This is a genomic window from Mycobacterium sp. UNC410CL29Cvi84, assembly GCF_000686745.1.
GTDB lineage: Bacteria > Actinomycetota > Actinomycetes > Mycobacteriales > Mycobacteriaceae > Mycobacterium > Mycobacterium mucogenicum_B.
Window position 1 is genome coordinate 224,399 of record NZ_JMLM01000008.1, and the last position, 57,671, is coordinate 282,069.

At 67.1% G+C, this 57,671-nt stretch carries 48 protein-coding genes (1 of these 48 cut by a window edge); 34 read left to right on the top strand and 14 right to left on the bottom strand.

The annotated features are described in order from the left end of the window. Positions 1-757 precede the first annotated feature (757 nt). Positions 758-1,663 (bottom strand): uroporphyrinogen-III synthase, encoded by a 906-nt coding sequence (locus BR47_RS30450; RefSeq protein WP_081831287.1) that lies wholly within the window; start codon positions 1,661-1,663, stop codon positions 758-760. Between the two features lie 427 nt (positions 1,664-2,090). Here BR47_RS30450 and BR47_RS0113230 point away from each other — a divergent pair, with 427 nt between their 5' ends. Further along, entirely contained in the window at positions 2,091-2,387 is a 297-nt protein-coding gene (locus BR47_RS0113230; protein ID WP_029119799.1) for an antibiotic biosynthesis monooxygenase family protein, read from the top strand. Between the two features lie 147 nt (positions 2,388-2,534). Here BR47_RS0113230 and BR47_RS0113235 read toward each other — a convergent pair whose 3' ends face one another. From BR47_RS0113235 to BR47_RS0113245, 3 genes are all read right to left on the bottom strand, one after another. Then, a complete protein-coding gene (locus BR47_RS0113235; protein ID WP_029119800.1) occupies positions 2,535-3,275 on the bottom strand; it encodes an SDR family NAD(P)-dependent oxidoreductase in 741 nt (246 codons plus the stop codon). A gap of 184 nt (positions 3,276-3,459) precedes the next feature. Next, entirely contained in the window at positions 3,460-3,879 is a 420-nt protein-coding gene (locus BR47_RS0113240; RefSeq protein WP_029119801.1) for a RidA family protein, read from the bottom strand. A 237-nt stretch (positions 3,880-4,116) separates the two neighbouring features. After that, positions 4,117-5,079 (bottom strand): GlxA family transcriptional regulator, encoded by a 963-nt coding sequence (locus BR47_RS0113245; RefSeq protein ID WP_036427267.1) that lies wholly within the window; start codon positions 5,077-5,079, stop codon positions 4,117-4,119. A gap of 827 nt (positions 5,080-5,906) precedes the next feature. On the opposite strand from BR47_RS0113245, the gene BR47_RS32090 reads away from it, so the two are divergent. Together BR47_RS32090 and BR47_RS0113255 are read left to right on the top strand one after the other, a co-directional pair. Further along, positions 5,907-7,853, top strand: coding sequence for a NucA/NucB deoxyribonuclease domain-containing protein (locus tag BR47_RS32090; protein WP_051634779.1), 1,947 nt, complete (start codon positions 5,907-5,909; stop codon positions 7,851-7,853). 27 nt (positions 7,854-7,880) lie between these two features. After that, complete coding sequence (locus tag BR47_RS0113255) at positions 7,881-8,318, top strand: hypothetical protein (RefSeq protein ID WP_029119803.1); 438 nt, start codon at positions 7,881-7,883, stop codon at positions 8,316-8,318. Between the two features lie 450 nt (positions 8,319-8,768). On the opposite strand, the gene mycP is transcribed toward BR47_RS0113255, so the two are convergent. Continuing rightward, positions 8,769-10,118 carry a type VII secretion-associated serine protease mycosin gene (gene mycP / locus BR47_RS0113265; RefSeq protein ID WP_197035058.1) on the bottom strand — a complete coding sequence of 450 codons (1,350 nt, stop codon included), beginning with the start codon at positions 10,116-10,118 and terminating at the stop codon, positions 8,769-8,771. Beyond that, positions 10,070-11,338, bottom strand: coding sequence for a type VII secretion integral membrane protein EccD (gene eccD / locus BR47_RS0113270; protein WP_081831288.1), 1,269 nt, complete (start codon positions 11,336-11,338; stop codon positions 10,070-10,072). The genes mycP and eccD overlap by 49 nt, the downstream gene beginning before the upstream one ends. 108 nt (positions 11,339-11,446) lie before the next feature. On the opposite strand from eccD, the gene eccCb reads away from it, so the two are divergent. The 13 genes from eccCb (at position 11,447) to glmM (ending at position 27,683) form a co-directional block, all read left to right on the top strand. Further along, positions 11,447-15,019: a type VII secretion protein EccCb gene (gene eccCb / locus BR47_RS0113275; RefSeq protein ID WP_029119807.1), complete on the top strand. Its 3,573-nt coding sequence runs from the start codon at positions 11,447-11,449 to the stop codon at positions 15,017-15,019. After that, positions 15,016-16,158, top strand: a complete 1,143-nt coding sequence (locus BR47_RS30460) for a type VII secretion-associated protein (protein WP_051634780.1) — start codon at positions 15,016-15,018, stop codon at positions 16,156-16,158. The genes eccCb and BR47_RS30460 overlap by 4 nt, the downstream gene beginning before the upstream one ends. 74 nt (positions 16,159-16,232) lie before the next feature. Then, positions 16,233-16,556, top strand: a complete 324-nt coding sequence (locus BR47_RS0113285; RefSeq protein ID WP_029105234.1) for a WXG100 family type VII secretion target — start codon at positions 16,233-16,235, stop codon at positions 16,554-16,556. Positions 16,557-16,569: 13 nt separating this feature from the next. Beyond that, positions 16,570-16,866: a WXG100 family type VII secretion target gene (locus tag BR47_RS0113290; RefSeq protein ID WP_029119808.1), complete on the top strand. Its 297-nt coding sequence runs from the start codon at positions 16,570-16,572 to the stop codon at positions 16,864-16,866. 161 nt (positions 16,867-17,027) lie between these two features. Beyond that, entirely contained in the window at positions 17,028-18,320 is a 1,293-nt protein-coding gene (locus tag BR47_RS0113295; protein ID WP_020101487.1) for a GAF domain-containing protein, read from the top strand. Between the two features lie 113 nt (positions 18,321-18,433). Then, positions 18,434-19,957 (top strand): aldehyde dehydrogenase, encoded by a 1,524-nt coding sequence (gene adh, locus BR47_RS0113300; RefSeq protein ID WP_020101488.1) that lies wholly within the window; start codon positions 18,434-18,436, stop codon positions 19,955-19,957. Between the two features lie 235 nt (positions 19,958-20,192). After that, positions 20,193-21,638 carry an ethanolamine permease gene (gene eat, locus BR47_RS0113305; RefSeq protein ID WP_020101489.1) on the top strand — a complete coding sequence of 482 codons (1,446 nt, stop codon included), beginning with the start codon at positions 20,193-20,195 and terminating at the stop codon, positions 21,636-21,638. Beyond that, complete coding sequence (locus BR47_RS0113310) at positions 21,635-23,044, top strand: ethanolamine ammonia-lyase subunit EutB (protein ID WP_029119809.1); 1,410 nt, start codon at positions 21,635-21,637, stop codon at positions 23,042-23,044. Before eat ends, BR47_RS0113310 begins: the two co-directional genes overlap by 4 nt. After that, a complete protein-coding gene (eutC, locus tag BR47_RS0113315; RefSeq protein ID WP_020101491.1) occupies positions 23,041-23,817 on the top strand; it encodes an ethanolamine ammonia-lyase subunit EutC in 777 nt (258 codons plus the stop codon). Before BR47_RS0113310 ends, eutC begins: the two co-directional genes overlap by 4 nt. Positions 23,818-23,839: 22 nt before the next feature. Beyond that, a complete protein-coding gene (locus tag BR47_RS0113320) occupies positions 23,840-25,102 on the top strand; it encodes an HAD family hydrolase (protein WP_036427233.1) in 1,263 nt (420 codons plus the stop codon). Positions 25,103-25,351: 249 nt separating this feature from the next. Next, positions 25,352-25,795, top strand: a complete 444-nt coding sequence (gene rplM / locus BR47_RS0113330; RefSeq protein ID WP_020101494.1) for a 50S ribosomal protein L13 — start codon at positions 25,352-25,354, stop codon at positions 25,793-25,795. A gap of 20 nt (positions 25,796-25,815) precedes the next feature. Next, positions 25,816-26,256 (top strand): 30S ribosomal protein S9, encoded by a 441-nt coding sequence (rpsI, locus tag BR47_RS0113335; RefSeq protein ID WP_502685705.1) that lies wholly within the window; start codon positions 25,816-25,818, stop codon positions 26,254-26,256. Positions 26,257-26,345: 89 nt separating this feature from the next. Continuing rightward, positions 26,346-27,683, top strand: coding sequence for a phosphoglucosamine mutase (gene glmM / locus BR47_RS0113340; protein ID WP_020101496.1), 1,338 nt, complete (start codon positions 26,346-26,348; stop codon positions 27,681-27,683). 20 nt (positions 27,684-27,703) lie between these two features. Here glmM and BR47_RS0113345 read toward each other — a convergent pair whose 3' ends face one another. Next, on the bottom strand, positions 27,704-27,943 hold the full coding sequence (locus BR47_RS0113345; RefSeq protein ID WP_051634781.1) for a hypothetical protein: 240 nt from the start codon (positions 27,941-27,943) through the stop codon (positions 27,704-27,706). 27 nt (positions 27,944-27,970) lie between these two features. After that, positions 27,971-29,368, bottom strand: a complete 1,398-nt coding sequence (locus BR47_RS0113350; RefSeq protein ID WP_029119812.1) for an L-serine ammonia-lyase — start codon at positions 29,366-29,368, stop codon at positions 27,971-27,973. Between the two features lie 164 nt (positions 29,369-29,532). Here BR47_RS0113350 and BR47_RS0113355 point away from each other — a divergent pair, with 164 nt between their 5' ends. Genes BR47_RS0113355 through BR47_RS0113365 form a run of 3 tightly spaced genes read left to right on the top strand, consistent with a single transcriptional unit; the run spans position 29,533 to position 33,342 of the window. Next, positions 29,533-31,581: an NADH:flavin oxidoreductase gene (locus BR47_RS0113355; protein WP_029119813.1), complete on the top strand. Its 2,049-nt coding sequence runs from the start codon at positions 29,533-29,535 to the stop codon at positions 31,579-31,581. A gap of 46 nt (positions 31,582-31,627) precedes the next feature. Continuing rightward, a complete protein-coding gene (locus BR47_RS0113360) occupies positions 31,628-32,713 on the top strand; it encodes an S-(hydroxymethyl)mycothiol dehydrogenase (protein ID WP_029119814.1) in 1,086 nt (361 codons plus the stop codon). Then, a complete protein-coding gene (locus BR47_RS0113365; protein ID WP_029119815.1) occupies positions 32,710-33,342 on the top strand; it encodes an MBL fold metallo-hydrolase in 633 nt (210 codons plus the stop codon). Before BR47_RS0113360 ends, BR47_RS0113365 begins: the two co-directional genes overlap by 4 nt. Positions 33,343-33,660: 318 nt before the next feature. Here BR47_RS0113365 and BR47_RS0113370 read toward each other — a convergent pair whose 3' ends face one another. The 5 genes from BR47_RS0113370 to glyA are packed head-to-tail and all read right to left on the bottom strand — an operon-like array spanning position 33,661 to position 39,929. Further along, complete coding sequence (locus tag BR47_RS0113370; RefSeq protein ID WP_029119816.1) at positions 33,661-34,245, bottom strand: sarcosine oxidase subunit gamma; 585 nt, start codon at positions 34,243-34,245, stop codon at positions 33,661-33,663. Further along, positions 34,238-37,087: a 2Fe-2S iron-sulfur cluster-binding protein gene (locus BR47_RS0113375; protein WP_029119817.1), complete on the bottom strand. Its 2,850-nt coding sequence runs from the start codon at positions 37,085-37,087 to the stop codon at positions 34,238-34,240. The genes BR47_RS0113370 and BR47_RS0113375 overlap by 8 nt, the downstream gene beginning before the upstream one ends. Then, a complete protein-coding gene (locus BR47_RS0113380) occupies positions 37,084-37,362 on the bottom strand; it encodes a sarcosine oxidase subunit delta (RefSeq protein WP_029119818.1) in 279 nt (92 codons plus the stop codon). The genes BR47_RS0113375 and BR47_RS0113380 overlap by 4 nt, the downstream gene beginning before the upstream one ends. A gap of 15 nt (positions 37,363-37,377) precedes the next feature. Continuing rightward, positions 37,378-38,616: a sarcosine oxidase subunit beta family protein gene (locus BR47_RS0113385; protein WP_020101505.1), complete on the bottom strand. Its 1,239-nt coding sequence runs from the start codon at positions 38,614-38,616 to the stop codon at positions 37,378-37,380. Beyond that, positions 38,613-39,929, bottom strand: a complete 1,317-nt coding sequence (glyA, locus tag BR47_RS0113390; protein WP_029119819.1) for a serine hydroxymethyltransferase — start codon at positions 39,927-39,929, stop codon at positions 38,613-38,615. Before glyA ends, BR47_RS0113385 begins: the two co-directional genes overlap by 4 nt. Positions 39,930-40,046: 117 nt before the next feature. Here glyA and BR47_RS0113395 point away from each other — a divergent pair, with 117 nt between their 5' ends. The 12 genes from BR47_RS0113395 (at position 40,047) to BR47_RS0113450 (ending at position 55,096) form a co-directional block, all read left to right on the top strand. Then, positions 40,047-40,742, top strand: a complete 696-nt coding sequence (locus tag BR47_RS0113395) for a GntR family transcriptional regulator (RefSeq protein WP_029119820.1) — start codon at positions 40,047-40,049, stop codon at positions 40,740-40,742. A 184-nt stretch (positions 40,743-40,926) separates the two neighbouring features. Beyond that, the gene (locus BR47_RS0113400) at positions 40,927-41,556 is read left to right on the top strand and encodes a GntR family transcriptional regulator (protein ID WP_051128500.1); all 630 of its coding nucleotides are present in this window, start codon (positions 40,927-40,929) and stop codon (positions 41,554-41,556) included. Between the two features lie 51 nt (positions 41,557-41,607). Further along, the gene (locus BR47_RS0113405; RefSeq protein WP_020101509.1) at positions 41,608-42,390 is read left to right on the top strand and encodes an IclR family transcriptional regulator; all 783 of its coding nucleotides are present in this window, start codon (positions 41,608-41,610) and stop codon (positions 42,388-42,390) included. A gap of 310 nt (positions 42,391-42,700) precedes the next feature. Continuing rightward, positions 42,701-44,242 (top strand): BCCT family transporter, encoded by a 1,542-nt coding sequence (locus BR47_RS0113410; RefSeq protein ID WP_051634790.1) that lies wholly within the window; start codon positions 42,701-42,703, stop codon positions 44,240-44,242. A gap of 151 nt (positions 44,243-44,393) precedes the next feature. Further along, complete coding sequence (locus BR47_RS0113415) at positions 44,394-44,750, top strand: bifunctional 3-phenylpropionate/cinnamic acid dioxygenase ferredoxin subunit (RefSeq protein ID WP_029105239.1); 357 nt, start codon at positions 44,394-44,396, stop codon at positions 44,748-44,750. After that, positions 44,750-45,949 carry an NAD(P)/FAD-dependent oxidoreductase gene (locus tag BR47_RS0113420; RefSeq protein ID WP_029119822.1) on the top strand — a complete coding sequence of 400 codons (1,200 nt, stop codon included), beginning with the start codon at positions 44,750-44,752 and terminating at the stop codon, positions 45,947-45,949. The genes BR47_RS0113415 and BR47_RS0113420 overlap by 1 nt, the downstream gene beginning before the upstream one ends. 55 nt (positions 45,950-46,004) lie before the next feature. Next, positions 46,005-47,132, top strand: coding sequence for an aromatic ring-hydroxylating oxygenase subunit alpha (locus tag BR47_RS0113425; protein ID WP_029119823.1), 1,128 nt, complete (start codon positions 46,005-46,007; stop codon positions 47,130-47,132). A gap of 168 nt (positions 47,133-47,300) precedes the next feature. Next, complete coding sequence (locus BR47_RS0113430; protein ID WP_020101514.1) at positions 47,301-48,788, top strand: aldehyde dehydrogenase family protein; 1,488 nt, start codon at positions 47,301-47,303, stop codon at positions 48,786-48,788. A gap of 12 nt (positions 48,789-48,800) precedes the next feature. Then, entirely contained in the window at positions 48,801-50,321 is a 1,521-nt protein-coding gene (locus BR47_RS0113435; protein WP_029119824.1) for an APC family permease, read from the top strand. After that, a complete protein-coding gene (locus tag BR47_RS0113440) occupies positions 50,318-51,616 on the top strand; it encodes a haloacid dehalogenase-like hydrolase (protein ID WP_029119825.1) in 1,299 nt (432 codons plus the stop codon). Before BR47_RS0113435 ends, BR47_RS0113440 begins: the two co-directional genes overlap by 4 nt. Before the next feature lie 44 nt (positions 51,617-51,660). After that, on the top strand, positions 51,661-53,247 hold the full coding sequence (locus BR47_RS0113445; protein ID WP_029119826.1) for a GMC family oxidoreductase: 1,587 nt from the start codon (positions 51,661-51,663) through the stop codon (positions 53,245-53,247). 19 nt (positions 53,248-53,266) lie between these two features. Further along, complete coding sequence (locus BR47_RS0113450; RefSeq protein ID WP_020101518.1) at positions 53,267-55,096, top strand: putative nucleotidyltransferase substrate binding domain-containing protein; 1,830 nt, start codon at positions 53,267-53,269, stop codon at positions 55,094-55,096. 11 nt (positions 55,097-55,107) lie between these two features. Here BR47_RS0113450 and BR47_RS0113455 read toward each other — a convergent pair whose 3' ends face one another. Next, the gene (locus BR47_RS0113455; RefSeq protein WP_029119827.1) at positions 55,108-55,683 is read right to left on the bottom strand and encodes a 3'-5' exonuclease family protein; all 576 of its coding nucleotides are present in this window, start codon (positions 55,681-55,683) and stop codon (positions 55,108-55,110) included. Between the two features lie 111 nt (positions 55,684-55,794). Between BR47_RS0113455 and BR47_RS0113460 the strand changes: the two genes are divergently transcribed. The 3 genes from BR47_RS0113460 to BR47_RS0113470 form a co-directional block, all read left to right on the top strand. Beyond that, on the top strand, positions 55,795-56,097 hold the full coding sequence (locus BR47_RS0113460) for a type VII secretion target (RefSeq protein WP_020101520.1): 303 nt from the start codon (positions 55,795-55,797) through the stop codon (positions 56,095-56,097). Next, positions 56,097-57,545: a hypothetical protein gene (locus BR47_RS0113465; RefSeq protein ID WP_051634782.1), complete on the top strand. Its 1,449-nt coding sequence runs from the start codon at positions 56,097-56,099 to the stop codon at positions 57,543-57,545. The genes BR47_RS0113460 and BR47_RS0113465 overlap by 1 nt, the downstream gene beginning before the upstream one ends. 74 nt (positions 57,546-57,619) lie before the next feature. Beyond that, on the top strand, positions 57,620-57,671 hold the 5' portion of the coding sequence (locus BR47_RS0113470; RefSeq protein ID WP_029119829.1) for a DUF7218 family protein. It continues 206 nt past the right edge of the window; only the first 52 of its 258 coding nucleotides appear in the window; it begins with the start codon at positions 57,620-57,622; its stop codon lies beyond the right edge, outside the window.

The window sequence follows — 57,671 nt, forward strand, 5'->3', positions numbered from 1 at the left end:
CACTCAACAGGGACGGCCCGTGACGTCATTGACCGGAATGCAATTCTCACAGACCTTGTCATGCCCAGCCTACTGTCACCATCAAGGTGACTGCAGAAACACGTGTATACCCCACGAAGCACGACTCAGCCTGTGAGACAACCTAACTCATCAGACGCGTGATGGCGGCCCAGTATGCCTGACGCTCCTCAACATGCATCGTCGAGGCGAAATCGACGACTACGGTCATCACCTGACGCATACCGTGATCTGCTGCATACACGTGAGCCGCACCACTCGTCCGAAACGAGAGAACTTGCATGCGCTCGGTGGTGATCGACTGCGCACATCCAATCGCCGGACAGTCCGCAGCGCTGGTGTCCACGGACCGCCCCAGCTGTAACCCGCTGCGCTTCAGTGCCTCAACAACATCACCGGCTATGTGAGAGCTACCAGCCGAAGTAGGTCATGGGGTTTCAGCGCGCGGAGCCATGGGTGCCGCACAGCCGGAGCCAAGTACCGCGCATACCGCTCCCAAGCTCACCAGGAGAGCAACTCCCGGCACTCGGGAGCGGATCAGATCGATCCAACGAACACAGCGAGTATGCGATTGCCTCACAGCGGTCCACTCATGCCGAAACACCCTCCCATTAGACAGATCGACAGAATGGCTGCCCGCACTTGTTGCTCGACTGGTGATCGAGCGCGCTGAGCCTGAGTGCCGCCACGTACCGGGATGCGGCGTGAGTGGGCGTGTGAATCGACTCTGGCTCACGGGTCAGCGTTGCTCTAGGTGGGACTCGACGAGTTTGACGAGCGCGCCGAGCCGAAAGCGGCGAGGGACGATGACAGGAATACGCCAGGGCGAGAACGCATCTGCAGCCACCGGCCCCACACACGCGACCACGACGTGGGCGCGTAGCGCATCAACGACGGCAGATTCGCGACCGGTGAGTGTGGCGGCACGCATGATCGAGGCAACGGCAGGCGCTGAGGTGAAGGTGAGTGCGTCCAGATCATGACCGACGACCAGATCGAGAAGTTCATCAACCAGCGCAGGCGACTCAGATCCTTCGACGCGGTAGATCGAAGCGATAACCACCTCAGCGCCCCGTTCGCGCAGGAACTGGGCGGCGTAATTCAGCGAGTGGCCATGCTCCTGCAGGACGATTCGCTTGGTAGACAGATCTCTGCGGTCTAGGTAGGCCAGGACATCTGCGAAGCGCTCACTCTGCGGCGACCAGTCGACGCGTATTCCCCGCCCGACTAGTGCACCGGCCGACTTCGGGCCCCGAGCCAGCACCTCGGCGCCGCAGGCCACCCGGACCAGATCATGACCCAACCCCCATGAGTCGGCGGATTCGAACCAGGACCTTATGCCGGTACCGGTTGTCGCCAGAAACAGATCCACCGGCCGGCACACGACCACCTGCGTAGTGCGGCGAAGCTCCCGCTCGTCGATCATCGACGGGGCAAGTGAAAGCGCGGGTGCCCAGATGATATCGGCGCCGCGCCGCTGGAACATCTCGATCTGTTCTCGGGCCTTCCGGGCCGCTGTCACTCCAATCCGGCGACCTTCAAGGGATCGCCCAGCGGGTGACGAATCGTCTGGTCGCGGCTGTGACACCGTCACGTGCCTGCCGTCCAACGTGCTTCGGGGACCACTCTCACCTTCCGGCGTCATATGTCGATGCCGACATCGCTACTAGCTACTGCCACTGACGTGCTTCGAATTCGTCACTGCGACAACGAGTAGCGAGGCGCTGACGCGTGAACACGTACGGACGAGTCCTCCAGTGAATGGCTGATAGCAATCTAGAGCGTCGACCTTTTCCTTTGCCTGCGAAGAATCCGGCCACTTCATCATCGCCGGCACGATCTGGCGCTGCCAGCGGTAATAAGGCCAGGCTGCGTCAGGTTGCTGCCATCGCATTATATGTTGTGTGCCAATGTCTTTCGTATCTACACTCATGGAGAGTCGCGATGCCCGTGAGCGGAAAGTTCAGTAGGATCGAGCATCGTCGATTAAGTCAGATGCGGTCCATCAACGAAGATCGGTGGGACTCGCCGTTCAATGACTGTCATAAATATTCGATGACACAAGGAGATTGATGTCTGTAGTCAAGATCAATGCCCTGCACGTTCCGGTCAGCCAGGGCGCTGAATTGGAAGGTCGCTTTGCGGCACGGGCGCGCATGGTCGACGGTGAACCCGGGTTCGAAGGCTTCACCTTGTTGCGCCCAGTCAAAGGTGACGATCGGTACTTCGTGATGACGATCTGGGCCAGCCAGGAGTCCTTTGATGCATGGCGGGCGAAGACGGCGGACCACGGGCCGGTCGCCGATGGACGCAAACCAGTGGCCACCGGCGCCGACCTGCTCGAGTTCGAGGTCGTCGACCTGCCCTGAGCCTGCCAGGGCGAAGCGCCCCCACCGACGAAGTGCATCGGTGGGGGCGCTTTGGCGCCAGTGGCTTGGCCCGCGTCCTGGGGAGTGATACGAGATTGCCTGTCGTCGACGTGCCACCGCTGAATCTGCATCAGGTTGGCCACGCGTTCAGGCGTTCATGCCACCATCGACGGTGATTCCGGTACCGGTGATATTTCGGGCCGCCGGGCTAGCCAGAAATCCGACTGCCGATGCGATGTCGACCACATTTGAAAAACGTCCGAGTGCCATGAGCTCCCTTAACCCATCGGCACCGGCACCATCTGCAGGATTCATATCGGTATCCGTCGGTCCCGGATGAACCAGGTTGACCGTGATATGGCGCGGGCCGAGTTCGCGTGCCAGGCCACGAGTGAAGGACAGCAACGCAGATTTCGACATCGAATAGACCGTTGCGTAGTCGATCGCCACCCGCTCAGCCAGGCACGAGCCCAGAGAGACGATTCGGCCTCCATCAGGGAGATGGGCAATCGCAGCCCGCGAAGCGAGCACGACCGAGCGAATGTTCACCGCGATCATGTGATCGATCTGCTCAAGTGTGGTCTCGACCAGCGGCGCGGAACGCAGCACACCAGCGTTGTTGACCAAAATATCCAATCCGCCGAGTTGCGAGACAGTTTCATCGATCGACCACATGACCGCAGCCGCGTCTGCACTGTCAGCTTGAATCGCAGCGGCCCTCCTCCCGCGCGACCGAATCTCGTCAGCGACCCTCTCCGCGTCGTCAGCCGAGCGCTGGTACGTGATGGCCACATCGGCCCCACGAGCGGCCAGATGCACGGCGATGGCCGACCCGATGCCTCGCGCGGCGCCGGTGACCAGAGCCCGCTTTCCTATCAGATCCGACACATTGTTTCCTCTCGAGCGATTCGTGCTGTTCTGACCAGACTCCTCTTCCGCTAGACGTCACACGAGTGTCGTAATCGACAACTCGCAAAAGGATTTGGCCATAATCGATCGAATATTCGGCGGTTTCAACTAGTTCGCTGCAGCGCGACTGGGTGTACGTGTAGGCGGAAGAACGGGCGTGGGCTCAGAATTCGTCGGGATACGCTGCGGTCGAACGGATTTCGACGAGCAGCCCGGGGCTCGCGAGCCCGTTGACGCCGATAAGTGACCAAGCCGGGTAAGGAGGCTTGATGTGGCGTTCCTTTGTTTTGGTAAAGCCGGGCAGGTGCTGGTGGATGTCAACGTGATAGCTGGTGACGTCGACGAGCGTGGACAGGTCTAGACCTTCTAGTCGGAGAATTTCTTGCAGCTTCGCAATGGCGATCTCGGTCTGTTCCTCGATGCCCTCGGGGATGGTGCCGTCGGGGCGCCGACCGATGGTGCCGGCAATGAATAGGTGCCCATGTGAGCGCACGGCTGCGGAATAGCCAAAACTCGCGAAAGCGCTTACAGACCGGCCGAAGACCTCAGAGTTTTCGGGGACCTGAACAGTCTTGATGGTCATGGCGTGTTCCTTTCGTTGGGACCGATGCGGTTCAGTTGCTTCAGCGCGGCGGACGGCGGACTCGCTTCCCGAGAGCCTCGGTTTCGCTCGGTAGTCGCCGAGGATCGGTTGTGGGGCGCGTCGTTCGGGTTTGTGGTGGCGCACGCAACGGTCGCGTCGGTGCGCGGTTGCATCGTGTCTCGTCCGCCTGTCCGAGCCCTCAGCCGGACTGACTGTTCGATTACTAGGATTGTCTGTTCAGACTGCAGTCGCTGTGGCGTAGTCACACGAGAAGGCTTGACGGTACGCGGTTGGCGTGGTGGCCAGGCTGCGTCGGAAATGGAGACGCAGATTGGCGGCCGACCCCAAGCCCGAGTCCTGGGCGACCCGGTCGATCGAATAGTCGGTGGTTTCAAGTAGTTCGCGTGCAGCGGTAATGCGTGCGTTGACTAGCCACTGCAACGGAGTCGTTCCTGTCTCGTCGGTGAATCGACGCATGAAGGTTCGCACCGACATCCTGGCGTGCTTGGCCATCTCTGCGACGGTGATTGTCTCGGCGAGACGGCCCAATACCCAGGCCCGAGTGGCAGCCAAGGACGTATCTCCGACAATCGCAACCGCCGCGGGGACATACTGCGCCTGCCCTCCTTCGCGATGAGGCGGGGCCACTAATGCACGCGCTACACGATTCGCGGTCGCGGCACCTAAATCCCGCATGACCATGTACAAGCACATGTCGATCCCGCAGCACATTCCAGCAGAAGTCAGGACATTGCCGTTGTCAACATAGAGGACATCCCGATCGATTTGCACCGATGGAAACAGCGCTTCGAATTCCCCAAGGTGCTGCCAATGCGTGGTGGCTCGTTGGCCGTCGAGGACGCCGGCGGCGGCCAAGGCAAATGCCCCAGTGCAAACTGACGCCACCCTGGCACCTCGCGCTGCACTCGCTGCTATGGCGTCGAGAACTGGGGCGGGGACGGGCCGATCCACCGGCTGATACCCCGGGACGATCACGGTATCGGCCTCACTCACTGCATCAAGTCCGTGGCCGACCACCAATGACAGGCCCGATGCAGTACTGACGCGATCCGACATCCCGCAGATTTTCAAGTCATACGGGACGTCAGAGTCAACTGTGAAGACATCGAGGGGAATCGCGATGTCCAATGCCGTGACACCGTCAAGGGCCACCACTGCAATACGGTGCTGTTTCTCCATCACCGACTGACACTGACCTACCAGCACTCGCATGAACAGTGGCTATTACGCCTAACATCGCAAGAATCCGGCCAATCTGGTGGCAGACGGCTGGTTCCCTGATCCGCGCCTGAGTTACCAGCACCGTCGCGCACGTGGTTGGGGGAGTTCCGCAACGAGGAGTCGATAGCCGAGGTCCAGTTCCGCAAGGTCTAACAGATGCGCGTTCTTGATGGCCCACTCGCCGGTGTTGAGTTCGGTGGCGAGACGCGAACCATCGACTGTGGCCGAACGCGTCACACATGTTGCCCTGTGAGGACGTCCTTGGCGTCACTGCGTGCATCCGCGACTTCGCCCAACAGCACGCCGGCAACTAGCGGACCTCTACTTCAGTGGCTAAGGCGCGGACGTCCACGGACCCATCTTCGCGCCGGTGTATATCCACTGCCTCCCGAGACATCAGCCATTGGTTTCCCCATCGTCGAACTGTGCGCGGGCTGTTGCCCGCCGGCGGTGAACTTTGCTCCCAAGCCGGATGGCCGGCCGCAGCGGAGGCCGCAACCCGCGCGGGTGGTTGCCTAACGACTTTTGGCTGCCGCTTTGCGGTAGGTCGGTTCCCTCATGCGTGCGAGCATTACGCGCCGGTTCGCTTTGGTCAGTGTGCTGGAGATCACTGTTCGCTGACGTTCGGTCCTAGGCGTGGTTTCCGACTACCCCGTACAGAGTTCGTCATTGCTGCCGAACGCCGACTCTGGTGCAAGTAGGGGGATTTCATCGTGGGGGACTTTTTGCCGGGCGACCGGCCATTATGGGGTATTCGACACTGGGCACAGTTAGCCATCACGTTGGTGGCCACGCTGGCTTTGGTGGTCGGCGGGATGCACCTATTGACCCCCGCCGAGCCCACTACCGCTGGCGATCGTGCACCCTCGGACGCGCAGGCCGTGGCCGCTACGGCGTCCGCTGTATTCGCCGGGACCGCACTGGCCTCCGATGGCACGCTCAGCGCTGAGGCGCGGTCGGCGAACATCCCGTCTGATCCGGTGGCGGGCTGGGATCTGCCCACCACCGACGGGCGCAGCGCCCAACTGGTCCTGCCCGCCGGACTGGGGGCCGGCGAGCACACCCCCGCCGGCCAGGTCGTCTATCCGGACCGCGGCGCCGGTTTCAGCGTGATCGCCGAGAACCAGGGCTCAGGTGGGCGCACCATCACCCGCATCCCCCACCAGGTGACAAACACTGCCACAGCGCCGCGTAACTCAGCGGCGGCAACCAGCGCCGACGGCCAAGTACTGCCGATGGTGCCGATGTTCCTGCGCACCCCAGCAAACACGGTGATGCTGGCCCACACCAGCGGGATCATCACCCTGAACCAGGCCACCCCAGCGGCGACCACCATCGCTACGATCGCCGCCCCACAGGCCCGCGACAGCCACGGTCGCGTCGTGCCGAGTGCCTTTGTGACCCAACAGATCCGGCCGGGCCTGTATCTGCTGGCCCAAGTGATCCACCCCGACGCCGCCACGGTATGGCCGGTATACGCCGACCCCTGCTTTTCCTGCATGGTCGACAGCGTCGTGTCCGCGGCTCACACGGTCGCCGATGCCACGGTCGTCGGCGCCAAAGCTGTCGGGAACTTCGTCAAGAACAACCCGCTGGAGTCCGCCGAGATCATTGGCGGGTCGGTGCTCATGGTGACCGGCGTAGGGACCGGGTTCGGCGCCAGCCTGGTGCTCTCCGGAACCACCGGGCTGGTGCAGAAAGCCGCTGCCGCTGACCCGACAAACCAAGTCCTGGCCGCCGCCGGTGACGTGCTGGAAGTCACCAACTACATCAGCCCTGCTCGCAGCGTGCAAAAGGGGCTGACCGCGATCGCCGAACGCGGCGCGCAGAAACTCGGCGACGACCTCGCCGAAGGCGCCCTCCGTGATGTCGCGGCGGCCAAACCGGTCACCCCCACCCCGTCACCACAACTGACCAACGACATCGCCGGCGCGCTGACGCCCAAACCAGGTGTGGACACCCCGGCAGTGCCCACCGGACCTCCGGCTGCGAACACTGTTGGCACTGAGCCGCTCGGACAGGCCAATGCGCTGCCGCCAAAGTTGCCCTATTACGAGGGGCCCAATGGTCCTCGGAGCCTGCCAAAGGGGTGCAAACTTGATTGTGGCGATACCACCACAGTGCCTGTGGGGGTTTACGACGAGACCGAAATGCCCGGCCATTTCCATGCCAACCTCGACACTACTGCACGCGGAAGCGCTCCAGAAGAGTTCACGCGCACCACACCGGCCCAAGCTGGTCGGAATCGCTACGCTGCCCAGAAGGGGCACCCACGAGTGGGCAAGGACGGCAACGTTCTTCATGAGTGGTCGCCCGCATCCTCAGAACAAGGCGGGCAAGGTGCTGACATTCACGTTCTTCCCAAGGATGAATCTGACATCGAACGCGATATCTTCCGGTCAGTTTTTCAACACCAAGGCGTCAAAGTCGGCGATCAGTTCAGCACCGCCTACCGCGCCGAAGACGGCCAAACCCGCTGCGTACGTTGCGCTATCGATCACCGCCAGGACACCGCCGCCGATGCGGCCCGCGCCCAAGCCCAAGCTAGTGCGAGGGAGGCCAACAACGCCTCGAATCGAGGCAACGCCTCCCGAACGAACGTCACCAACAACACTCAGGACACCACCAGTCGCCATGGTGGCAGCCGCAACAACTCGCATGGCTCGAAGAGCGGCGGCAAGAAAAACAAGAAGCAAAGCACCAACAAGAAACACCGCAAAGGCCAGAAATAGCCAGCGCGGCAAGAGGATCGGATACGCATGAGTGCTGCCCCAGCAAACGAGCTGTTGCTTGATATCGAGGTGTTCCCGGACTATCACTGCATCGAGATTCGCGACGCAGCGTCCTGGTCGACCGTCGACCCTCCCGGAGGCCCGCGCGCGCAAGGCAGCTTCGCCACATACAACGACTACGGCGTGCTGGTGCACACCATGACGACCGACGAAGCGGTGTCCCGGAACCAGAACGTCCACGTCCGGGTCTACCGTGGCGTGGACCCAACCGGTATGGGAACGCTCATCTTCGACCGCGACCTCATCATTACGGACCCTCCGCAACTTGCGATCAATCAAACGTTGACCGATGAACCCGGCGACGGTGGCGGTCTCGCTCAGCTTGCCCAAGCCGGACCTACAAGGATTCGGATCTACACCAAGCCACCAGAGGACGCTGACGAGGTCAATATCCTGGTCCCGTAATCGACCAATGCCGCCCAGCGGTTGACATGCGGCAGCGGTACGGGAAATGGCGCGGTGTGTGCGGCCCGGTGGCCGCGTGATCGCTGACGTTGCGCTGCACGGTGAGCTGCGGCGCTGCGAATTTTCAGGGCGTTCGGTCGACGGTTTGGGTGTTCGGTCCGTCGGCGACGTTGTCCGACGCCCGCCGCTGGTTCACCGACGCTGGACTGACCGTCACGGCACGGCACTGGGCCGGCGAGCTGGTCTACATCCACGCCAAGCGTCGCGGTGAGACCGCTGCAGCGGAACGGCTTTCCGGTGACAGATGCCCTCACCGGGGCGGATCCGAAAAGTGACACGATTTTGAGAAAAAGCGTGCGTGACACCGAGTGAGAACGGCGTCGTCTGCCCAGCTCAGCGACCTGGGATATGGCAGGCTATTTGAGAACGGACAACAACTTGACGAAACGCCTATCGTCGTGACCGTCGGCGTCCGGTCACGGCGACGGCTGCCACCGCGATGCAGATGGCGGTGCCGAGGAAGGCGATGCGCCGCGACGGTCGGTGGTCGGGACCGGGCGCGTGCGTTGTCTGCGCGGTCGACACCCGCGCGGGGGCGGGTGTCGGGACACCGCCGCTGACGGCGGCCAGTGGGTCGACGACGCCGCGTCCGATCTGGGGGTTCCAGCCGTCGGCCGGGTGGCGTGCGGTGTCTTCGATGCGGGCCATCACCTGGCGGGCGGACAACTGCGGCAGTCGCGAACGCACCAGTGCGACAACACCACTGACGACGGGTGCGGCGTAGCTGCTGCCCGACAGCGGGCGCCCGTCGGGCCGGCTGTCGACCAGTCCGTCGCCCTGCGCGTTCAGTGACACCACCGACTCGCCGGGCGCGGCGACGTCGACCCAGGGTCCGGCCAGGCTGAATGGCGACGGCGTCCCGTTCGGGCTGACCGATCCGACGGTGAGCACGTAGTCGTCGTACCAGCCCGGGCTGACGACGGTGTGCACCGTGTCCCAGTCCGGCGTGCCCGGCCGTTTGGGATCGGACAGCGGATTCTGTCCCGCGCAGTCACCGCTGGCGTTGCCCGCAGCCGCGACCACAACAACATTGCGGACATCGACCGCATAGGCCAGGGCGGCGCCCAACGACCGGTCATCGAGCGGGTCCGCGGCGGGCATGCAGGCGACCGACGAGATGTTGATGACAGTGGCGCCCGCGTCGGCGGCCGAGCGCACCGCACGGGCGAGCGTCTCGACATCACCCACCCCTGATATCTCATGATCGTCGGTCAGCCGGAACTTGTTGCTGGACTGTCGAATCGCCAGGATCGTGGCGTCGGGTGCCGCACCGCTGAATGTCCCGTTGTCCGGGGCAACGGCGCCGATCAGTCCGGCGATCGCCGTACCGTGGCCGTCGCAGTCCTGCGTACCGTCCCCGGACGAGACGTAGTCACCGCCGGCGACCAGGCGGGGGAGCAGTCGGTGCCGGGCCACGCCGGTGTCGATCACTGCCACCAGCTGTCCGCTGCCGCGGGAAAGCGGCCACACCGCAGCAAGATTGAGCATGTCGGGTTGGTCTGCGGGACGGGCATCAGCCGGTTTCGCCGTCGCACACCGGTCCGATTGTTCGGTCCTACCGGGCGGTGCCGGGGCCGCGGGTCCGGGAAGTTGGCTGTGATCAACCGGTTTGGGCGCGATGGCATGTGCGCACGGAGCGGTCGACGCGATGGTGATCGTCAAGGCGACAACGACGACCCGCCGCAGGGTGCTCACAGGCCACGCGCCAGGCGGAAAACATCTGCGGCCCAGAGTGCGCATGCCGGCACGGCGACCAGTGCCACGTATTCGAGATGTACAAAGCTTCGGCCCACCGTGGCACTCACCCGTCCGATCCGCTGAGCGCCCAGCACCACCGCGATGACGCCGCCGCCGAGCCAGGCGGCCCAGTCGGGGAATGCCATCGCGGTGACGACCAAAGCCGCAGTGGTACAGACCATTCCCGCGACCATGACCGCCCACCGCCGTGCCGGATGCCGATAGGACGGTGCCCGCAGCGCAATCGCGGCCGTCGCCACCCAGATGAACGCCACCGTCGAGGTCTGGGACTCATGGAAGGCGCCCACGGCAACCACGACGGCACCGGCCGCCGCGGCGGCGGCCGCGCCCACGACCATCGCCGTGAGCACCCGCTGCGCCAGCTCGATCCGTTGCGGATCGCCGTCGGTGACCGTCGCCGAGCGCGGCGTGAGTCCGGCGACGGTGACGGCGCACCGCGGCGCGGCCGACAGCACCACAAATGCCGCCACGGTGGTGGCCACCCCGGTACTGACCAGCGGCACCGACCACGTACTCGCTGCAGCGGTCGTCACCATTGTCGGCATCGTAAAGGCCATGGCCGCAACGGATACGGGAAGCACACCGATCCGTAGCAGAACGAGGGCCACCGCGAACGCTGACGCCGATCCGAGCAGGACGTTGGGCGCCGCCGGGCCACCCGGTACGGCCGAGAAACCCGCCGCGAAAGCGAGCACGACGGCGGCGGCCGGCCACGCCGCCCGGGCGGACCGCCATGACATCGCCACTGCGGCCAGCGCACCACCGCAACCGACAGTGGCTGCCGTGAAGTGGTCGCCGCGCGCAGCAGACCAGAGCAGCAGCACGGATGCGGCGGTCACCGCCCACAGACAGAGCACGGGCCCGACCAGATGGCCGGTGGCATCGCGAGGCGCCTGGTCGGCGGCCATGGTCGCCGTGTGCCTCCGCAGCGTGCCGAACTCCGGCACCGTGCTTGGCCGCAGCTCCAGGATGTCACCGTCGTGAACTCCGTTTTGCCGCAATGACAATGACCCGTCGATCGGATTCCCGGCGGCCCGGCTCAGGTGCCAACTCACGCCTTCCGGCGCGCGCGGATGTGCCAGCGCCACGACGTCAGGGAGCAACGCGTCCACCGCGGCGCCCGCAGGCAGCACCAGATCGGTGGTGTCGCTGGTGCGTTCATTGTCGGTCCGTACGGATAGCCGACACACTGCTTCAGACATCGCGCCCCCCGGATCGACATGCCGATCTCACCGTAACCGCGAATCGGGTCCCTACCCGACACGAAAATCGATGGAACCGAACGGTGTCGGGGTACGTCTGATAGTTCGATGGAATTCACCAGAGTCGCACGATCTCCCGTAGTCCCATTGGATGCGGAAGACATCGAGGTCCGGACACCACCACAGGTGCCGCGATTGTCGTCGGGCAATGTCATCACCCGCGTCGCACCCGTGCTCATGCTGTTGGCGATGGCCGGCATGATGGTGTTCTACTTCCGTTCGGGTTCGGCCACCGGCCGGAATCCGATGTTCCTACTGTTTCCGGCGATGATGGTGCTGTCGCTGGTCGGCAGCACTGTCCTCGGGTCGCGCGGTGCGCGCCGGGCAGGTGAGATCGACGCAGATCGGCGTGAGTACCTGGTGTATCTCGACGCGATCGGTGAGTGCGCGGAGCGAACCGCAGCCGAGCAGCATCGGGTACTACATCAGAACCACCCGCCGCCGGACACGCTGTGGACGCTCGCCGGCTCCGAACGGATGTGGCAACGCCGTTGGAACGAAGACGATTTCACCGAAATCCGCGTCGGGATCGGGGAACGCCCACTAAACACCAGACTCGTTCCGGTACCCGCCACCGGCGACGGGACGACGGATCCGCTGACCGCCTCGGCGCTCGATCGGCTGCTACGAACCGCCGCGACCGTGCCCGATGTCCCGGTGACGGTCGTCGTCAATCGGCTGCGGCGGATCGACGTCGGCGGCGATGATCCACGGGGACAGGCGCGCGCGATGGTGTGCCAGCTGGCCATGTGGCATGGACCCGACCAGCTGAAGATCGCCGCGGTCGCCGGATCAGTCGAGTGGGACTGGCTGAAATGGCTACCGCACCACTATCGCTCGGGCGTGCTCGGCGGGCAGCCGCTGCGGTTTACGGACCTCGGTGCCGTCACTGCCATCGCCGGGTGTCATCTGGTGGTGCTGGTCGACAGTCCGGCGGCCGCCGTCTTCGTGGACACCGACGCGGTGACACTGCTGGTGCTCGGCGCGCCGGGTACGGCGTCGACGCTTCCGCCCTGCTCGACCGCCGACGTGCTCACGGCCGCACAAGCAGAGACCTGCGGACGACGTGTGGCGCGCTACCGCCTGGCCGTCGGTGCGGACAACGCACGCCGACACCATGATCGGACGACGTTCGTCGGCGCGGACGTGGCGGGGGACGGGTGGCCGATTCGTCCGGCCCGGCATCGGCTGCGGGTGCCGATCGGTACCGACGACACCGGTGCGACGGTCGAGCTCGACCTCAAGGAACCGGCCGAGCACGGCATGGGTCCGCACGGCTTGTGCATCGGCGCAACAGGTTCCGGCAAATCCGAGTTCCTGCGCACCCTGACGCTGGGTCTGATCAGCACCCACTCGCCGGACGAGCTGAATCTGATCCTCGTCGACTTCAAAGGCGGTGCAACGTTTCTCGGCTTCGAACAGGCCAACCACGTCGCGGCCGTCATCACCAACTTGGCGCAGGAAGCACATCTGGTCGCCCGGATGCACGACGCCCTCGCCGGCGAGCTGACACGGCGCCAAGGACTGTTGCGGGCGGCCGGGAACCTATCCGGAATCGGCGACCACCGGCGGGCACGCGCGGCGGGCGCCGACCTGCCACCGCTGCCTGCCCTGTTCATCGTGGTCGATGAGTTCTCCGAATTGCTCAGCCAGCATCCGGATTTCGCGGAGCTGTTCGTCGCCATCGGCCGCCTCGGTCGATCACTGGGCGTTCATCTCCTGCTGGCCAGCCAGCGTCTCGACGAGGGTCGCCTGCGCGGACTGGACACCCACCTCTCATACCGAGTCTGCCTCAAGACGTTCTCGGCGGCGGAGTCGCGGGCCGTCATCGGGGTCACCGACGCACACGAGCTGCCCGGAACGCCGGGTGCGGGGTTGCTGCGTACCGCAGACGGAAAGCTGGTGCGATTTCACACTGCATTCGTCTCGGGGCCGGTCCCACAGAGCCACGACGAACGCCCGGTTCCGCGCCTGTTCACCGTCGAGGCCCCGGTGGTCACGCCTCACCCGCCGGCCGGGCCGACGCTGATGGAGACGACCTTGCGCCGGCTGACCGGTCGCGGCGCGAATGCTCATCCGGTCTGGCTGCCGCCCCTCACCAGTTCGCCCGCATTGTCCGAGCTGCTGGCGGCCGGCACCGACGGCGGTCTCCTGCGGGTCCCGATCGGATTGGTGGACAACCCGTTTCAGCAGCGCCGCGAGCCTCTCGTTGCCGACCTCAGCGGGTCCGGTGGGCACGTGGCCATCGTCGGCGGCCCACGCTCGGGGAAATCTGTTGCGCTGCAGACGTTGCTACTGGGCCTCGCTGTGACCACGCCTGCCGACGGCCTCAGCGTCTACGGCCTCGATCTGGGCGACGGTGCGCTGACGGCGTTGCGGCGGCACCCTCACGTCGGCACCGTCGCCGGCCGGAATGATCCGGAGTTGTTGCGGCGCATCGTTTCCCAGCTCTTCTCGTTGTGCCGCCGGCGCCAGGACTTCCGGCAGCAGCACGGCCCCGAAGCGCCCTTTCCGGACAATTACGGTGAGGTGGTCCTGGCCGTCGACGGTTGGGCCACGCTGCGTCGGGAATTCGATGCGCTGGAGGAGCCCATCACCGCCATGGCCGCGCAGGGCCTGTCGGTCGGGATCCACGTGGTGCTGACCGCGAATCGGTGGGCAGAACTGCGGCCGATGCTGAAAGACCACATCGGCACCCGGGTCGAATTGCGGCTCGGTGACCCGAGCGAGTCCGAAATGGACCGCCGCCGTGCCCATCTGCTCACCACCTGCCCGCCCGGCCGGGGCCTCACCAGAGACGGCAAGGAGTTCGTGGTCGCGCGGCCCGAGCTCGACCGGATTTCCGCCCATCAGTCCCCGGCGCCCCAGATCGAATTGCTTCCGCAACGCGTGGAATACGCCGCGCTCGCGGCCACCGCCGAACGCCCGCCGCGGTACGTCATCGGCGTATCCGAAGAAGACCTGCAACCGTTCGCCCTGGACATGAGCGCCGATCCGTACCTGATCCTGATGGGCGACACGGCGTGCGGCAAGACCTCGGCGTTGCGGACGCTGTGCCGCGCGATCGTCGACCAGACCGATCCCGCGTGGGCCCAGCTGCTGATCGTCGATTTCCGGCGATCGTTGTTGGGGGTGGTGGAATCGCCGCACCTGTGCGGCTATGCGATGTCGGCCGTGACAACCGCCGCAGAGCTCGACGCGGCGCTCTCCATGCTGGCCGCGCGGCTGCCGGGCCCTGGCATCACTCAGCAGCAGTTGCGGGACCGGTCCTGGTGGTCCGGCCCCGAAATCCACGTCGTGGTCGACGATTACGACCTGGTCATGGGAGCCGCGGGAAATCCGTTGGGCCCCTTGCTCGACCTGTTGCCGCACGCCGCGGACATCGGGCTCCACGTCGTGGTCGCCCGCCGCTCCGGTGGTGCCGCACGCGCGATGTTCGACCCGCTGCTGTCGCGCATGCGGGACCTGGGCGCAACGGGCATCGTCATGAGCACCAGCCCGGAAGAAGGGCCGCTGCTGGGCGCGGCACGGCCGATGACGCTGCCGCCCGGCCGGGCCGTCGTGGTGCGGCGCGGTCAACCTGACCAGCTGATCCAGATCGGCTGGACCGAGCCGCCATGACGGTTGTGGTGGTCGGACCGAACACGATCCGCGGGCCGGGAGACATCGACGCCGACCTGGTCTCGTCCGCTTTGGAGTGCGTCGACGAACCGCTGGGCCTGCTGCGTACGGCGGTCCTTCCCGCCCAACACATCTGGCGCGACGTCATGGCGGCGGCGGCTGGCACCGCGTCGGCCATCACGGTGGTCTGCCCGACGTGGTGGACGCCGTCGAGGATCGAGCGAGTTCGGACGGCAGTCCCCACCAGCGTTTCTCACGTCGTCATAGAGCGCAGAACCGATGCCCTCCGAGCGGCCGGCGGCGAACCCGATTGCACGGTCATCGAACTGGGGGAGGACATCGTGACGATCTCCCGTCCCGGGGCGGCCGCGTCCGTCGTGCGACGCACCGACAGCGCCACCGCCGAGGCCGTCATCGCGCGAACCACGTGGCACGGCCACGTGGTGATCGACGCGCCCATCGGCGTTCCCGGCGCCGCGCCCTTGGCCGCCGAAATGCAAGCGCTGCTGCAGGATCAGGGCGTTCCGGCACAGATTCTGAGTTGCGACGATCTGCTCGACCAGGCCGACGAGGACAGCACCCGCAGCGCCGCAGCGACCCGTTCCCCGCGGGCGCGCATCGCGACTGCCTTCGCCGCGGCCGTCGCGGTCATCGGTGCTGGGGCAGTGGGCCTGTCCAACACAGACGCCCCAGCGCCGCCCGTCGCCGCGGTCGCAGACCCGGAGTTCACGTGGCTCGTGGAAGGCCGGGTGGCGGTGCAGATCCCGGTGCGTTGGACGGTCGGCCGGGCGCTTGCGGGCGCGGGATCGGCTCGGCTGCAGATCATTTCGCCCGATGACCACGGTCAGGTCATCCACCTCACGCAATCGGTCGTGCCGCGGGAGCAGACGCTCGACGTGGCGGCAAGGTCGCTGCGGGAGGCGTCGACGAAGCTGCCCGACGGCGTCATCGTGGATTTCGAGGAGGCCGGTGTCAGTGCCGGGCGCGCGGCCGTGCGGTACCGCGAGGTGCGCAGCGGGCGGACGGTCGAGTGGTCGGTGCTGCTCGACGGACCGGTCCGGATCGCCGTGGGGTGCCAGGGCGCGGCCGTCCAACCGGCCTGTGACACCGCGATCCGCTCGGCCCGTCGGACTGACTGAAAAAACTTGCACCGCAAGGGAACCGAATACTCGCGGGAAACGTCTGAACTATCAAACCCAATCGAGAGGAAATCATGACAGCTCCGGAAAGTGGCGCTCTGACTACAGATTTCGATCTGATGACGGGGATCGCCGGCAAGGTCGAGGTCCGCAACGAGGAGATTCGGGCCATGCTCGGAAACTTCATCGGTCAGATGACGGCCATCCCGCCGACGGTGTGGGGCGGTGCCGCGGCGACCCGATTCCAGGACGTGGTGAACCGGTGGAACGGCGAATCGATGAAGCTGCACGCGTCACTGCAACGCATCGCCGAAACCATCCGCTCGAACGCGGCGGTGCTGAGTCAGGCGGCCGATTCCCATGCCCAGCGCATCGGCGCCACCGGTCACGCGATCTGACGGGACAAGGCATATGCAACCGGCACTGTCGTACCACTTCGGCGAGATCGAATTCACCGTCCGCCAACAAATCCATGCCACATCGGCACGGATGAACACGTCGCTGGAAGAGCTCCGGCACCTCGTCGCACCACTTCAGCAGACGTGGACCCGCGAGGCGGCCGAAGCCTTCCAGGCCGAGCAGGCCGGCTGGAACCAGTCGGCGGCCGCCCTCAACGACATCCTGCACAGCCTCGGCAATGCCGTCCGTGACGGCGCCGATGACATCGCCGCGACCGATCGGCGCGCGGCGGGCGACTGGGTCTTCTAGCCCACCCAAGCCCTGTGTGGTCCTGCCCCCGGAGGAGAGCCGGGGGCGGGACCACACAGTCATGGCCGCGCTCGGGACCCAACGTGTGTCCTGGAACACCCAGGTCGACTACCCTGGCGGCCACGCAGGTGTGTATCCGACCTGCGAGGAGTGTGAGTGTCGTGGGAACCAGCCGCACCGAGGGGTCGCCGGCCGGCTCCACGCTGCGCGCGGTACACCAGCGGTTCGTCACCGGCGAGATCGACGCCCAGCACCTGGACCCCGCCGCCGTCCGTCCCGTCATCGCCGACAGCTGGCGCCGGAGCCTCGCCACGGGCGTGGACCCCGACCTCGGCGGTGCGCAGTTCACGCCCGTCGTGCCCAAGACCCTGGACCAGCTGCGCGCCGAACAACCCATCGCGGCCGCCTTGCCGGTGATCCGGAAACTGCTGGTCGAGGACGCCAAGGACAGCGGTGTCATGGTGGCGGTGGCCGCCGCCGACGGCACCCTGCTGTGGGTCGAGGGCGACAAGACGGCCCTGAGCCGGGGCGAGGCCATGAACTTCGTGGCCGGCGCCAACTGGAGCGAGCGCAGCGCCGGCACCAACGCTCCGGGCACCGCGCTGGCGCTGGACCGGGAACTGCAGATCCACGGCTCGGAACACTTCGCCCGCCTGGTGCAGCCCTGGACCTGCACGGCGGTGCCGGTGCACGACCCGACGACGGGCGAGCTCATCGGCTGCGTCGACCTCACCGGTGACAGCCAGATTGCCTCGGCCCAGACCCTGGGCCTGGTGCGCGCGACGGTGATGGCCATCGAGAACCACCTGGCGCTGCAGCGGCTGCTGCAGCCCACGCCGAGTCCGGTGACCATGGCTCGCCTGACGGTGCTGGGCGGTGACCGTCCGCGCTGGGTCGCCACCGGCGACGACGGACAACCGCGCCAGCACACCCTGAGCGGCCGGCACGCCGACATCCTGGTTCTGCTGAGCCGTCATCCCGAGGGTCTGAGCGCCGACCATCTCGCAATGTTGTTGGACGACAACGATCTTGACTCGGTCACCATCCGCGTCGAGATGTCCCGCCTGCGCCGGGTCATCGGCGCCCAGTACGTGGCGTCGCGGCCCTACCGGCTGCTAACCCCGATCGACAGTGACGTCGCCGATGTCTTCGCCGCACTGCACCGCGGTGATGTCGACGCCGCGCTGTCCCACTACTCGGGTGCGCTGCTGCCGCAGTCGGTGTCGCCGGCGATCGCCCGGTTGCGCACCGAGCTGGGGGAGAGCCTGCGGACCGCGGTGCTGTCGGCGTCCGCGGCCGGACATGTTGGCCTGTTGCGCCGGTGGCTGGCGCTGCCCGACGGCCGCGACGACCGGCACGGCTGGCAATTGCTGCGCAACCACCCATCCGCGGACGCCGTCGTGCGGGCGCAGGCGGTCGGGCACCTGGCGGGATTGGACGCCGACCTCGGCTGACGGGCTCCGGTTCCATCGCGTTCAACGATGCAACTGTGTTGCAACCCACTTCTGCGTACCGTTAGTGACCAGCAGCACATCTGTGTTTTGTCACCCACTGGAGGAGTGAACCCATGACTGTTTACGCGCGTCCCGGTGCCGAGGGTTCGGTGATGACCTACCCGGCCCGCTACGACAACTTCATCGGCGGCGAGTGGGTGGCACCCGCTGCCGGTCGCTACTTCGAGAACCGTACCCCGGTCACGGGTGAGGTGTTCATCGAGATTGCCCGCTCGGACGAATCCGACATCGAGAAGGCGCTGGACGCCGCGCACGCCGCCGCGCCCGCGTGGGGCAAGACCTCGCCGGCCGCCCGCGCCCGGGTGCTCAACCTCATCGCCGACCGCATGGAGCAGAACCTCGAGGCCATCGCCGTCGCCGAGTCCTGGGACAACGGCAAGCCGGTCCGCGAGACCCTGAACGCCGACATCCCGCTGGCCGTCGACCACTTCCGCTACTTCGCGGGCGTGCTGCGGGCCCAGGAAGGCTCGATCTCCGAGATCGACGACGACACCGTCGCCTACCACTTCCACGAGCCGCTCGGCGTGGTCGGCCAGATCATCCCCTGGAACTTCCCGATCCTGATGGCCGTCTGGAAGCTGGCCCCCGCGCTGGCTGCCGGCAACGCGATCGTGCTCAAGCCCGCCGAGCAGACCCCGGCGTCGATCATGTACCTGTTCTCGCTCATCGGCGACCTGCTGCCGGCGGGTGTTGTCAACGTGGTCAACGGTTTTGGCGTCGAGGCCGGCAAGCCGCTCGCGTCGAGCAATCGCATCGCCAAGATCGCCTTCACCGGTGAGACCACCACGGGCCGGCTGATCATGCAGTACGCAAGCCAGAACCTGATCCCGGTCACCCTGGAGCTGGGCGGCAAGAGCCCGAACATCTTCTTCAACGACATCATGGCCGCCAACGACGACTTCCAGGACAAGGCGCTCGAAGGCTTCACCATGTTCGCGCTGAACCAGGGCGAGGTCTGCACCTGCCCGTCGCGCAGCCTGATCCAGGCCGACATCTTCGACGAGTTCCTGGCGCTGGCCGCCATCCGCACCAAGGCCGTCCGCCAGGGCGACCCGCTGGACACCGAGACCATGATCGGCGCGCAGGCCTCCAACGACCAGCTGGAGAAGATCCTGTCCTACATCGAGATCGGCAAGTCCGAAGGGGCACAGCTGATCACCGGTGGCGAGCGGGCCGAGCTGGGTGGCGACCTCAACGGCGGCTACTACGTGACGCCGACGGTGTTCTCCGGCCACAACGGCATGCGCATCTTCCAGGAGGAGATCTTCGGGCCGGTGCTGTCGGTGACGTCGTTCAAGGACTACGACGACGCCATCTCGATCGCCAACAACACCCTGTACGGCCTCGGCGCCGGCGTGTGGTCGCGCAACGGCAACGTCGCCTACCGGGCGGGCCGCGACATCAAGGCCGGCCGCGTGTGGACCAACTGCTACCACATGTACCCCGCGCACGCCGCGTTCGGCGGTTACAAGCAGTCCGGCATCGGCCGCGAGAACCACAAGATGATGCTGGACCACTACCAGCAGACGAAGAACCTGCTCGTCTCGTACTCGACGAAGGCCCAGGGGTTCTTCTGACGAGCGCTCGCGCGAGGAAACGAGCACTCTGATGAGCGAGCGCGCAAGGAAGCGAAGCGCGTAGCTCCCACGAACCGCGAGCGCCCGCGTACCCCCCGAATGCGCGGGCGCTCGCTTCCTTTCTCGGTCGACGCTTTCCAAAAGCGTTCGGCGACACAATGATCAAGGCCGGCACCAGAAGACTCCTGGGGGCAGGCCAATTCGGCATCCGCCATCCCTCTTTCAGGAGTTCGCAGTGTCCATCACCAACCCACCCAGTGAGCACTCCGCTCGCGGTGTCGAAGAGCACGTCGAGAGCAACGAATACCTCGCGAAACGTCAGCTGAAGAAGGGCACGGCCGGCTGGCTGCTGCTCGCCGGACTCGGCGTCAGCTACGTGGTGTCCGGGGACTACTCCGGCTGGAATTTCGGTCTGGCACACGGCGGTTTCGGTGGCCTCGCCATCGCCGCCGTGATCATCGCCGGCATGTACCTGGCCCTGGTGCTGGGCATGGCCGAGCTGTCCTCGGCGCTGCCGGCCGCCGGCGGCGGTTACACCTTCGCCCGTCGTGCCCTGGGCCCGTGGGGCGGTTTCGCCACCGGCACCGCGATCCTCATCGAGTACTCGATCGCCCCCGCCGCCATCGCGACGTTCATCGGCGCCTACGTGGAATCGTTGGGGCTCTTCGGGATTCACAACGGCTGGTGGGTGTATCTGGCGGCCTACGCGTTCTTCATCGGCATCCACCTGTCCGGTGTCGGTGAGGCGCTCAAGGTGATGTTCGTGATCACCGCCATCGCGCTGCTGGGCCTGGTGATCTTCGCGGTCTGTGCCATCGGGCAGTTCGACGTCTCCAACCTGACCACCATTGCGGTCGACGTCAACGCGGCCGGGGCCTCGGCGATCCTGCCGCACGGCTACCTCGGCATCTGGGCCGCCATCCCGTTCGCCATCTGGTTCTTCCTGGCGATCGAAGGCGTGCCGCTGGCCGCCGAGGAAACCGCGAACCCGGAGAAGAACGTGCCGCGCGGCATCATCGCGGCGATGACGGTCCTGCTGGTCACCTGCGCCGTCGTGCTGGTGCTCACCACGGGTGTCGGTGGCGCGCAACAGATGTCGGCCTCGGGCAACCCGCTCGTCGAGGCGCTCGGTTCGGGCGTCGGCGCCAAGCTGGTCAACTACATCGGCCTGGCCGGACTGATCGCGAGCTTCTTCTCGATCATCTACGCCTACTCGCGTCAGCTCTTCGCCCTGTCCCGGGCGGGCTACCTGCCGACCCAGCTGTCGGTGACCAACTCCCGCAAGGCGCCGACACTGGCGCTCATCGTCCCCGGCGTCATCGGCTTCCTGCTGTCGCTGACCGGCAAGGGCGACCTGCTGCTGAACATGGCGGTCTTCGGTGCGGCCGTGAGTTACGTCCTGATGATGGTCAGCCACATCGTGCTGCGCCGCCGCGAGCCGAACATGCCGCGGCCGTACCGCACCCCGGGCGGCATCGCCACCACCGGCTTCGCGCTCGTCATCGCGGTCGTCGCGGTCATCGCCACCTTCCTGGTCGACCCTAAGGCCGTTGGCTTGTGCCTGCTGGTGTTCTGCGCCTTCATGCTCTACTTCGCGGTCTACAGCCGGCACCATTTGGTGGCAAACTCTCCTGATGAAGAGTTCGCGATGCTCGCAGAAGCCGAGGACGAGCTGAAATGAAGTACCACCAGCGGATTTCGGGGGTGAACCACACCTTCGACGGGCTTGTGGATTTGATGGCCAAGGCCACGCCGCTGCGCTCCGGTGATGAACTCGCCGGGTGCGCGGCCCACAACGACGCCGAGCGGGCCGCCGCGGCGTGGGCACTGGCCGACCTTCCGCTGGACACCTTCCTCAATGAAGCGGTGGTGCCGTACGAGACCGACGAGGTCACCCGGCTCATCATGGATTCCCATGACCAGCAAGCGTTTTCGGAAGTCTCCCACCTGACGGTGGGAGGTTTCCGGGACTGGCTGCTGGACGCGGTGGCCGGCGACGACGCCGCCGCGAAGATCGCTGCCGTCGCCCCCGGCATCACGCCGGAGATGGCGGCCGCGGTCTCGAAGATCATGCGGAACCAGGACCTGATCGCCGTCACCGCGGCCACCCAGGTGCACGCGGCCTTCCGCAGCACCATCGGGTTGCCGGGCACCCTGGCCACCCGGCTGCAGCCCAACCACCCGACCGACGATCCGCGCGGCATCGCCGCCGCCGTGCTCGACGGACTGCTGATGGGATGCGGCGACGCGGTCATCGGCATCAACCCGGCCACCGACTCGCCGCAGGCCACCGCCGACCTGCTGCACCTGCTCGACAACATCCGCAGCCGCTACGACATCCCGGCGCAGTCCTGCGTGCTGTCGCACATCACCACCACGATCGGTCTCATCGAGGCCGGCGCTCCGGTGGACCTGGTGTTCCAGTCCGTGGCGGGTACCGAGGGCGCCAACAAGGCCTTCGGTGTCGACATGGCGCTGCTGCGCGAAGGCAACGAGGCCGGCCGCTCCCTGAACCGCGGGACCGTCGGCAACAACGTCATGTACCTGGAGACCGGGCAGGGCTCGGCGCTCAGTTCGGGCGCGCACCTCGGCACCGGAGGGCGGCCCGTCGATCAGCAGACGCTGGAGACCCGCGCCTACGGCGTCGCCCGTGCGCTGGACCCGCTGCTGGTCAACACCGTCGTCGGCTTCATCGGGCCGGAGTACCTCTACGACGGTCGGCAGATCATCCGGGCCGGGCTCGAGGACCACTTCTGCGGCAAGCTGCTCGGGCTGCCGATGGGCGTCGACGTCTGCTACACCAACCACGCCGAAGCCGACCAGAACGACATGGACACCCTGCTCACGCTGCTGGCCGCGGCGGGTTGTGCCTTCGTCATCACGGTGCCCGGCGCCGACGACGTCATGCTCGGCTACCAGAGCCTGTCGTTCCACGACGTGGTGGCGGTCCGCCGGACACTCGGTTTGAAGCCGGCTCCGGAGTTCGACGCCTGGCTCAAGAAGGTCGGTATGACCGACGATTCCGGCAAGCTGACCAAGTTCGATCTGCAGCGCTCGGCGCTGCGGGCGCTCACCGCGGCGGGATGACGATGACCGAAGATCTCGCAATCCAGGAGTTCTGGGACGAGCTCCGCAAGACCACTCAGGCCCGCATCGGACTGGGCCGCGCCGGCAATGCGCTGCCCACCCGGGAGGTCCTCGAGCTGGCCGCGGCGCACGCCGCCGCCCGCGACGCCGTCCACGAGCCCCTCGACGTCGAGTCCCTCGCGGCCCGCGTCCGGGAGATCGGCATCGGCGAACCGGCGGTGGTACGCAGCCAGGCCGAGTCCCGCAGCGAGTACCTGCGCCGCCCCGATCTGGGCCGGCTGCCGGCCACGCCCATGGACGTCCCGGAGACCCCGGCAGACATCGGCTTCGTGCTGGCCGACGGGCTCTCGCCCTACGCGCTGGCCAAGCACGGTCCGGCGCTGCTCGCCGAGCTCGTGGCGCGGCTGGGCGACCAGTACACGCTGGCGCCGCCGGTGATCGCCACGCAGGCCCGCGTGGCCCTCGGCGACCACGTCGGCGCGGCGCAGAAGGTGCGGACCCTGCTGGTGATCATCGGGGAGCGGCCCGGCCTGTCCGTGGCCGACAGCCTGGGCATCTACCTGACGCATCTGCCGATGCCGGGCCGCACCGACGCCGACCGCAACTGCATCTCGAACATCCACCCGCCCGAGGGACTCGGCTATGCCGAGGCCGCGCGCGTCGCGGCGGGGCTGGTGTCCGGTGCCCGCGCCCTGGGCCGCTCGGGCGTCGACCTCAAGGACACCTCCCGCGACACCTCGCTCGAAGCGCCGGGCGCTGCCGAACTCACCTGACACCAGGAGAACCGTGACCCGCATGACCCGACTGGCCTCCGCCGCTGCGCTGGCCGGCCTCCTCGCCATGTCCGGCTGTAGCAGCCACGACAGCACCCCGGCGGCACCGTCATCGACCAGCACGGCGTCGTGCCGGACGCTGGCGCAGAACTCGGCCTGGTACGGCGACAACCGCGACCGGATCGACGCCATGCTCACCAAGCTGGGCACGTGCGGCGCCGCTGGTTCGGTGACCGCGGGGGCGCCACTGGCGCTGTTCGACTGGGACAACACCATCGTCAAGAACGACATCGGCGACGCCACCTTCTTCTGGATGGTGCGCAACGGCAAGCTCCGCGCACCGGCCGACGGCAACTGGGCGTCCACCAGCATGTTCCTGACGCCGCCGGCCGTCGCGGCACTGGCCCGCGCCTGCGCCGCGGCCAAGCCGGGGCAGCCGATGCCGACAGACACCGACACCGCGTGCGCCGACGAGCTCGTGTCGGTCTACACCGATGCCAAGACCAAGGCCGGGGAGCCCGCCTTCGCCGGGTTCCACGCGCGCCGCATGGAACCGGCGTACGCCTGGGCCGCGCAGATGCAGGCCGGCTGGCGCGAAGCCGAGGTGATCGAGTTCGCGAAGACGGCCCGCAAGGAGAACCTCGATGCCCCGGCGGGCACCGAGCAGAAGGTAGGCAGCGGCATGCAGACCGGCTGGGTGCGCTACTACCCGCAGATGCGCGACCTGGTGGAAACCTTGCACGCCAACGGTTTCGACGTGCGGATCATCTCGGCCTCGGCCGAACCGGTGGCCCGGGTGTGGGCGGAAGAACTCAACATCCCGGCCGACCACGTCATGGGCGTGCGGACCGAACGCGACGGCGATGTGCTGACGTCGCGCCTCGTGCCGTGCGGCGGCGAGTCCGCCATCACCTACATCGAGGGCAAACGCTGCCGAGTCAACGAAGAGGTGTTCGGCGTGACCGGCCCCGCCGCTTTCACCCAACAACCTGAGCCCAAGCGTGCGGCCTTCGCCGCCGGTGACTCCGACACCGACGTCACGTTCCTCACCGACGCCACGGCGCTGCGGCTGGTGCTCAACCGCAACAAGACCGAGCTGATGTGCACGGCCTATGACAACGCGGGCGGCAACTGGCTGGTGAACCCGATGTTCATCGATCCCAAGAAGCAGGCCGAACCCTACGCCTGCGCCACCAAGGGCCACATCGAGCCGACGGGCGCCAAGGCGCCGTTGCACCGGGCGGACGGCAGCGTCGTGCCCGACCAGCAGGACCGGGTGTACTGACCTGAGGTCGCCGATCGTGACGAAGATGGCGAGGAATCTCGATTTCTTCGCCATCTTCTTCACGTTCGAGGCGCTCACCCGCGTTTTGACCTGCGGTGACGCACCCGGGTAAGCTCCCACGTTGGTGCGCTGCAGGCCGTCAGGCCAATGCTTCCCGGGTCACCGTCGGTCGCCGGGAATTCGCAGCTCGCGTACTTGACCGGCACCCGGATAGCACCGGGACTCAACCCGAGAAGAAGAGGTATAGCTGTGCCTACGTTCACGCCGAAGGCGGGTGACACCACGCGTCAGTGGTACGTCATCGACGCCCAAGACGTGGTACTCGGCCGGCTCGCCGTGGAAGCAGCCAAGCTGCTCCGCGGCAAGCACAAGCCGACGTTCACGCCCAACTCCGATGAGGGTGACTTCGTCATCATCATCAACGCCGAGAAGATTGCCCTGTCGGGCAAGAAGCTCACCGACAAGTTTGCTTACCGTCACTCGGGTTTCCCGGGCGGTCTGAGCAAGCGCTCCATCGGCGAACAGCTGGTGAAGCACCCGACCCGCACCGTTGAGAACGCGATCGTCGGCATGCTCCCGCACAACAAGCTGTCGCGCCAGGTGCAGAAGAAGCTCAAGGTGTACGCCGGCCCGGATCATCCGCACGCCGCGCAGCAGCCGATTCCTTACGAGATCAAGCAGGTGGCCCAGTGACTGAAGTCGACGTGACTGAAGTGACCGAGTTCGAGGTGACCGAAGAAGCGGCACCGCGCGAGCCCGTGTACATCGACCGTCCGATCCAGACCGTTGGCCGCCGCAAGGAAGCCGTCGTCCGCGTTCGCCTGGTGCCCGGCACCGGCAAGTTCAACCTGGACGGCCGCAGCCTGGAGGACTACTTCCCGAACAAGGTGCACCAGCAGCTGATCAAGGCCCCGCTGGTGACCGTCGACCGCGTCGACACGGTGGACATCTACGCCCACCTCGACGGTGGCGGCCCCTCGGGCCAGGCCGGCGCGCTGCGTCTGGCCATCGCCCGTGCGCTGATCCTGGTTCAGCCCGAGGATCGTCCGGCACTCAAGAAGGCCGGGTTCCTGACCCGTGACCCGCGTGCCATCGAGCGCAAGAAGTACGGCCTCAAGAAGGCCCGCAAGGCGCCTCAGTACAGCAAGCGCTGATCGTTTCTGCTCGTGGGCGGGCGTGTCGCAGTCTGGACACGCCCGCCTTCGGCGTTTCATGGGGTCATCTGAAGGACGAAAGAAGGTTCATGAGTCGGCTGTTCGGCACCGATGGCGTCCGTGGCGTCGCAAACCGTGATCTGACCGCGGAGTTGGCGTTGGCGCTGGGTTCAGCTGCCGCCCGCCGGCTCTGCTCGACCTCCGGCGCCGGCCGTTGCGTCGCGGTCGTCGGACGAGATCCCCGGGCCAGTGGCGAGATGCTGGAGGCCGCGGTCATCGCCGGCATCACGAGCGAGGGCGTCGACGTGCTGCGGGTCGGCGTGCTGCCGACCCCCGCGGTGGCCTATCTGACCGCCTCGTACGACGCGCAGCTCGGCGTGATGATCTCCGCCTCGCACAACCCCATGCCGGACAACGGCATCAAGATTTTCGGTACCGGCGGGCACAAGCTCGACGACGACACCGAGGACCGCATCGCCGAACTGGTCGCCGCCGGTCCGGGTACCCGGCCGACGGGCGCCGGCATCGGCCGCGTGCTCGACGCCGCCGATGCACTGGACCGCTACCTCACCCACGCCGCCAAGGCTGCGGTCGCGCCGCTGGCCGGGCTGACGGTCGTCGTCGACTGCGCGAACGGCGCCGCCTCGGCGGCCGCCCCGCAGGCATATCGAGCGGCCGGAGCCACAGTTATAGCGATCAACGCCGAGCCGACGGGCCTCAACATCAACGACGGCTGCGGCTCCACCCACATGGCGCAGCTGCAGCAGGCCGTCATCGACCACGGTGCCGACCTGGGCCTGGCCCACGACGGCGACGCCGACCGCTGTCTGGCCGTCGACGCGTCGGGCGCCCTCGTCGACGGTGACGCGATCATGGTGGTGCTGGCGCTGGCCATGCGCGACGCCGGCGAGCTGGTCTCGAACACCTTGGTGGCGACCGTGATGAGCAACCTCGGCCTGCACCTGGCGATGCGCGAGGCCGGCATCGAGGTGCGCACGACGGGCGTGGGGGACCGGTACGTGCTCGAAGAGCTGCGCGCGGGACGGTTCTCGCTCGGCGGCGAGCAGTCCGGCCACATCGTGATGCCCGAGCTGGGCACCACGGGCGACGGCATCGTCACCGGACTGCGGCTCATGTCGCGCATGGCGCAGACCGGGTCGAACCTGGCGCAGCTGTGTGCGCCCATGAAGACGTTGCCGCAGGTGCTGATCAACGTCGAGGTGGCCGACAAGGCCACGGTGGCCCAGGCGCCGGCGGTGCAGACCGCGGTCGCCGAAGCCGAGGCCGAACTCGGTGACACCGGCCGAATCCTGTTGCGTCCCTCCGGAACCGAACAGGTGGTCCGGGTCATGGTGGAGGCCGCCGACGAGGACACCGCGCGCATGGTCGCGTTCCGCGTCGCCGAATCCGTCAGCGAGCAGCCCTAAGAGGTTGCGGCCGTGCGGGTTTACCCGGTGCGCGGCATGTGGTCGCGATAGTCGACGGCCTGATGTACGAGCGTCAGATCGGCGTCATCGAGCGGGAACTGGTGTGAGCGGACGGCATCGAGGACGGCGTCGAACCGGCGCATCACCCGGGGTGTGGTGATCCCGAACTGCGCCAGGGACGCGTCGTTGGACGGTTCCGCACCCGTCGCGCAGCCCAGCACAAAGGTGAGGATGCCGCGGTCGTACCAATCAAGGTGCATCGTTGTCTCCCTCTCCTGCAACAGCATTCAGCATTCGACGTAGTTCACCGGCACGTTGACCGCGAGGCCGCCCATGGAGGTCTCCTTGTATTTGGAGTGCATGTCCGCGCCGGTGGTCCGCATGGTCTCGATGACCTGATCCAGCGAGACGTAATGAGCGCCGTCGCCGCGCAGTGCCATGCGGGCCGCGTTGATGGCCTTGCCTGCCGAGATCGCGTTGCGCTCGATGCACGGAACCTGGACGAGCCCCTGGATGGGATCACAGGTGAGTCCGAGGCTGTGCTCCATCGCGATCTCGGCGGCGTTCTCGACCTGTTCCGGTGTGCCGCCGAGGATTTCGGCCAGTGCGCCGGCCGCCATCGATGCCGCCGACCCGACCTCGCCCTGGCAGCCGACCTCGGCGCCGGAGATGGACGCGCGCTCCTTGTAGAGGGAACCGATGGCGCCCGCGGTCAGCAGGAACCGCACCGCGGTGCCGTCGGGATCGCGGCGGCCGGCCCGGGTGTAGTGCACGGCGTAGTGCATCACCGCGGGCACGATGCCGGCGGCGCCGTTGGTGGGGGCGGTGACGACCCGGCCGCCGGACGCGTTCTCCTCGTTGACGGCCAGCGCGACGAGATTGACCCAGTCCTCGGCGAATTCGGGCTGCTTGTTCCAGTCCTCGGCATTGAGGCGCTCGAACCAGTCCCGGGCGCGGCGGCGCACGCGCATGGGCCCGGGGAGGTAGCCGTCGCGCGCAATGCCGCGCACTTCGCACTCGACCATCACGTCGCGGATATGCAGCAGCCGGGCGCGGACCTCGTCGGCGGTGCGGGTCTCGCATTCGACGGCGAGCATGAGATCGCTGATGCGGCAGTCGCGTTGGCGGCAGAGTTCCAGCATCTCCTTGGCGGAGTGGAACGACAGTGCCCGGGTCGTGGCAGTCGGGGTGGCTGGTTGCAGGCTTTCGGCCTCGGTGACGACGAACCCGCCGCCGATGGAGAAGTAGGTCTGCAGGTGCAACTCGGCCCCGTGCGCATCGAGTGCGGTCAGCGTCATGCCATTGGGGTGGAACGGCAGGACCGTCAACGGGCGCAGGACCATATCGGCCTCGGTGAGCGCGATCGGGCGTAGCCCGCCGAGCATGATGTGGCCGCCGGCCCGCATCTCCTCGACGCGCCGTTCCATGACATCGGTCCGGATCTCTTCGGGGCGGTTTCCTTCGAGGCCGAGCAGGATGGCCGTCATCGTGCCGTGGCCGGCGCCGGTGGCGGCCAGTGACCCGTAGAGGTCGACCCGGACGTCCGTGACCCCGGTGGCGCCGCCGAAGGCGTCGAGGGTGTGCAGATCGTCGACGAATCGGGCGGCGGCCCGCATCGGCCCGACGGTGTGTGAGCTCGACGGACCGATGCCGACGGAGAAGAGGTCGAACACGCTGATGGTCACCGGAAGCTCCCCTTTCGATGTCCGTAGACGGGCTGATAGACGAGTGATATATTAGTTACGCCACATACGGTAGATCAGCATTTGTACCTGGTCAAGCGGTACTTATGGGGTCGTAAACGGTGTGTGAACCACGTCCGAACCATCGGAAAGAAACGGACTCGCCCATGGCGCATCAGCTCATCGATCCGCTCCTGCAGCCCTTCCGGCTGAAGAACATGACCCTGCGCAATCGCGTGGTGAGCACATCGCACGAGCCGTCCTATACCGAAGATGGCATGCCCAAGCGCCGCTATCGGCTGTATCACGAGGAGAAGGCCAAGGGTGGCATCTCGCTGACCATGATGGGCGGCTCCGCGGTCGTCGCGCCCGACAGCCCTTCTGCCTTCGGCAACCTGCACGTCTACAAGGACGAGATCGTGCCGTGGCTCAGCGAGCTGGCCTACGGCGTCCACGAACACGGCGCCGCGGTCATGTGCCAGATCACCCACCTGGGCCGGCGCACCAGCAACTACGACGGCGACTGGCTGCCGGTGGTGTACCCGTCCGCCATCCGCGAACCCGCCCACCGGTCCTTCCCCAAGGTGGCCGAGGAGTGGGACATGGACCGCATCGTCAAGGCCTACGCCGACGCCACCGAGCGGTGCCGCGCGGCCGGCCTGGACGGCATCGAACTCGAGGCCTACACCCATCTGCTCGACGCGTTCTGGTCGCCGCTGACCAACCACCGCGACGACGAGTACGGCATGGGCAGCATGGAGGATCGACTTCGGTTCCCGCTCAGGGTGATCCGGGCGGTGCGCGAGGCCGCCGGACCGGACTTCGCCGTCGGTATCCGGATGTCACTCGACGAGGACCTGCCCGGCGGCCTGCAGTACGAGGACGGCATCGAGATTGCCAAGCGCCTGGTGCCCGAGGGCATCGACTTCATCAGCGTGATCAAGGGCTACATGGCCAGCGACGAGGCGCTCTCGCGCGTCATCCCGCCGATGGGTACCCCGGTCGCCCCGCACCTGTCGTTCGCCGGGCAGGTCAAGAAGGAACTCGGCATCCCGGTCATGCATGCCTCCCGCATCAACGATGTCGCCACCGCCCGGCACGCGATCCGCGACGGCCTGCTCGACCTCGTCGGCATGACGCGTGCGCACATCGCCGACCCGCACATCGTCGCGAAAATCCAAGCGGGCGAGGAGGATCGGATTCGCCCCTGTGTCGGCGCGACCTACTGCCTCGACGAGATCTACCAGAACCGCGACGCCAAGTGCGTGCACAATCCCTCCACCGGCCGCGAAGACCGACTGCCGCACCGCGTCGACAAGGCGTCCGGGCCCGCGCGGACGGCGGTGGTCATCGGGGCCGGACCGGCCGGGTTGGAAGCCGCCCGCGTGCTCGGCGAGCGCGGTCACCGCGTCGTGGTCTTCGAGGCCTCCGATCTGCCTGGTGGGCAGGTGCGAATCGCGTCGTCGTCACCGCGCCGGCGCGATCTCATCAGCATCATCGAGTGGCGGCTGGACGAGTGCAAGCTGCTCGGGGTCGACATCCGCACCAATCGCTACGTCGACGTCGACGAGGTGCTGGCCGAGAACCCCGACATCGTCGTGGTCGCCACCGGCGGCGTGCCGAACACCGAATTCCTCACCGAGGGCGCCAATCTCGTCACCGACGGGTGGGACGTGTTGTGCGGCGCGGTACATCCGCGCGGCGAGGTCATGCTGTACGACGACAACGGCGGTCACCCCGGACTGGATGCCGCCGAGGTGCTGGCCCGCACCGGCGTCGACCTCGAGTTCGTCACCCCCGAGCGGACTTTGGCGCCCGACGTCGGCGGCGTGAACTACCCCGGCTACTTCAAGGTGTTCGCCGAGCATGACGTGCGCGTCACGCTCAACGAGCGCCTGACCGGGGTGCGCCGCAAGGACGGCCGGCTCGAAGTGGACCTGTACAACGAATACGCGCACGCCACGCGGCAGCGCATGGTCGACCACGTCGTCGTCGAACACGGCACGCTGCCGTCCGACGAGTTGTACTTCGGCCTGGTCCCCGGTTCCACCAACCTGGGCGAGGTCGACCAGCAGGCGCTGCTCAACCTGCAGCCGCAGACCGTCATGCGCAACGCCGACGGCGGCTACCAGCTGTTCCGGATCGGTGACGCCGTCGCCAGTCGCAACATCCACGCCGCGATCTACGACGCGTTCCGGCTCTGCCTCGTTCTCTGATCTAAACCGTCCCCTGAAACGTCCCTGACAAACAAGGAGTATCTCTATGCCGCAACAAGTTCGAGGTGTCATCGCCCGCGCCAAGGGGGCCCCGGTCGAGGTCACCACCATCGTGATCCCGGACCCCGGCCCCGGTGAGGTGGTGGTGAACATCCAGGCGTGCGGCGTCTGCCACACGGACCTGACCTACCGCGAGGGCGGCATCAACGACGAGTATCCGTTCCTGCTCGGCCACGAGGCCGCCGGCATCGTCGAAGAGGTCGGCCCGGGTGTCGAATCGGTGGCGGTCGGCGACTTCGTGATCCTCAACTGGCGTGCGGTGTGCGGCCAGTGCCGGGCCTGCAAGCGCGGCCGTCCGCAGTACTGCTTCGACACGTTCAACGCCACCCAGAAGATGACGCTCGAGGATGGCACCGAGCTGACCCCGGCGCTGGGCATCGGGGCGTTCGCCGACAAGACGCTGGTCCACGCGGGGCAGTGCACCAAGGTCGACGCCGATGCTGACCCCGCCGTGGTCGGCCTGCTGGGCTGCGGCGTGATGGCCGGGCTCGGCGCGGCCGTCAACACCGGCAACGTCTCCCGTGGCGACTCGGTGGCCGTGATCGGCTGCGGTGGCGTCGGCGACGCCGCCATCATGGGCTCCCGCCTCGCCGGCGCGGGCAAGATCATCGCGGTCGACCGCGACCCGCGAAAGCTGGAGTGGGCGAAGGAACTCGGCGCCACCCACACCATCAACGCCGCGGAAGTGGACACCGTCGAGGCGGTGCAGGAGCTCACCGGTGGGTTCGGCGCCGACGTCGTGATCGACGCTGTCGGTCGCCCGGAAACCTGGAAGCAGGCGTTCTACGCCCGTGACCTCGCCGGCACCGTTGTCCTCGTCGGCGTGCCCACCCCCGACATGACGCTGGAGATGCCACTGGTCGACTTCTTCTCCCGCGGCGGAGCACTGAAGTCGTCGTGGTACGGCGACTGCCTGCCCGAGCGCGATTTCCCGATGCTGGTCGATCTCTACCAGCAGGGCCGAATCCCGTTGGAGCGCTTCGTCTCCGAGCGGATCAAGCTCGACGAGGTCGAGGATGCCTTCCACACCATGCACGCCGGCAACGTGCTGCGTTCGGTGGTGGTGCTGTGAGCGGGCAGCTCCGCATTGACCGTGTCGTCACCTCCGGGACCTTCAGCCTCGACGGCGGGACGTGGGACGTCGACAACAACGTATGGGTGATCGGCGATGACTCCGAGGTCGTCATCGTCGACGCCGCCCACACCGCGCCCCAGATCGTCGACGCCGTCGCCGGCCGCAACGTGGTGGCGGTCGTCGTCACGCACGGACACAACGACCACGTGACCGTCGCCCCGGAGTTGGCGTACGAGCTGCACGCGCCGATTCTGCTGCACCCCGGCGACGACATGCTCTGGCAGGCAAGCCATCCCGATGAGAAGTACTGGAATCTGGACGCCGGCCAGCGGATCGGTGTCGCGGGTACCGAGATCGAGGTCATTCACACGCCCGGGCACTCGCCGGGGTCGGTGTGCCTGTACCTGCCGGAGGCCGGTGCGCTGTTTTCCGGGGATACGCTGTTCAACGGCGGGCCCGGTGCCACCGGGCGGTCCTACAGCGACTTCCCGACGATCATCGACTCCATCCGGGATTCGATCCTGACACTGCCGGAGGAGACCCGGGTGCACACCGGCCACGGCGACCACACCACGGTGGGTGCCGAGGCCCCACATCTGGCGGAGTGGATCGCCCGCGGCCACTGACTGTTTGGCGCCGAAAGTTGGCTTGTATTCGAAGAATCGCAAGATCTTCGAACACAAGCCAACTTTCGATGCGGCGCCGTGGTTACAGGGTCAGGGACACCGGAATTGACTCTGCGGCAGCGGTGCTCGTTACTCGGCTTTGTGTGCCGTGGTTGCAGGGTGAATGGGCGGTCCTGGTTGACTCTGCGGCCAGGGCTGTAGTTACTCGACATTTGTCGCCCGCAGCGCAGGATCAATGCGCATCCTTTGCACTGCTGCCGCTGAATACGCCGAAAGTGGGCTTGTGATCGATCACAAGCCCACTTTCGGCGCTCTGCCTTACTCGAATTCCTCCACCGCATCGATCAACCAGTCGGCGAGGTAGCCGGCGAACGACGAGCGGACGATGATCCGGTAGTCGGTTCCCCTGTCGTCCAACGGAATCAGCACGACGGCGGCCAACGCCAGCATCGTCTGAGCCGCAGCGCCCGGGCCGAACACCCGCGGGTGCAGGTCCAGCGAGCAGCCCTTGGCCAGCACGTCGCGGGCGTGCGCCCCACGCAGCCGCACCATGGTGCGCTGTGCCGACACGTCGACGGCAGCACCGCCGGCCGCGGCGACCGCGTCGTGCAGCTCGGCCTCGAGTGCCTCACCGCCGCGCTGCGTCGAGGTCACCAGCCACTCCTCGGGTCCGAACCAGATCACCGTCGAATCGGGACCGGTGACACAGGCACCCGGTGTGGTCGGCAACGCGGCGAGACCGAGGACACCGGCAGCTTCGGCGCCGCCGGCTCCGGCCGGGTCGACCCACAGATCGACCATCGTGGTGAACGGCTCCTCGGTGAGGAGCGCTGCCGGTGCGGTCGCCGCGAACTGGGCGGCCCAACCCTGCAACGGGCTACGGCGAGTGAGGGTTTCAGCCATCGCGGCGTGCTCCTTCGGGATCGACGAGGACGGAACCGGTGACCTCGACGGCCACCAGGGCACCGTCCACCGGAACGGTGAGGGTGTCTCCGATACGGGCGTGTCCGCCCTTGACCAACGCCAGGGCGAACGGGCGCCCCAGCTCGGCGCTGCGGTAGCTCGACGTGACATGGCCGAGCATGGGAACCGGTGGTGGCGGCAACGTGCCGTCGGCCGGGGTCTCGATGATCTGGGCGCCTTCGGGCAGCACGGTCCGCGCATCGACCGGCAGGAGTCCGACGAACTGCTTGCGCAGCGGATTGAGGTTCTCGGCGCGCGTGAACGAGCGCTTGCCGACGAAGTCGGGCTTCTTCTTCGAGACCACCCAGTTCATCCCGAGGTCCTGTGGCGTGACGGTGCCGTCGGTGTCCTGCCCGATGATCGGGTAGCCCTTCTCGGCGCGCAGCACGTGCATGGTCTCGGTGCCGTACGGCGTGATGCCGAAGGGTTCGCCGGCCTCGATCAGCCTCTCCCACACCGCCGTTGCGTACCAGCCCATGACGTTGACCTCGTACGCCAGCTCGCCCGAGAAGCTGACCCGGCCGATCCGGACGTGCACGCCGTCGAGCTGGGTGTCGCGCCAGGCCATGAACGGGAAAGCCTCATTGCTGACGTCGACGCCCGGGAACACCGCGCCGATGACGTCCCGCGAGCGCGGGCCGACCACCGGGAAGGTGTGCCACTGCTCGGTGACGGAGGTGAGGCGCACACGCAGGTGCGGCCACTCCGTCTGCAGCCATTCCTCCATCCAGTCCAGGATGCGGGCGGCGCCGCCCGTGGTCGTGAAGACCTGGAAGCGATCGTCGGCCAGCCGCATCACGGTGCCGTCGTCGATCACCATGCCGTCGACGCCGCACATCACGCCGTACCGCAGCATGCCGACCTTGAGCGTGCTCATCAGGTTCGTGTAGAGCAGGTCGAGGAAGGCGCCGGCATCGGGCCCCTGGACGTCGATCTTGCCCAGCGTCGAGCCGTCGAGGATGCCGACACCCGTTCGGGCAGCTGCGCATTCGCGCAACACCGCGGTCTCCATGTCTTCGCCGGGCAGCGGGTAGTAGCGCGGACGCTTCCACTGGCCGACGTCCTCGAACACCGCGCCGCGGGCGACGTGCCAATCATGCACTGCGGTAACGCGTTCCGGGTCGAACATCCGGCCACGGCTGCGGCCGGCCAGGGCCGCGAACGCGACCGGCGTGTACGGCGGCCGGAATGTGGTGACGCCGAGATCCGCCACGGGGACACCGAGCAGTTCGGCGGTGATGCCCGACGCGACGACGCCGGACGTCTTGCCCTGATCGTGCGCGGTGCCGATGGTGGTGTAGCGCTTGATGTGTTCCATCGAGCGCATGCCCGCGCCGACCGCGCGAACGAGGTCCGCCACCGTCGCGTCCCGCTGGACATCGACGAACTGCGTCGCACCGTCGGCATCGGGAACCCGCCACAGCACGGCGGGTGCGCCCGTGGCCCGGATCGAATCCGACTCTCCGGCAAGCGGTTCGGTCGCGGGGGTGAAACCGAGACCGGCGAGGGCGCGAGTGGCGGCGGCGCGACCGTCGCGCAGGCAACCGGGCAGGTTGAACGTGCCTGCGGCCGAGCCGGCGACACTCACTTCGTCGAGCTCGGCACCCGGAACGAACGCGCCGAGGGCGGCGTCGTAGCGCAACTGCCCGCGCACCTGACTGAACAGGTGGACCGCGGGGTTCCAGCCGCCGCTGATCAGCAGCACGTCGCATGCCAGTTCGTCGGACGTGCCGTCCGCTCCGGTGACGATGGCGGCGCTGACCCGGTTGTCACCGCGGCTGCCACTGACGACCGATCCGGTGCGCAGTTCGATGCCACGGGAATCACAGGCGGCGCGCAGATCTGTGGCGACCGCGTCCCGGGCATCGACGATCGCGCTGATCGCCACGCCGGCGTCGTGCAGATCCAGCGCGGCCTGGTAGGCGCTGTCGTTGGTGGTGAACACGACGGCCCGCTCGCCGACCTTGACGCCGTAGCGGTGCAGGAAGGTGCGGGCGCCGGCCGCCAGCATGATGCCGGGCCGATCGTTGTCGGTGAACACCACCGGCCGCTCGTGCGCGCCGGCGGCGACGATGACGTGCCGGGCCCGGATCCTCCAGACCCGCTGCCGGCTCACCGCTGCCGGAGCAGCGGCCCCGAGGTGATCGGTACGCCGTTGCAGCGCAAGGACGAAACCGTCGTCGTAGTGGCCGAATGCCGTGGTGCGCTGCAGGTGCAGCACGTCGGGGTAGGTCGCGAGTTCGGCGACCGCGTCGGCAACCCACTGCAGTGCCGGGCGGCCGGCAATGGTGTCGGTGCTGCCCAACAGGGCGCCACCGGCCTCGCTCTGTTCGTCGATCAGCACGACACGGGCGCCGGCGCGGGCGGCCGTCAGCGCGGCCGCGAGGCCGGCCGGGCCGGCCCCGGCCACCAGGACGTCGGCGTGCACGTGGGTCGAGTCGTAGCGCGCGGTGTCGGCGACGTCCGCGAGCCGGCCCTGTCCCGGGAGGCCACGTGCGACGAGCCCGTCGTACAGCTCGACGGTGGTGGCCAGCAGCATGGGCTCGGGGAAGGGGTACTCGATCTGGACGAGGCCGCCGGTGTCCTCGGCCCACGCCGAGGTGAAACCGCGGGGCCGGCCCATCTTGATGCTGGAGGTGACGTGGTGCACCCCGTTCGCCAGCAGCGCCGACGCCAGCGTGTCGCCGGCGTGCCCGGTGTACTCCTGGCCGTTGAAAGTGAAGGTGTGCACCGTATCCCGGTCGATACGGCCACCGGTTTCGGTGCGCAGTGCGGTGCTCATGAGATTGTCGGCCTCTGCTCGTCGAGTCGGTAGACACGGTCGAATCGGTAGGTGGCGGTGTCGCGGATGGCGTTGAACCAGCGGCGGCAGCCTGCACTGTGGGTCCAGCGTTCAGCGAACAACCCCTTGGGGTTGGCGCGGAAGAACACGTAGTGCGCCCACTGTTCGTCGGTCAGTGAATGCGGGTCCTCGGGGTACGCGACGTGCGCCTGGCCGCCGTAGTGGAACTCGGTTTCCTCACGTGGCCCGCACCACGGGCAGTCGATGAGTTGCATTGGGGCTCCTGGGTTCTAGTGCGCCACGCCGGCGGCGCCGTGTTCGTCGACGAGGGCTCCGGTGACGAACCGGTCGAGGCTGAAGGGGGCGACGTACTCGTGTTCGCGGCCGGTGGCGATGGTGTCGGCGAGGCACCAGCCGATGCCGGGCGTCACCTTGAAACCGCCTGTGCCCCAACCCGCGTTGAGGTACAGGTTGTCGTAGCCGACGCGGCCGACGATCGGTGATGCGTCGGGGCAGACGTCGACGATGCCCGCCCAGGTACGCAGCAGGTGCGCGCGGGCGAAGACCGGGAACAGCTCCACCGCGGCGGCCATCTGGCGTTCGATGATGTGGAACGCGCCGCGCTGGCCGTAGCCGTTGTACGAGTCGACGCCGGCGCCCATCACGAGTTCGCCCTTGTGGGCCTGAGATACGTACACGTGCACGGCGTTCGACATAACGATGGTGGGATGTACCGGCTCGAGCAGTTCGGACACCAGCGCCTGCAGCGGGTGGCTCTGCAGCGGCGTGCGGATGCCGAGCATGTCGGTCAGCGTCGACGTGTGCCCGGCCGCGCACAGCGCCACCTGCCCGGCCCCGATGTCGCCGCGCGTGGTGCGCACCCCGGTGACGCGGTCGCCGTCGGTGACGAATCCGGTGACCTCGCAGTTCTGGATGATGTCGATGCCGGCCTCGTCGGCCCGGCGCGCGAAGCCCCAGGCGACGTAGTCGTGCTTGGCGATGCCGGCCCGGGGCTGATAGGTGGCTCCCAGCACCGGATAGCGAATGTCACTGGAAATGTTGACGATCGGGCAGAGGTCCTTGACCTCTTTGGGTTCCACCCACTCGGCGTCGATACCGTTGAGCTTGTTGGCCTCGACGCGCCGCACACTGTCGCGGACGTCCTGCAGGCTGTGCGCCAGGTTGAGCACACCGCGCTGGCTGAACAGGATCGGGTAGTCCAGGTCCTCTTCCAGCCCCTCCCACAGTTTGAGGGCGTGCTCGTAGATCCGGGCGCTCTCGTCCCACAGGTAGTTGGAGCGGATCAGCGTGGTGTTGCGGGCCATGTTGCCGCCGGCCAGCCAACCGCGTTCCAGCACCGCGACATTCGTGATGCCGTGGTTCTTGGCCAGGTAGTGCGCGGTCGCCAGGCCGTGCCCGCCGCCGCCGACGATGACGACGTCGTACGACTTCTTGGGTTCCGGTGTGCGCCAGAGGAATTCCGGGTGGTCGGGCAGGTGCGCGCCCGGTGGGGTCGTCGGTGCGGTCACAGCGGGGCCTCCGTGAGGTCGGGGTACAGCGGGAAGCGGTCGGCCAGCACGTCCACTCGGGCGCGCAGCGCGGCCAGGCCCGCGTCGTCGGCGTCGGGGCGCAGCGCATGGCTGATGACGTGGGCGACTTCGCGGAAGCTGTCCAGATCGAAGCCGCGGGTCGCCAGCGCCGCGGTTCCGATGCGCACGCCCGAGCTGACCATGGGCGGCCGCGGGTCGAACGGAACGGCGTTGCGGTTCACGGTGATTCCAACGCGGTGCAGCCGGTCCTCGGCCTGTTTGCCGTCCAGTTCGGACTCCCGCAGGTCGACCAGCACCAGGTGGACGTCGGTGCCGCCGGAGACCACGTTGATGCCCGCCGCTCGGGAATCCTCTTGCAGCAGGCGCTCGGCCAGGATCGCCGCGCCATCCAGGGTGCGCTGCTGCCGCTCGCGGAATTCCGGCGCGGCCGCGAGTTTGAACGACACGGCCTTGGCGGCGATGACGTGCTCGAGCGGCCCGCCCTGCTGACCGGGGAACACCGACGAGTTGAACTTCTTGGCCAGGGCTGCGTCGTTGGTGAGGATGATGCCGCCGCGGGGGCCGCCCAGCGTCTTGTGCGTGGTCGAGGTGACGACGTGCGCGTGCGGCACCGGCGACGGGTGCAGTCCGGCCGCGACCAGGCCCGCGAAGTGAGCCATGTCGACCATCAGGTACGCGCCGACTTCGTCTGCGATGCGCCGGAATTCGGCGAAATCGAGCTGCCGGGGATAGGCGGACCAGCCGGCCAGGATCAGCTTCGGCCGACGCTCGAGGGCGATGCGTTCGACCTCGGCCATGTCGACCCGGTGGTCGCTTTCTCCGACGTGGTAGGCGGCGACGTCGTACAGCTTGCCGGAGAAGTTGAGCTTCATGCCGTGCGTGAGGTGGCCGCCGTGCGCCAGGTCGAGACCGAGGATGGTGTCGCCGGGGGACAGCAGCGCCGACATGGCCGCGGCGTTGGCCTGCGCGCCCGAATGTGGTTGCACGTTGGCGTATTCGGCGCCGAAGAGGCTCTTGACGCGGTCGATGGCGAGTTGTTCGGTGACGTCGACGAATTCGCAGCCGCCGTAGTACCGGCGGCCCGGGTAGCCCTCGGCGTACTTGTTGGTCAGCACCGAGCCCTGCGCCTGCATCACGGCGACGGGCGCGAAGTTCTCGCTGGCGATCATCTCCAGCGTGCTCTGTTGCCGGTGCAACTCGGCGGAGATGGCCCGGTACACATCCGGATCCAGCTCGGCGAGGCTCGCGCTCAGCGTGGGGTTGGTGGCTGTCGGTGCGGTGTCGAGGGTCATGTACACCTTTCTGACATTGCAGTGTGTGCTGGACTAATATATCAGCTGTCGGTTAGATTAAGATCAGCTCGTGGCCGCGTCAAGAGCTGGGCCGCAGACACTTTTGGAGGATTGGCGATGACCCTGACAGAGTTGTCGTTCGGCGATCTCGACAGCACTCAACCCGACACCAGGCCGGCCACCACCGAGACCAACGCGGACCGCGCCTACGACATCGTGCGGGAACGCCTGGTGATGCTGGACATCCGGCCGGGGGAGCCCATCAACGACGACCACCTCGCGGCTGACCTCGGCTTCGGCCGCACTCCCGTGCGGGAGGCCCTCAAACGTCTCGAGCGTGACCGCCTCGTCGTCGCCTACCCGCGGCGGGGCACGTTCGCCACGGCCGTCGACATGACGGACCTGGCCGACATCTCGGAGATTCGCAAGCTGCTCGAACCGACGGCGGCCGCGCGCGCCGCGCGCGTCGCGACGCCCGAGACCCGTGCGCGGCTGACGGCGCTTGCGCGGGCGATCGCCGGGATCGAGGACACCGACGATCCCCGCGAGGTGCTGCGGCACGACGTCCATGTGCACCGCGAGATCTACCGGGCCTCGGGCAACCCACACCTGGAACAGATCCTCGTCAGTCTCGACGCGCATGCCACCCGGATCTGGTGCTTGTTCCTGGACCGGCTGCCGGGCGTCGCCGGCCACGTCCGTGAGCACATCGAGCTGCTGGAGGCCATCGTCGCGGGCGACGAGGCAACGGCTTCCGCCCTGACGCTGGCCCACGTCTGCAGCTTCGAGGCGGCCATTCGCGCGTTGCTGTGACGCCGCCGTCACGCCTTGCCGACGGGCCGCGATCGGGAGGGCCGGACGACCGCACGTTCTGATATATCATTGCCCTGACCAGATCAGATCAGTTGCCGGACGATGAAGTCGGTGACGTCGGGAAGGCGGGGCGGGCGTGAGCGTTGCCGGTGTGGAACAGCTCGATGACGTTGTCTCCGAGGAGATGTCGTTCGCCGACCGGGCGTACCTGGTGATCCGCGACAAGCTCATCATGCTGGACATCCGTCCCAACGAGGCCATCGTGGAGAACGAGCTGGCCGCGGAACTCGAGCTGGGCCGTACTCCCGTCCGCGAGGCCCTCAAGCGCCTGGAAGCGGATCGGCTGGTCGTCTCGTTCCCGCGCCGCGGCACTTTTGCCACGGGTGTCGATGTCGCCGACCTTCGGCACATCTCGCAGATTCGGGTGAATCTGGAGCCCGTCGCCGCGCGCACGGCCGCTGAGAACGCCTCGGCCGACGTGCGGGCCGGCCTGCTCGCGCTCGCCGACCAAACCGAAGCGCTCGATGTGCAGAGCATCCACCGCGACGAGCTCATGCGGTGGGACCTGCGCGCACACCGCGCGATCTACCGGGCTGCCGGCAACCCCCATCTCGAGGACGTGCTGGTCCGCTACGACAATCTCGCGACCCGGATCTTCTGCCTGTTCCTCGATCGGTTGCCGACCGTGGCCCGCCACGTGGGTGAGCACGCCGAGCTGTTGCGGACCATCGCCGGCGGCGACGGCGACGCCGCCGCGCAGATCGCGCTCGACCACGTCACCGGATTCGAGAAGGCGATCCGCGCAATCGTCTGACGCGCCTGACGAACGCGACCACGCGCATCACGATGTGGTTATCGTTGCGTAATGAGCAACAACGGCGTTGATTCCGGCAACGGCGGCGTGCAGTCCGTCGACCGCGCGCTCGCGGTCTTGGATCTCCTCGCGCGCCGGGGCGAAGCCGGAGTCACCGAGCTGGCGTCGGACATCGGGGTGCACAAATCCACGGTCTCCCGGCTGCTGGCGGCGCTCGAGGACCGGGAACTCGTCGAGCAGGCTTTCGAGCGCGGCAAGTATCGCCTCGGCTTCGGCATCCTGCGGTTGGCCAACGCGGTGTCGGGCCGGCTCGACGTCACGCGGCAGGGCCGGGAGATCTGCGAGCGCCTGGCCGCCGAGGTCGGTGAGACCGTCAACATCGCCGTGCTGCGGGCGGAGTACGCGGTGAACGTGGACCAGGCGCGCGGGCCCTCGGCGGTCAGTACGCACAACTGGGTAGGGGAGCTCACCCCGTTGCACGCGACGTCGAGCGGAAAGGTATTGCTGGCCTTCATGGCTGCCGATGCCCGCCGGGACCTGTTGGAGGTCGCCGGCCTGCAGCGCTTCACCGAGCACACCATCACGTCGGTCGAGCGACTGGAAGCGCAGTTGCAGGATGTGCCCCGCAATGGATACGTGGTGACGTCGGAGGAGCTCGAGCACGGGCTCAACGCGGTTGCCGCGCCGATTCGCGATCACCTCGGTGCGGTGATCGCCGCGCTGAGCGTCTCCGGCCCGGCCTATCGGCTCACCGTGGAGCGGGTCCGGGAGATCGCGCCGACGGTGGTCGCTGCGGCCGACGACGTGAGCCGCCGCATGGGCTATCGGCGCTGACCGCTCGGGTCAGCCGCCTTCCCATTTCGGGAAATTTGTCGATTCGGTCTGCATATCAGATCACTGCGATCTAATATATCAACTGTTCGCCACCGGTGATTCCCGTGCCCGGTGGCGAACCTCAAGTCGACGGCCACGCAGCGCAGACGGTGCGGATGGCGTCGGCGGTGGCCCGGCCCAGGAGCGCGACATGACACCGCAAAACCAAGGATCGCTGGAAGCCGAGATCAAGGCGAAGCTGCAGGAGACCTTCCCTGGCCCCGGCATCCCGATCCCCGATGGTCTCGACGACGACGAGCTCGACGTGCCGATGTGCGCCCGCCGCGCGGTCACCGACAAGGTCGTGTTCGGGACCAGCGCCGCGCTCGTCGTCGCGATCCTGGTCTGGGGCCTGGGCTGGCCGGCGTCGTTCCAGTCCCGGATGTCGGTGATCCTGAACTGGGTCGTGAGCAACCTCGGCTGGCTCTTCATCACCTCCGCGACGTGTTTCGTGCTCTTCGCGGTATGGCTGGCGATGAGCCGGTACGGCCGGATACCGCTCGGGCAGGACGGCGAGAAACCCGAGTTCAACACCGTCAGCTGGATCGCCATGATGTTCAGCGCGGGCATGGGGATCGGCCTGATCTTCTGGGGCGTCACCGAACCGCTGACGCATTTCGTGAAACCGCCGCCGGGGCTGGCCGACTCCAAGGCCGGCACCGCATTGGCGACCGCGCTGTTCCACTGGGGCTTTCACCCCTGGTCGATGTACGCCGTCGTCGGATTGTCCATCGCGTACGGCAGCTATCGGCTGGGTCGCCGGCAGCTCATCAGTTCGTCGTTCATCTCGTTGCTCGGCCGGGGGCGCGTCGAGGGGCCCATCGGCAAGCTCATCGACATCCTCGCGATCTTCGCGACGATGTTCGGCACCGCGGCGTCACTGGGCCTGGGCGCGCTGCAGATCGGGTCCGGCATCGAGGTGATCGGCTGGGTCGAGAAAGCCGGGACCCTGCTGTTGGTCGCTGTCGTCGCGATCCTCACGCTGGCGTTCGTCGCCTCGGCGGTGTCCGGCGTTTCGCGCGGTATCCAATGGCTGTCGAACATCAACATGGTGCTCGCGCTCGTGTTGGCGGTCTTCGTCTTCGTGCTCGGGCCGACGGTGCTGATCCTGAACCTGTTGCCGACGACGCTCGGTGACTACGCCGCCAACCTGGCCTCCATGTCGGCGCGATCGGCCGCGGCGGGTCCCGACACCGAGAAGTGGTTGTCGTCGTGGACCATCTTCTACTGGGCGTGGTGGATCTCCTGGACCCCCTTCGTCGGCATGTTCCTGGCCCGGATCAGTCGCGGCCGCACCATCAAGCAGTTCGTCGTCGGCGTCATCCTGGTGCCCACGACGGTGAGCCTCATCTGGTTCGTCATCTTCGGCGGCGCCGGCATCGGTCAGCAGCGCGACGGCATCGACATCTTCGGGAAGGGCGAACCGGAGTCGACGTTGTTCGGCATGCTCGACCATCTGCCGTGGGCCGGCATCTCGTCGCTGTTGGTCATGGCGCTCGTGGCGATCTTCTTCGTCTCGGGTGCGGATGCCGCGTCGATGGTGATGGGCACGCTGTCACAGGGTGGGTCGCTCTTCCCGTCTCGGTGGGCGGTCGCGTTCTGGGGGCTCAGTACGGGTGCTGTCGCCGTACTGATGCTCTGGGCCGGCGGCAACGATGCGCTCAACGGGCTGCAGACGATGACGATCATCGTCGCCGCGCCGTTCGTCGTCGTGATGATCGGCATGTGTGTGTCGCTGTATCTCGACGTGACGCGGGACCCCATGGTTGCGCATCTGCGCAACAAGGCGCCGGCTCGGCGCAAATCTGATTGACCTGGGCTTTCAGGCCGATCGCGGCAGTTGTTCCAGCTGTGTAAACGGTGCGTTCGTGCCCTTGACACGGGCCTGTGACTACGCCCACACTGTTGCATAATTCGAATCACGTTGCGTAATACGCGTCAAACTCTCCGAGAGGGCACACCCGATGCTTGAGATTTGTCCGCTCTCCGAACTCCCGCCCGGCGAGGCCCGGCGGGTGGAGACCGACCCGCCCATCGCGGTCTTCCACACCGAGAACGGCGAGGTGTTCGCCATCGACGACACCTGTTCGCACCAGGACGCGTCCCTGGCCGACGGCTGGCTGGAGGGGTGCGATGTCGAGTGCCCGCTGCACGCCTCGCGGTTCAACCTCCGCACCGGCGCGGTCGACGCGCCGCCGGCCAAGCTGCCGGTGCGCACGCACACGGTCGTGATATCCGACGGCGTCATCCACGTCGAACTGAGCACCGAGAAACCCAACCTGCCGCCCGACATCCGGGCTCGACTGGGCGCGGGTCAGTAATGAAGCACGTCGCGATCGTGGGAGCGTCGCTCGCGGGCCTGTCCGCGGCCCGGGCGCTGCGAGCACAGGGCTTCGACGGGCGGCTGACGGTCATCGGCGACGAGGCGCAGCGGCCCTACGACCGCCCGCCGCTGTCGAAGGAGTTCCTCTGCGGCACCGTCTCCGAAGCCGATCTCGCGCTGGAATCCGACGACGACGATCTGCAGGCGGACTGGCGACTGGGCGTCGCCGCGGCCAAGCTCGACAGCCGTAGTGGCGCAATCGAACTCGCGGACGGGACGCGCATCGACGCCGACGGAGTGGTGATCACGACCGGCTCCCGCGCCCGCCGCTGGCCCGGCTGCGAGGGCATGGCCGGCGTGCACGTCATCCGCACCATCGACGACGCCGTAGCGCTGCGTGCCGAACTGGTACCGGGCGCTCGGCTGGTCGTCATCGGCGCCGGGTTCATCGGGGCCGAAGTCGCGTCGACGGCCCGCAAGCTGGGCCTGGACGTCACTGTCGTCGAAGCCGCCCCGACGCCGCTGCAGATGCAGCTCGGCGAGTGGCTCGGCGGTGTGGTCGCCGGCGCCCATGCCGCCAACGGAACGAGGCTCATCTGCGGGGTGGGCGTGGTCGGTCTCGTCGGGCAGGAGCGCGCACTGCGCACGCCGGGCGGCGTGCGGCGGGTGGCCGGTGTCGACCTCACCGACGGCCGCCATCTGCCGGCCGACGTCGTCGTGGTGGGTATCGGCGGCGTGCCCAACATCGACTGGTTGCAGGGCAGTGGACTGGCGCTCGGCAACGGCGTGCTGTGCGGCACCCATGGGCAGACGGCCCTCCCGAACGTCGTCGCCGTCGGGGACTGCGCGGCATGGCTCGACGCCGCCACCGACACCCACCACCGGGTCGAACACTGGACCGGCGCATTGGAGCGCCCCGCCATGGCGGTCGCCGCACTGCTGGCGGGCGGTCTGCGGCAGGAGTCGACGGTGAAGCCGCCGTATTTCTGGTCCGACCAATACGGCTCCCGCATTCAGTTCGCCGGCGTCGCCCGTCCCGATGACGAGATCACCATCGAGGAGGGCAGCTGCGAGGAGCGTTGCCTGCTGGCCACGTATCGGCGCGACGGCCGTCTGGTGGCGGTCCTCGGTATCGACCAGCCCCGGCTCTTCACCCGGTGGCGCCGGCAGCTGGTCCCGACGCCCACCGCGGTCTAGGCCGAAGTTCTTGCACCCCAATAAAACTCACGACATGACATCGCAAAGGAGTTCGATGACCGCCACCGTGCCGAGCCTGCCGGAAAGCCTCATTTCCACTCTGGCAGGGCATTACTACACCGATCCGGAGGTCTTCGCCCTCGAGCAGGAGAAGATCTTCGAGACCATGTGGTTCTGCGTTGCGCGCGCCGCGGATCTGGACAAACCGGGGGCATTCAAGACCGTCCAGGTCGGTCGCGAAAGCGTTCTGGTGACCAGGTCACGCAAAGGTGACATCAACGCGTTCTTCAACCTGTGCCGGCACCGCGGCGCACGGCTGTGCACCGAGGACAGCGGCGAGGTCAAGCGTGCGTTCCAATGTCCTTATCACGCATGGACTTACGATCTCGATGGCAAGCTCGTCGCGGCGCCGAACCTGACCAAGATGCCCGATATCGACCGCGTCGAATACGGCCTGCGCAAGATTGCCGTCCGGGAGTGGCTCGGCTACGTCTGGGTATGCCTGGCCGACGAGCCGCCGTCGTTCGAGGACACCGTCATGCAGGACATCGTCGCCCGGCTCGGTGACGTCGAATCGATCGACCACTACACGGTGGCCGATCTGAGCCTCGGTCGCCGCATCGTCTACGACGTCAAGGCGAACTGGAAGCTCATCATCGAGAACTTCATGGAGTGCTACCACTGCGCCACCATCCACCCCGAACTGACCGAGGTGCTGCCGGAGTTCGCCGACGGCTACGCCGCCCAGTACTACGTCGGCCACGGCGCGGAGTTCGGCGAAGACGTCGCGGGCTTCACCATCGATGGCTCAGAGGGTTTCGAGCACATCCCCGGCGTCACCGCGGACCAGGACCGGCGTTACTACGCGATCACGGTACGTCCGCAGGTGTTCGTCAACCTGGTGCCCGACCACGTCATCATCCATCGGATGTTCCCGATGGCGGCCGACCACACCATTGTCGAATGCGACTGGCTGTACCTGCCCGGCGTGGTCGAATCCGGGCGCGACGTGAGCAAGTCGGTGGAACTGTTCCACCGGGTCAACCAGCAGGACTTCGACGCGTGCGAGCGCTGCCAGCCCGCCATGAGTTCCCGCGTCTACCGCGACGGCGGGGTGTTGGTGCCCAGCGAACACCACCTCGGCGAATTCCATGACTGGTTACGCAACAAGCTCGCCGACTGATGTGGGCATTCGGCTCCCGGCAACCGGCCGGGCGTCGAATACTCGCGGAGTCGGCGCGGTGTCCCGGTCCGCCGGGCCGGCTGGAGAGGCGGCCTTGGTGGATCGGGACACCACCACAACTGGTGATGCAGTTCGGGACGTTTGGTGATGGTTAGTCGAGGAGGCAACGTGGACGGTGTACCTGATCTGCTGATCGGATCGCAGTGGCGGCATGCCGCCGATGGCGGTGTCCGGGAGATCATCAATCCCGCAACGGGCAAGGTTTTCGCCACGGTTGACGAGGCCACGCACGACGATGCGCTGGCGGCTGTCGCCGCGGCCCGTGCCGCCTTCGACGCCGGTGACTGGCCGGCCACACCGGTCGCCGAGCGGGCCGCGCTGCTCGAGCGCATCGCCGACCTGCTGGCCCGCGACAAGGAGTCGCTGGCGGCACTGGAGACCGCCGACACCGGAAAAACCTTGGCGGAGAGCCGGATTGACATCGACGACGTGATCTCGGTGTTCCGGTACTACGCTCGGCTGGTGGCGACGCAGTCGGACCGACTGGTCGACGTGGGTGCCCCGAACGTCATCAGCCGGGTGGTGCACGAGCCCATCGGGGTGTGCGTACTGATCGCCCCATGGAACTACCCGCTCCTGCAGATCTCCTGGAAGATCGCGCCGGCCCTGGCGGCCGGCTGCACCATGGTCGCCAAACCCAGTGAGGTGACACCGCTTTCGACCATCGCCTTCGTCCGGCTGGCGCAGGAGGCGGGAGTGCCGGCGGGCGTGCTCAACCTGATCCAGGGCAGTGGGGCCGCCGTGGGTGCGGCACTCACCGACAACCCCGACGTCGACCTCATCTCGTTCACCGGTGGGCTGAGCACCGGCCAGCACATCGCCAGGACCGCCGCTGAGCACGTGACCAAGGTGGCGCTGGAACTCGGCGGGAAGAACCCGCACATCGTGTTCGCCGACGCGGACTGGGAGAGCTCGGTGGACCAGGTCCTCACCGGCGTGTTCCTGCACTCGGGTCAGGTCTGTTCGTCGGGTACGCGGGTGATCGTCGAGGAGTCGATCGCCGACGATTTCGTCGCCCAGCTCGCCGAGCGCGCCGAGAAGATCCGGATGGGCGACGGTACCGACCCGCGTAGCGAGACCGGCCCGCTGGTGTCCAAGCAGCAGCTCGACAAGATCGAATCTTTTGTGGCCCTGGGTATTTCCGAGGGCGCGAAACTGATCACCGGCGGGACCCGGCCCAGCGATCCGGCGCTGGCGGACGGCTACTTCTTCCTGCCCACGATCTTCGACCGTTGCGACCGCTCGATGCGGATCGTCACGGAGGAGACCTTCGGACCGATCATGACAGTGGAGCGGTTCACAGACGAGGCCGAGGCGATCATGCTCGGCAACGACACGCAGTACGGTCTCGCGGCGGGAGTGCGAACTTCCGATCCAGCGCGGGGCGAACGTGTGGTGCGCGCATTGCGGCACGGCACGGTGTGGTTGAACGACTTCGGCTACTACACCGCGGCAGCGGAGTGGGGCGGTTTCGGGAAGTCGGGCAACGGCCGCGAGCTCGGTCCCTCGGGTCTCGCGGAATATCAAGAGCTCAAACATATCTGGCACAACACCGCGCCAACGCCGGCCGGCTGGTTTGACGCCACCGAAGGCTAGGGACACAACTTCATGACTCAGAACCTCACTGATACGGACAGCGGCGGACTCGAGGATTTCGGCTACAAGGAATCGCTGGACCGCAGCATCGGAAAATTCGCGAGCTTCGCGGCCGGGGTCAGCTATATCTCGATCCTGACCGGTACCTTCCAGCTGTTCTACGTCGGCTACGGCAACGGCGGGCCGGCGTATCTCTGGTCCTGGCCGATGGTATTCATCGGGCAGATGGCGGTGGCGCTGTGTTTCATGGAACTCGCCGCCAAGTATCCGGTCGCGGGTTCCGTCTACAACTGGTCGAAGAAGCTGGGCAGCCGCATCGTCGGCTGGAGTTCGGGGTGGCTGATGCTCACGGCCTCCATCGTCACGCTGTCGGCGGTGGTGTTGGCCCTACAGCTGAACCTGCCACGGCTCTGGAAGGGTTTCCAGGTGATCGGTGACGGCACCGGTCAGTACGATTTCGCCGCCAACGCCATCCTGCTCGGCACCGTCCTCATCGTGTTCACCACCGTCGTCAATGCCTTCGGCGTGCGACTGATGGCGATGATCAACAGCGCCGGTGTCTTCATCGAACTCATTGCGGCCGTGCTCATTGCGGTCATCCTGCTGTTCAACATCAAGCGCGGGCCGAGTGTCTTCTTCGACACCCAGGGCCACGGCGCGGGACTGCCCGGCGGATATTTCGGTGCGTTCCTGGTGGCATCGGTGGCATCGCTGTACGTGATGTACGGCTTCGACACGGCAAGCTCGCTCGGCGAGGAAACGGTCGAACCGCGGCGCACCGCGCCCAAGGCCATCCTGCGCGCCATCCTGGCGTCGTTCGTCATCGGCGGCGCCATCCTGGCGGGCGCCATCATGGCCACGCCGGACCTCAAGGACCCGGCGCTGGGCAGCCCCGACGGCAGCCTGCAGTCCATCGTCGAGAAGGTGATGTGGGGCCCGTTGGGCACCATCTTCCTGATCTGCATCGTGGTCGCGGTGACGGTGTGCTCGCTGGCCGTGCACACCGCGGCGATCCGGTTGACGTTCGCCATGGCCCGCGACAACGCGCTGCCGTTCGGCGAGAAGCTCGCCAAGGTGCACCCCAAGACCCAGGCGCCCGTCGTGCCTGCCGTCGTGATCGGCATCATCGCGGCGCTGATCCTCGTGATCAACCTCGGGCAGCCAAAGGTTTTCACGGTGCTGACCTCGATCGCGATCATCATGATCTACCTGGCCTACCTGATGGTCACCGGCCCGCTGCTCAAGAAGCGCCTGCGGGGGGAGTGGCCGCCGAAAGACCTCGCTGAGGGCGGCTACTTCACCATGGGCAAGTGGGGCCTGCCGGTCAACATCTTTGCGGTGCTGTGGGGCATCGGGATGGCCATCAACCTGGCCTGGCCGCGCGTCGCCATCTACGGTGACCCGTGGTACAACACCTGGGGCGCGTTCGTCTACATCGGCGTCATCCTCGGGCTCGGCCTGCTCTGGTATTTCGTCAAGGGCCGCAACCACATTGGCACGCTGGCCTCCCATGCGGCGGACAGCGAGAAATGATCCGGGCCGGCAGAACCTTGGCTGCGGCGGCCATCCTGCTCGGTGGCGTGGTCGCGGGGTGCGGGTCGGGTGACCGGCAGGCGGAATCCACACCCAGTTCGAAGCCGACTGCAGCGCAATCGAATTGCCGTCAGCTCGACGCATCGTTGAGCTGGCACGAAGGGGTGCGGGAGTTTCTGCAGAAGGCCATCGACGCCAACAGCACCTGCGCCGTGCGCGACCGGGCGCGCAAGGTGGCGATCTTCGACTGGGACAACACCGTCGTCAAGAACGACATCGGGTACGGCACCAACTTCTACATGCTGGCCCATGACCTGATTCTGCAACCGCCGAACCAGGACTGGCACCAGACCAGTCGATACCTGACCGATGCCGCTGCCACCGCGCTACGGGTCGCCTGCGGCACCGACGTCCCGGCAGGCAAGCCGTTGCCGACGAGTACCAACACCAGATGCGCCGATGAGATTCTTTCGGTCCTCGAGGACGAAACCACCAGCGGTGAGCCCGCTTTCGCCGGCTTCGACGAACGGCGGATGACGGGTGCGTACGCCTGGGGCGCGGCACTGTCCGCCGGCTACAGCAACGATGAACTCGGCGGTTTCGCGCAGAAGATGAAGGAGCAGAACCTCAATGCGCCCGAGGGTGCCACCCAGAAGATCGGCACCAAGGATGTCGACGGCTACATCCGCGTCTATCCGCAGATCAAAGATCTGATCGGCACACTGCAGGCGAACGGCATCGACACGTGGGTGGTTTCGGCGTCACCGGAACCGATCGTGAAGGTCTGGGCACCAGAGGTGGGGATCGACGCCGCCCACGTCGTCGGCGTGCGCAGCGTGTACGACGCGGCAGGCAAGCAGACCGCGCATCTGGTGGGATGCGGTGGCGTGCCCGACGGCGACGATTCGGTGATCACCTACATCGACGGCAAGCGCTGCTGGGCCAACCAGGCCATCTTCGGCGTTTCCGGGCCGGCGGCCTTCGATCAGCTCCCGGCTGACCGGCGGCAGGTGCTCGCGGCAGGCGACTCGGTCACTGACGTGACGTTCGTGGGCGATGCCACCGCGGCGTCATTGGTCATCAACCGGAACAAGCCCGAACTGATGTGCCGGGCCTACAACGGATTGTTCAGCCGCGGGGGCACCTGGGCCGTCAACGCGATGTTCATCGCTCCGCTGCCCCAGCACGCGCCGTATCAGTGTGCGAGCGCCTACACCAACGCCGACGGATCCAAGGGGCCGGTGCTCGGTCCCGGCGGCGCACCCGTACCCGATCAGGTCGACAGCGTCTACTAGCCCGATTCGTCTTCTGCCATAACACTTTTCAAGGAGATTGCACAATGTCCGATCAGACCTACGACTATGTGATCGCCGGGGGCGGCACCGCCGGCTGTGTTCTCGCGGCGCGGCTGTCCGAGGACCCGAACGTCACCGTCTGTCTGGTGGAGGCCGGGCCGTCGGATGTGGGTGACCGCAACATCCTCGAGTTGTCGGAGTGGATGCACCTGCTGGATTCCGGCTACGACTGGGATTACCCGGTGGAGCCGCAGGAGAAGGGCAACAGCTTCATGCGGCACGCGCGGGCGAAGGTGCTCGGTGGGTGTTCGTCGCACAATTCCTGTATCGCGTTCTGGCCGCTCGCGCAGGGCCTGCGGGACTGGGTGGCCATGGGCGCGACCGGGTGGGGCCCGGAGGACGTGCTGCCGTTCACCGCCAAGGTCGAGAACAACACTGCCACCGGCACGTATCAGGGCGTGCCGCACGGTGATTCGGGCCCGGTGCGGCTGCGCGACGTGCCGCCGAACGATCCGTGCGGCCAGGCGGTGATCGACTCCGCGGCCAAGGTCGGTCTGGAGACCGTGCAGTTCAACCGCGGCGACTGGACCCTGAACGCGGCGGGCTGGCTGCAGATCAACGCCAATGAGGCCGGCGAGCGGATGTCCAGCTCGCACGCGTATCTGCACCCGATCCTCGAGTCGCGGCCCAATCTCACGGTGCTGACCAACTGCTGGGTGGCCGAGATTCTGTTCGACGACTCCGGCGACGAGCCGGTGGCCACGGGTGTGCGGTACCAGCGTCCGGACCTCACGGGCTACGACGTCGTCACCGCGACACGCGAGGTGGTCGTCACGGCCGGCGCCATCGACACCCCGAAACTGCTGATGCTGTCCGGGATCGGGCCGGCCGACCACCTGAACGAGGTCGGGGTGCCGGTGCGGGTCGACTCACCCGGCGTCGGCGAGAACCTCGACGACCACGTCGAGGGCCTGGTGTTCTGGGAGGCAGCGAAGCCGATGGTCACCGAGTCCACACAGTGGTGGGAGATCGGGCTGTTCGCGACCACCGAGGTCGCCGGTGACAATCCCGATCACTCCGACCTGATGATGCATTACGGCAGCGTCCCGTTCGACATGAACACGCTGCGGCACGGGTACCCCACCACCGACAACGGGTTCTGCCTGACTCCCAATGTGACGCAAGGCCGTTCGCGCGGGACCGTGCGGTTGGCATCCCGCGATTTCCGGGACCGGGCCAAGGTCGACCCGCGCTATTTCACCGACCCCGAGGGGCACGACGAAAAGGTGATGCTGGCCGGAATCAAGCTGGCGCGCAAGATCGCCGAGCAGGAGCCCCTGCAGGAGTGGATCGGTCGTGAGCTTGCGCCGGGGCCCGAGGTGCAGACCGACGAGGAGCTGCTCGCGTACATCTACAAGACGCACAACACGGTGTACCACCCGGCCGGTACCGCACGGATGGGTGCGGTCGACGATCCGATGGCGGTGCTCGACCCGCAGCTGCGCGTCAAAGGTGTGCGCAACCTGCGGGTGGTGGACGCCTCGGCGATGCCGAAGTTGCCGGTGATCAACCCCAACATCACGGTGATGACGATGGCCGAGAAATGCGCCGACCTCATTCGCAACGGCTGAAGTAGGGCACGATGGCGGGGTGACCTCTCCGGAGCTGGTGAATTTCCTCGGTTCGCATCCGCCATTTCAGACGGCCAGCGACACCGAACTGAATGACCTCGTCGCCGCCTCGTCGCTGGAGCACCACGGCGCCGGGACCGTGATCGCGGACTTCTCCCGCCATGTCCCCGATGACATCTGGATGGTCCTGGCCGGCTCGGTGAACCTGCAGGAGGTCGGTGACGGGCAGGTGTTCGACACCATCGAGCCCGGCGGAATCTTCGGCTACGTGCCGATGCTGACCGGCGGTGGTATCGAATTCCTGGCTCGCACAACGGAAGCCACCACCGTCGTCCGCCTGCCCGGTGAGCTGGTGCGGACGCAGTTCGCCAAACCGGCGGGGCTGCGTTTCCTGGCGTTGTCCGCCACGCCGGCGTCGCAGTCGCAGCTGGTGGCGGGCAGCGATTCGCGGCCGGTCGGCGATCTGGTGCACGGCAGCGTGCTGATCGTGGAGCCCGGGATCTCGGTACGCGAAGCCGTGGTGCAGATGAGCGAACAGCGGGTGTCCTATGCGCTGATCCGGCTGCGCGAAGGCGGTGTCGGGATCTTCACCGACCGTGACCTCCGGTCGCGCGTCGTCGCCGCGGGGCTACCGGTGGATGTCCCGATCGCCGAGGTCATGAGTCGACCCGCCCAGACGGTGACCGCGGACCGCACCGCCGAGACGGTGCTGCTGGAAATGCTGGAGCGCGGCATGCGCCATATGCCGGTGCTGTCGCCCCGCGGTGAAGTGCTGGGCGTCCTCGAGGACGTCGACCTGCTGGCCGCGTCGGCCCGCCAGAGCTTCGTGTTGCGCCGGGCCATCGCGCAGGCGCCCGACGCTGCCGCGCTGCAGCGGCATGGCCGCGAGGTGACCCGGATCGCCGTCGAGCTGTTTCGCACCGGCACGAAAGCGTCGGCCGCGAGCAGCATTTCATCGATCGTGCTGGATGCTTTGGTACGCAAGGCATTGGAGCTCGCCCTGGCCGAAGCCGGCCCGGGCCCGACGCAGGACCAGTTCGCGTGGCTCACGCTGGGCAGTATCGCCCGCCGGGAGGCCATGCCGTCCTCCGATGTGGACAGCGCACTCAGCTGGGCCGACAGCTGCGATGCCGAATGCGCACAGTTGCGTGCCATCGCGGCCCGCACGCACGAGATCCTCGACGGTTGCGGTCTGCCGGCCGACAGTAACGGTGCCGTCGCGTCACACAAGGCGTTCGCGCGGTCGGCCTCCGACTGGGCGCAGGCCGCCGAGGGCTGGCTCGATGATCCCTTGCGCGGCAAGGGTTTGATCCTGTCCTCGCTGCTGATCGACGGTCGCGTCGTGTGGGGGAACCGGGCGCTGCACACCGTGCCCACGGTGTTCCACCGGATGCGTGACGAACATCCGAACGCGCTGCGCCTGCAACTGCTGGATGCGCTGTCCGGCAAGGTGCGCACGTGGTCGCTGCGGGACGTGCTGTCGCGGCGCGGCGGCACCTTCGACCTGAAGACGCATGCGGTGACGCCGATCGTCAACCTGGCCCGGTGGGGTGGCCTGACCGCCGACATGACGTCGGCGTCGACGCCGGCCCGGCTGGCAGCGGCGGCCAGTACCGGAGCCCTGACGGAACGCGATGCGCACACTCTCACAGAGGTTTTCGTCATGCTGCAACGAATGCGGTTGGCGCATCAGGTCGAACTGATCGCCGACGGCCGCACCCCGAACGACGTGATCACCGTCGGCGACCTGTCCCCGCTCAACCGGAGCCTGCTCGGTGACGGGCTGCGCGAGATCGCCGCGGTGCAGCGGCGGGCACGGCAGTCGGGAACGCATCCGGGATTGCGCTGAGTTCGCTTGTCCTACTGGGTGAGTCGGGACATCAGGCGGGTGGACAGCTGGTCGTACCAGCGCATCGCCCAACGTGCGTCGCCGAGCGCGGTGTGCCGGAGGCCGGCGCCGGGCGGACGGACTCCGCACTGCCGGGACAGTTGTGTCGAGTCGCGTTCCGGGGTGCGCCCGTAGTCGAGAACGTATCGGGCGGCCAGGGAGATGACGTCGACGAGTTTGGGGCTCCAGCCCGGTGTCAGCTGATGACGCGCCAGCATGGCGCACAGACACTGGGTATCGAAGCTGGGAACGACGCCGACGATGGTGGCGTCCATGGTCCACTCGCGGACGATTTCCGCGGCTTCCTGTTCGCGGTGCACCGACGGGAGGTGAATGGGCCCGTACACCACCTGGGGATGGCGACTGGAGAACCGGCTGATCCGCAGGCCCGCGGGCTCGGCGGCGTCGAGATCGAGGTCGGCCAGATCGATGTACAGCACGATGCGGGATTCACCGGCGTCGTCGCGCCGCAGCATCGCGATTTCCCAGGGTTGCCGGTCGGCGTGTAGGCCGGTGGTCTCCGTGTCGAGGAAGACCAGCGGTTGCATCGTTGCAGGCTAGTGCCGACAGCCGTCCGCGAAGGACGTTTTGGCGGATGGCCACAGGAAATTTTCAGCTTCGATGGAACCGAACGGCCGCGCCGCGCGTCATAGCAAGGCATGGGAGAACGTGACGTCGCTCGGATAGACCTCGCCGCGGTGCGGGACATCGCGCAGCGGTGCGAATCGGTCGCCGACATGCTCGGCACCGCGGTCGCGCCGCTGTTGCGGTGGTACTTCGACGGGTTCTGCGGCGGGCGTGATCATGCCGCGAGCGCGGCCGCCTTGCGAGCCGCGCTGGACCAATCGGCCGGACAGCTTCGCGCGTGGGCGTCCGCGTCGACGGAAGCAGCAGCGACGCTGCGGGTTTCGTCAGGGCGCTACGTGGACGCTGACACCGACCTCGCCGGCCGGTTGGCCTGATGATGGCGGCCGCGTTCGATGTCGCCGGGCGTCTCTCCGACGGCGACCACGCGCTGACGGTCCTCGACGAGTACGTCGCGGCATGCCAGGTGCTGGGCCTGCCGTCTCCGGGGCCGTTGGCCGAGTTGTATCGCGCCGAGAGCGGGCTCAACCTCGACGCGCTGTCCGCGGACGCCCGCTCACTCGATGCCGCCGTGGTGGTCGCGCAGGACGCACTGCGGTTGCAGGGCAACGGATATCGGGAGCTGACGGCCCAGTGGTCGGGCACCGGCGGGGACGCTGCCGGAGCGTTTCTGCGGTCGCTGACGATCGCGGCCGAGGATGTGGTCGCGCATCTGCAGCGCAGCGCGCGGGCGCTGACGACGCTGCGGGACGAGTTGTGGCGCGCCGTCGACGCCAAGGTCGACGCGGTGTGGCGGGCCGATGCACAGGCTGCCGGACACCGCGACCAGTGGAGCGCGGCAGCCCGCGCGGTCCTCGCCGGGGCCGGCGACCTGTCGGCCGCCAGCGAGATCGTCGACCAGCAGATCAAGCCCTTCGTCCTTCGCGCGGTGGCGGGGGACCTGTTGCCCGCACTGCAGGATGTCTCCGATGCCGTTGCGGCGGCCTACGATTCGGCCATCGCCGCAGTCACCCCGGCCGGGCTGACGTTCGCGGTGCCCGTCGTGCTGACGCCCGACTGGGCGCCTCAGGGGCCGCCTCCCGCGCCAGCGTTGCCGTCCGCGCCGGCGTATCAGGCCGCGGCGGCTGCGCCCTTCGCAACGTTGGGCACCGCGGCCGGGTGGGCGCCGTCGGCTCCGTCTGCTCCTGCGGCACCGCCGGTGCCTGCCGAACCCGTTGCAGCGCCGTCGGCCCCGCACGTTCCTGCCGAATCGGCCCCGGTACCGTCGACCGGTGCGCCCGGAGTTCCCGAACCGGCGCTCGGCGCTGCTGCGGCAACCCCGGCTGCGGCTGGCTCGTCCGGGGACCTCGGATTGGGTTCGGGCGTGGGCGGTTTGGGCCGGCAGCTGACCGATGCCATCGGGGGAGTGCTCGGTTCCATGGCCGGTCTGGCGCCCGGAGCGTCGGGGCTGGCCGGGCTCGACGACGTCAACGACGGGCTCGCCGACGACCTCGGGTTGGGCGACAAGGACGACGACGCGACCTCCGACGAAGACGAACACGACGACCAAGCTGACGACAATGACGACGACGAGGACGCCGACGAGGAAGCCGAGACCGAGGGCGGAAGCACCGGCGAGATGGCCGCGGACGTGGGCGAACCGGCAGCCGCGCAACCTCCCGTCGACCCGCAGCAGGTGACAGCGGCACCCACTCCGCCTCCGGCACCCACCCCGCCACCGGCACCTGTCTCGCTGCCCGTGGAACCTGTTGCCGGACAGGAGAACCCGACAGCCAAGACGCCGTGTGAGATCGCGGCTGATGAGTTGCCGCAAGTGGGCGAGTGAATCTGTTGCGGCGTTTCAATCGCGTGCGGTCAGGGCATTCTGCCTGTGCGATTCACAGCGAAGGAGCCATGGCCGTGCCCAATTCCTCGATCAAGAACGAGAAGATGTACGAAGAGCTGCGCAAGC

Bases quoted from the DNA above. Each gene is read 5' to 3' on its own strand.
- BR47_RS30450 (WP_081831287.1), bottom strand. From the start codon at position 1,663: ATGACGCCGGAAGGTGAGAGTGGTCCCCGAAGCACGTTGGACGGCAGG.
- BR47_RS0113230 (WP_029119799.1), top strand. From the start codon at position 2,091: ATGTCTGTAGTCAAGATCAATGCCCTGCACGTTCCGGTCAGCCAGGGC.
- BR47_RS0113240 (WP_029119801.1), bottom strand. From the start codon at position 3,879: ATGACCATCAAGACTGTTCAGGTCCCCGAAAACTCTGAGGTCTTCGGC.
- BR47_RS0113245 (WP_036427267.1), bottom strand. From the start codon at position 5,079: ATGGAGAAACAGCACCGTATTGCAGTGGTGGCCCTTGACGGTGTCACG.
- BR47_RS0113255 (WP_029119803.1), top strand. From the start codon at position 7,881: ATGAGTGCTGCCCCAGCAAACGAGCTGTTGCTTGATATCGAGGTGTTC.
- mycP (WP_197035058.1), bottom strand. From the start codon at position 10,118: ATGCGCACTCTGGGCCGCAGATGTTTTCCGCCTGGCGCGTGGCCTGTG.
- eccD (WP_081831288.1), bottom strand. From the start codon at position 11,338: ATGTCTGAAGCAGTGTGTCGGCTATCCGTACGGACCGACAATGAACGC.
- eccCb (WP_029119807.1), top strand. From the start codon at position 11,447: ATGGAATTCACCAGAGTCGCACGATCTCCCGTAGTCCCATTGGATGCG.
- BR47_RS30460 (WP_051634780.1), top strand. From the start codon at position 15,016: ATGACGGTTGTGGTGGTCGGACCGAACACGATCCGCGGGCCGGGAGAC.
- BR47_RS0113285 (WP_029105234.1), top strand. From the start codon at position 16,233: ATGACAGCTCCGGAAAGTGGCGCTCTGACTACAGATTTCGATCTGATG.
- BR47_RS0113290 (WP_029119808.1), top strand. From the start codon at position 16,570: ATGCAACCGGCACTGTCGTACCACTTCGGCGAGATCGAATTCACCGTC.
- adh (WP_020101488.1), top strand. From the start codon at position 18,434: ATGACTGTTTACGCGCGTCCCGGTGCCGAGGGTTCGGTGATGACCTAC.
- BR47_RS0113310 (WP_029119809.1), top strand. From the start codon at position 21,635: ATGAAGTACCACCAGCGGATTTCGGGGGTGAACCACACCTTCGACGGG.
- eutC (WP_020101491.1), top strand. From the start codon at position 23,041: ATGACGATGACCGAAGATCTCGCAATCCAGGAGTTCTGGGACGAGCTC.
- BR47_RS0113320 (WP_036427233.1), top strand. From the start codon at position 23,840: ATGACCCGACTGGCCTCCGCCGCTGCGCTGGCCGGCCTCCTCGCCATG.
- glmM (WP_020101496.1), top strand. From the start codon at position 26,346: ATGAGTCGGCTGTTCGGCACCGATGGCGTCCGTGGCGTCGCAAACCGT.
- BR47_RS0113345 (WP_051634781.1), bottom strand. From the start codon at position 27,943: ATGCACCTTGATTGGTACGACCGCGGCATCCTCACCTTTGTGCTGGGC.
- BR47_RS0113355 (WP_029119813.1), top strand. From the start codon at position 29,533: ATGGCGCATCAGCTCATCGATCCGCTCCTGCAGCCCTTCCGGCTGAAG.
- BR47_RS0113360 (WP_029119814.1), top strand. From the start codon at position 31,628: ATGCCGCAACAAGTTCGAGGTGTCATCGCCCGCGCCAAGGGGGCCCCG.
- BR47_RS0113370 (WP_029119816.1), bottom strand. From the start codon at position 34,245: ATGGCTGAAACCCTCACTCGCCGTAGCCCGTTGCAGGGTTGGGCCGCC.
- BR47_RS0113375 (WP_029119817.1), bottom strand. From the start codon at position 37,087: ATGAGCACCGCACTGCGCACCGAAACCGGTGGCCGTATCGACCGGGAT.
- BR47_RS0113380 (WP_029119818.1), bottom strand. From the start codon at position 37,362: ATGCAACTCATCGACTGCCCGTGGTGCGGGCCACGTGAGGAAACCGAG.
- glyA (WP_029119819.1), bottom strand. From the start codon at position 39,929: ATGACCCTCGACACCGCACCGACAGCCACCAACCCCACGCTGAGCGCG.
- BR47_RS0113395 (WP_029119820.1), top strand. From the start codon at position 40,047: ATGACCCTGACAGAGTTGTCGTTCGGCGATCTCGACAGCACTCAACCC.
- BR47_RS0113400 (WP_051128500.1), top strand. From the start codon at position 40,927: ATGTCGTTCGCCGACCGGGCGTACCTGGTGATCCGCGACAAGCTCATC.
- BR47_RS0113405 (WP_020101509.1), top strand. From the start codon at position 41,608: ATGAGCAACAACGGCGTTGATTCCGGCAACGGCGGCGTGCAGTCCGTC.
- BR47_RS0113410 (WP_051634790.1), top strand. From the start codon at position 42,701: ATGTGCGCCCGCCGCGCGGTCACCGACAAGGTCGTGTTCGGGACCAGC.
- BR47_RS0113415 (WP_029105239.1), top strand. From the start codon at position 44,394: ATGCTTGAGATTTGTCCGCTCTCCGAACTCCCGCCCGGCGAGGCCCGG.
- BR47_RS0113420 (WP_029119822.1), top strand. From the start codon at position 44,750: ATGAAGCACGTCGCGATCGTGGGAGCGTCGCTCGCGGGCCTGTCCGCG.
- BR47_RS0113425 (WP_029119823.1), top strand. From the start codon at position 46,005: ATGACCGCCACCGTGCCGAGCCTGCCGGAAAGCCTCATTTCCACTCTG.
- BR47_RS0113435 (WP_029119824.1), top strand. From the start codon at position 48,801: ATGACTCAGAACCTCACTGATACGGACAGCGGCGGACTCGAGGATTTC.
- BR47_RS0113440 (WP_029119825.1), top strand. From the start codon at position 50,318: ATGATCCGGGCCGGCAGAACCTTGGCTGCGGCGGCCATCCTGCTCGGT.
- BR47_RS0113445 (WP_029119826.1), top strand. From the start codon at position 51,661: ATGTCCGATCAGACCTACGACTATGTGATCGCCGGGGGCGGCACCGCC.
- BR47_RS0113455 (WP_029119827.1), bottom strand. From the start codon at position 55,683: ATGCAACCGCTGGTCTTCCTCGACACGGAGACCACCGGCCTACACGCC.
- BR47_RS0113460 (WP_020101520.1), top strand. From the start codon at position 55,795: ATGGGAGAACGTGACGTCGCTCGGATAGACCTCGCCGCGGTGCGGGAC.
- BR47_RS0113465 (WP_051634782.1), top strand. From the start codon at position 56,097: ATGATGGCGGCCGCGTTCGATGTCGCCGGGCGTCTCTCCGACGGCGAC.